Origin of the sequence: Streptomyces reniochalinae (assembly GCF_003323735.1) — a bacterium.
Taxonomy (GTDB): domain Bacteria; phylum Actinomycetota; class Actinomycetes; order Streptomycetales; family Streptomycetaceae; genus Streptomyces; species Streptomyces reniochalinae.
This window is the reverse complement of the sequence record NZ_QOIM01000038.1, coordinates 401999-458859: the sequence shown is the minus strand read 5'-3', so window position 1 is coordinate 458859 and position 56861 is coordinate 401999. Positions and strand designations below refer to the sequence as shown.

The 56861-nt window shown below is 71.6% G+C and carries 50 protein-coding genes, 1 pseudogene and 1 riboswitch (2 of these 52 running past the window's edge); of the genes and pseudogenes, 26 read left to right on the top strand and 25 right to left on the bottom strand.

Annotation, left to right across the window (positions count from 1 at the left end; translation table 11 throughout):
* On the bottom strand, window positions 1-572 hold the 5' portion of the coding sequence (locus DQ392_RS21495) for a TIGR01777 family oxidoreductase (protein WP_114017264.1). The gene continues 316 nt to the left of window position 1, outside the view; only the first 572 of its 888 coding nucleotides appear in the window; it begins with the start codon at window positions 570-572; its stop codon lies off the left edge, out of view.
* A gap of 58 nt (window positions 573-630) precedes the next feature.
* Window positions 631-1152 (bottom strand): DUF4240 domain-containing protein, encoded by a 522-nt coding sequence (locus tag DQ392_RS21490; RefSeq protein ID WP_181856525.1) that lies wholly within the window; start codon window positions 1150-1152, stop codon window positions 631-633.
* Between the two features lie 196 nt (window positions 1153-1348).
* Here DQ392_RS21490 and DQ392_RS21485 point away from each other — a divergent pair, with 196 nt between their 5' ends.
* Window positions 1349-2296, top strand: coding sequence for an SDR family oxidoreductase (locus DQ392_RS21485; RefSeq protein ID WP_114017262.1), 948 nt, complete (start codon window positions 1349-1351; stop codon window positions 2294-2296).
* Here the strand turns inward: DQ392_RS21485 and DQ392_RS21480 are convergent.
* Complete coding sequence (locus tag DQ392_RS21480; protein ID WP_114017261.1) at window positions 2287-3402, bottom strand: helix-turn-helix transcriptional regulator; 1116 nt, start codon at window positions 3400-3402, stop codon at window positions 2287-2289. The two genes, DQ392_RS21485 and DQ392_RS21480, sit on opposite strands and share 10 nt — an antisense overlap.
* Before the next feature lie 74 nt (window positions 3403-3476).
* On the opposite strand from DQ392_RS21480, the gene DQ392_RS21475 reads away from it, so the two are divergent.
* Window positions 3477-4985, top strand: coding sequence for a sodium-dependent transporter (locus tag DQ392_RS21475; protein WP_114017260.1), 1509 nt, complete (start codon window positions 3477-3479; stop codon window positions 4983-4985).
* Window positions 4985-5089, top strand: a complete 105-nt coding sequence (locus tag DQ392_RS21470; protein ID WP_114017259.1) for a methionine/alanine import family NSS transporter small subunit — start codon at window positions 4985-4987, stop codon at window positions 5087-5089. The genes DQ392_RS21475 and DQ392_RS21470 overlap by 1 nt, the downstream gene beginning before the upstream one ends.
* A gap of 263 nt (window positions 5090-5352) precedes the next feature.
* Here the strand turns inward: DQ392_RS21470 and aceE are convergent, their stop codons facing one another.
* Together aceE and DQ392_RS21460 are read right to left on the bottom strand one after the other, a co-directional pair.
* Window positions 5353-8073 (bottom strand): pyruvate dehydrogenase (acetyl-transferring), homodimeric type, encoded by a 2721-nt coding sequence (gene aceE / locus DQ392_RS21465; RefSeq protein ID WP_114017258.1) that lies wholly within the window; start codon window positions 8071-8073, stop codon window positions 5353-5355.
* Window positions 8074-8390: 317 nt separating this feature from the next.
* Window positions 8391-9017, bottom strand: a complete 627-nt coding sequence (locus DQ392_RS21460; protein ID WP_114017257.1) for a GntR family transcriptional regulator — start codon at window positions 9015-9017, stop codon at window positions 8391-8393.
* Window positions 9018-10235: 1218 nt separating this feature from the next.
* Between DQ392_RS21460 and DQ392_RS21455 the strand changes: the two genes are divergently transcribed.
* The gene (locus tag DQ392_RS21455) at window positions 10236-10700 is read left to right on the top strand and encodes a hypothetical protein (RefSeq protein WP_114017256.1); all 465 of its coding nucleotides are present in this window, start codon (window positions 10236-10238) and stop codon (window positions 10698-10700) included.
* Window positions 10701-10789: 89 nt separating this feature from the next.
* Here the strand turns inward: DQ392_RS21455 and sucB are convergent, their stop codons facing one another.
* From sucB to DQ392_RS21425, 6 genes are all read right to left on the bottom strand, one after another.
* Window positions 10790-12586: a 2-oxoglutarate dehydrogenase, E2 component, dihydrolipoamide succinyltransferase gene (gene sucB / locus DQ392_RS21450; protein ID WP_114017255.1), complete on the bottom strand. Its 1797-nt coding sequence runs from the start codon at window positions 12584-12586 to the stop codon at window positions 10790-10792.
* Between the two features lie 62 nt (window positions 12587-12648).
* Window positions 12649-14055, bottom strand: coding sequence for a dihydrolipoyl dehydrogenase (gene lpdA / locus DQ392_RS21445; protein ID WP_114017254.1), 1407 nt, complete (start codon window positions 14053-14055; stop codon window positions 12649-12651).
* 247 nt (window positions 14056-14302) lie between these two features.
* Window positions 14303-15856, bottom strand: a complete 1554-nt coding sequence (locus tag DQ392_RS21440; RefSeq protein WP_114017253.1) for a leucyl aminopeptidase — start codon at window positions 15854-15856, stop codon at window positions 14303-14305.
* Between the two features lie 188 nt (window positions 15857-16044).
* Complete coding sequence (locus DQ392_RS21435) at window positions 16045-16818, bottom strand: adenosylcobinamide-GDP ribazoletransferase (protein WP_114017252.1); 774 nt, start codon at window positions 16816-16818, stop codon at window positions 16045-16047.
* 131 nt (window positions 16819-16949) lie between these two features.
* Window positions 16950-18050: a nicotinate-nucleotide--dimethylbenzimidazole phosphoribosyltransferase gene (locus tag DQ392_RS21430; protein WP_114017251.1), complete on the bottom strand. Its 1101-nt coding sequence runs from the start codon at window positions 18048-18050 to the stop codon at window positions 16950-16952.
* Window positions 18051-18149: 99 nt separating this feature from the next.
* Entirely contained in the window at window positions 18150-19364 is a 1215-nt protein-coding gene (locus tag DQ392_RS21425; RefSeq protein ID WP_114017250.1) for a bifunctional adenosylcobinamide kinase/adenosylcobinamide-phosphate guanylyltransferase, read from the bottom strand.
* A gap of 84 nt (window positions 19365-19448) precedes the next feature.
* Here DQ392_RS21425 and DQ392_RS21420 point away from each other — a divergent pair, with 84 nt between their 5' ends.
* The gene (locus tag DQ392_RS21420) at window positions 19449-19691 is read left to right on the top strand and encodes a hypothetical protein (protein WP_114017249.1); all 243 of its coding nucleotides are present in this window, start codon (window positions 19449-19451) and stop codon (window positions 19689-19691) included.
* A 128-nt stretch (window positions 19692-19819) separates the two neighbouring features.
* Window positions 19820-20257, top strand: a complete 438-nt coding sequence (locus tag DQ392_RS21415) for a hypothetical protein (RefSeq protein ID WP_114017248.1) — start codon at window positions 19820-19822, stop codon at window positions 20255-20257.
* A gap of 192 nt (window positions 20258-20449) precedes the next feature.
* On the opposite strand, the gene DQ392_RS21410 is transcribed toward DQ392_RS21415, so the two are convergent.
* Together DQ392_RS21410 and DQ392_RS21405 are read right to left on the bottom strand one after the other, a co-directional pair.
* The gene (locus tag DQ392_RS21410) at window positions 20450-21133 is read right to left on the bottom strand and encodes a class I SAM-dependent methyltransferase (RefSeq protein WP_245981724.1); all 684 of its coding nucleotides are present in this window, start codon (window positions 21131-21133) and stop codon (window positions 20450-20452) included.
* Between the two features lie 56 nt (window positions 21134-21189).
* A complete protein-coding gene (locus tag DQ392_RS21405) occupies window positions 21190-21786 on the bottom strand; it encodes a DUF3043 domain-containing protein (RefSeq protein WP_114017246.1) in 597 nt (198 codons plus the stop codon).
* Window positions 21787-22038: 252 nt separating this feature from the next.
* Here DQ392_RS21405 and DQ392_RS21400 point away from each other — a divergent pair, with 252 nt between their 5' ends.
* The 5 genes from DQ392_RS21400 (at window position 22039) to DQ392_RS21380 (ending at window position 28596) form a co-directional block, all read left to right on the top strand.
* Window positions 22039-22845, top strand: a complete 807-nt coding sequence (locus DQ392_RS21400; protein WP_245981723.1) for a PspA/IM30 family protein — start codon at window positions 22039-22041, stop codon at window positions 22843-22845.
* Window positions 22846-22890: 45 nt separating this feature from the next.
* Entirely contained in the window at window positions 22891-23169 is a 279-nt protein-coding gene (gene pspAA / locus DQ392_RS21395; RefSeq protein WP_114017244.1) for a PspA-associated protein PspAA, read from the top strand.
* 45 nt (window positions 23170-23214) lie between these two features.
* Entirely contained in the window at window positions 23215-24543 is a 1329-nt protein-coding gene (locus tag DQ392_RS21390; protein ID WP_181856511.1) for a sensor histidine kinase, read from the top strand.
* Window positions 24540-25241: a response regulator gene (locus tag DQ392_RS21385; protein ID WP_114017243.1), complete on the top strand. Its 702-nt coding sequence runs from the start codon at window positions 24540-24542 to the stop codon at window positions 25239-25241. The genes DQ392_RS21390 and DQ392_RS21385 overlap by 4 nt, the downstream gene beginning before the upstream one ends.
* 220 nt (window positions 25242-25461) lie before the next feature.
* Window positions 25462-28596, top strand: a complete 3135-nt coding sequence (locus DQ392_RS21380) for an efflux RND transporter permease subunit (protein WP_114017242.1) — start codon at window positions 25462-25464, stop codon at window positions 28594-28596.
* 541 nt (window positions 28597-29137) lie between these two features.
* Here the strand turns inward: DQ392_RS21380 and DQ392_RS21375 are convergent.
* On the bottom strand, window positions 29138-30031 hold the full coding sequence (locus DQ392_RS21375) for a GNAT family N-acetyltransferase (protein ID WP_114017241.1): 894 nt from the start codon (window positions 30029-30031) through the stop codon (window positions 29138-29140).
* Between the two features lie 10 nt (window positions 30032-30041).
* Window positions 30042-31229 (bottom strand): quinolinate synthase NadA, encoded by a 1188-nt coding sequence (gene nadA / locus DQ392_RS21370; RefSeq protein WP_114017240.1) that lies wholly within the window; start codon window positions 31227-31229, stop codon window positions 30042-30044.
* Between the two features lie 256 nt (window positions 31230-31485).
* Here nadA and DQ392_RS21365 point away from each other — a divergent pair, with 256 nt between their 5' ends.
* On the top strand, window positions 31486-31839 hold the full coding sequence (locus tag DQ392_RS21365; protein WP_114017239.1) for a HesB/IscA family protein: 354 nt from the start codon (window positions 31486-31488) through the stop codon (window positions 31837-31839).
* Window positions 31840-31947: 108 nt separating this feature from the next.
* Here DQ392_RS21365 and DQ392_RS21360 read toward each other — a convergent pair whose 3' ends face one another.
* Window positions 31948-33363 carry a hypothetical protein gene (locus DQ392_RS21360; protein WP_114017238.1) on the bottom strand — a complete coding sequence of 472 codons (1416 nt, stop codon included), beginning with the start codon at window positions 33361-33363 and terminating at the stop codon, window positions 31948-31950.
* Window positions 33364-33701: 338 nt separating this feature from the next.
* Here DQ392_RS21360 and DQ392_RS21355 point away from each other — a divergent pair, with 338 nt between their 5' ends.
* On the top strand, window positions 33702-34676 hold the full coding sequence (locus DQ392_RS21355) for a carbohydrate kinase family protein (protein ID WP_114017237.1): 975 nt from the start codon (window positions 33702-33704) through the stop codon (window positions 34674-34676).
* A gap of 144 nt (window positions 34677-34820) precedes the next feature.
* On the opposite strand, the gene DQ392_RS21350 is transcribed toward DQ392_RS21355, so the two are convergent.
* Window positions 34821-36260, bottom strand: a complete 1440-nt coding sequence (locus DQ392_RS21350) for a cysteine desulfurase/sulfurtransferase TusA family protein (RefSeq protein WP_114017236.1) — start codon at window positions 36258-36260, stop codon at window positions 34821-34823.
* A gap of 375 nt (window positions 36261-36635) precedes the next feature.
* On the opposite strand from DQ392_RS21350, the gene ctaC reads away from it, so the two are divergent.
* The 4 genes from ctaC to DQ392_RS21330 all read left to right on the top strand — a co-directional run bounded on the left by ctaC (window position 36636) and on the right by DQ392_RS21330 (window position 41231).
* The gene (gene ctaC / locus DQ392_RS21345) at window positions 36636-37646 is read left to right on the top strand and encodes an aa3-type cytochrome oxidase subunit II (RefSeq protein WP_423835379.1); all 1011 of its coding nucleotides are present in this window, start codon (window positions 36636-36638) and stop codon (window positions 37644-37646) included.
* Window positions 37643-39373, top strand: coding sequence for an aa3-type cytochrome oxidase subunit I (gene ctaD, locus DQ392_RS21340; RefSeq protein ID WP_114017234.1), 1731 nt, complete (start codon window positions 37643-37645; stop codon window positions 39371-39373). Before ctaC ends, ctaD begins: the two co-directional genes overlap by 4 nt.
* Complete coding sequence (locus tag DQ392_RS21335; RefSeq protein ID WP_114017233.1) at window positions 39370-39768, top strand: cytochrome c oxidase subunit 4; 399 nt, start codon at window positions 39370-39372, stop codon at window positions 39766-39768. Before ctaD ends, DQ392_RS21335 begins: the two co-directional genes overlap by 4 nt.
* A 161-nt stretch (window positions 39769-39929) precedes the next feature.
* Window positions 39930-41231 carry a L,D-transpeptidase gene (locus DQ392_RS21330; protein WP_181856510.1) on the top strand — a complete coding sequence of 434 codons (1302 nt, stop codon included), beginning with the start codon at window positions 39930-39932 and terminating at the stop codon, window positions 41229-41231.
* Between the two features lie 83 nt (window positions 41232-41314).
* On the opposite strand, the gene DQ392_RS21325 is transcribed toward DQ392_RS21330, so the two are convergent.
* Window positions 41315-41761, bottom strand: coding sequence for a DNA-binding transcriptional response regulator (locus DQ392_RS21325; protein ID WP_114017232.1), 447 nt, complete (start codon window positions 41759-41761; stop codon window positions 41315-41317).
* 213 nt (window positions 41762-41974) lie between these two features.
* Here DQ392_RS21325 and ctaE point away from each other — a divergent pair, with 213 nt between their 5' ends.
* The 5 genes from ctaE (at window position 41975) to trpD (ending at window position 47506) form a co-directional block, all read left to right on the top strand.
* On the top strand, window positions 41975-42592 hold the full coding sequence (ctaE, locus tag DQ392_RS21320) for an aa3-type cytochrome oxidase subunit III (RefSeq protein WP_114017231.1): 618 nt from the start codon (window positions 41975-41977) through the stop codon (window positions 42590-42592).
* Window positions 42593-42711: 119 nt separating this feature from the next.
* On the top strand, window positions 42712-43527 hold the full coding sequence (gene qcrC, locus DQ392_RS21315; RefSeq protein WP_114017230.1) for a cytochrome bc1 complex diheme cytochrome c subunit: 816 nt from the start codon (window positions 42712-42714) through the stop codon (window positions 43525-43527).
* On the top strand, window positions 43524-44591 hold the full coding sequence (gene qcrA, locus DQ392_RS21310) for a cytochrome bc1 complex Rieske iron-sulfur subunit (protein WP_114017229.1): 1068 nt from the start codon (window positions 43524-43526) through the stop codon (window positions 44589-44591). Before qcrC ends, qcrA begins: the two co-directional genes overlap by 4 nt.
* On the top strand, window positions 44588-46237 hold the full coding sequence (gene qcrB / locus DQ392_RS21305) for a cytochrome bc1 complex cytochrome b subunit (protein ID WP_114017228.1): 1650 nt from the start codon (window positions 44588-44590) through the stop codon (window positions 46235-46237). The genes qcrA and qcrB overlap by 4 nt, the downstream gene beginning before the upstream one ends.
* Before the next feature lie 201 nt (window positions 46238-46438).
* Entirely contained in the window at window positions 46439-47506 is a 1068-nt protein-coding gene (gene trpD / locus DQ392_RS21300; protein ID WP_114017227.1) for an anthranilate phosphoribosyltransferase, read from the top strand.
* A gap of 221 nt (window positions 47507-47727) precedes the next feature.
* On the opposite strand, the gene DQ392_RS21295 is transcribed toward trpD, so the two are convergent.
* Window positions 47728-48210 carry a VOC family protein gene (locus tag DQ392_RS21295; protein ID WP_114017226.1) on the bottom strand — a complete coding sequence of 161 codons (483 nt, stop codon included), beginning with the start codon at window positions 48208-48210 and terminating at the stop codon, window positions 47728-47730.
* A gap of 111 nt (window positions 48211-48321) precedes the next feature.
* Between DQ392_RS21295 and DQ392_RS21290 the strand changes: the two genes are divergently transcribed.
* The 3 genes and pseudogenes from DQ392_RS21290 (at window position 48322) to DQ392_RS21280 (ending at window position 52026) form a co-directional block, all read left to right on the top strand.
* Window positions 48322-49137 carry a LysR substrate-binding domain-containing protein gene (locus tag DQ392_RS21290; protein WP_245981721.1) on the top strand — a complete coding sequence of 272 codons (816 nt, stop codon included), beginning with the start codon at window positions 48322-48324 and terminating at the stop codon, window positions 49135-49137.
* Between the two features lie 141 nt (window positions 49138-49278).
* Window positions 49279-50127: pseudogene (locus DQ392_RS21285) on the top strand (uroporphyrinogen-III synthase); the annotation flags it as partial.
* A 108-nt stretch (window positions 50128-50235) separates the two neighbouring features.
* Window positions 50236-50354: riboswitch (SAM riboswitch) on the top strand.
* 214 nt (window positions 50355-50568) lie between these two features.
* The gene (locus DQ392_RS21280; RefSeq protein ID WP_114017225.1) at window positions 50569-52026 is read left to right on the top strand and encodes an aminotransferase class V-fold PLP-dependent enzyme; all 1458 of its coding nucleotides are present in this window, start codon (window positions 50569-50571) and stop codon (window positions 52024-52026) included.
* Between the two features lie 103 nt (window positions 52027-52129).
* On the opposite strand, the gene DQ392_RS21275 is transcribed toward DQ392_RS21280, so the two are convergent.
* Both DQ392_RS21275 and DQ392_RS21270 read right to left on the bottom strand, forming a co-directional pair.
* Window positions 52130-52441: an NmrA family NAD(P)-binding protein gene (locus DQ392_RS21275; protein WP_114017224.1), complete on the bottom strand. Its 312-nt coding sequence runs from the start codon at window positions 52439-52441 to the stop codon at window positions 52130-52132.
* 60 nt (window positions 52442-52501) lie between these two features.
* Window positions 52502-53755, bottom strand: coding sequence for an MFS transporter (locus DQ392_RS21270; RefSeq protein WP_181856509.1), 1254 nt, complete (start codon window positions 53753-53755; stop codon window positions 52502-52504).
* A gap of 94 nt (window positions 53756-53849) precedes the next feature.
* Between DQ392_RS21270 and DQ392_RS21265 the strand changes: the two genes are divergently transcribed.
* The gene (locus tag DQ392_RS21265; protein WP_114017223.1) at window positions 53850-54779 is read left to right on the top strand and encodes a LysR substrate-binding domain-containing protein; all 930 of its coding nucleotides are present in this window, start codon (window positions 53850-53852) and stop codon (window positions 54777-54779) included.
* Window positions 54780-55020: 241 nt separating this feature from the next.
* Here the strand turns inward: DQ392_RS21265 and DQ392_RS21260 are convergent, their stop codons facing one another.
* The 4 genes from DQ392_RS21260 to DQ392_RS21245 all read right to left on the bottom strand — a co-directional run.
* Window positions 55021-55389, bottom strand: coding sequence for a hypothetical protein (locus DQ392_RS21260; RefSeq protein ID WP_114017222.1), 369 nt, complete (start codon window positions 55387-55389; stop codon window positions 55021-55023).
* Window positions 55386-55787: a hypothetical protein gene (locus tag DQ392_RS21255; protein ID WP_245981719.1), complete on the bottom strand. Its 402-nt coding sequence runs from the start codon at window positions 55785-55787 to the stop codon at window positions 55386-55388. Before DQ392_RS21255 ends, DQ392_RS21260 begins: the two co-directional genes overlap by 4 nt.
* Window positions 55788-55925: 138 nt before the next feature.
* A complete protein-coding gene (locus tag DQ392_RS21250; RefSeq protein ID WP_114017221.1) occupies window positions 55926-56207 on the bottom strand; it encodes an Lrp/AsnC family transcriptional regulator in 282 nt (93 codons plus the stop codon).
* Window positions 56204-56861, bottom strand: the 3' portion of a protein-coding gene (locus DQ392_RS21245; protein WP_245981717.1) for a rhomboid family intramembrane serine protease. 77 nt of this gene lie beyond the right edge of the window; only the last 658 of its 735 coding nucleotides appear in the window; its start codon lies beyond the right edge, outside the window — the gene reads right to left on this strand; it ends in the stop codon at window positions 56204-56206. The genes DQ392_RS21250 and DQ392_RS21245 overlap by 4 nt, the downstream gene beginning before the upstream one ends.

Sequence of the window (56861 nt, the reverse complement as noted above, 5' to 3'; positions counted from 1 at the left end):
CGGCCGGAGCCGAGGCGCCCGCCGAGCCCGGCGCGGAAGAGCGGGAAGAGCCGTCCCCACGCGCCGCCACCGCGGGCGACGACCAGGCCGGTGCGCGCCGACACGGTGCGGATGCCCGCCTCCTGGGCCGGCCTGGCCGCGGCCTCCCAGTCCTGGCACAGGTCGGCGAGGAAGCCCTCGCCGGGTCCGGCCGACTCGTCGACGGCGCGGTTTCCCGTATCGCCGTAGTACCCGATCGCGGTGGAGAGCAGCAGGGTGTGCGGCGGGTCCTCCAGCGCGGCGAGGGCGGTGGCCAGCGTGCGGGTGCCCCGCACCCGGCTGTCGCGGAGTTCGCGCTTGTACGCCTCCGTCCAGCGGTGGTCGCCGACGCCGGCGCCCGCGAGGTGGACGACGGCTTCGCAGCCGACGAGTCCCGCGGTGTCGACGTGGCCGTCCCGCGGATGCCAGGTGACCTCGTCGGCGGCCGAGGCGGGGCGCCGTACGAGCCGGAGGACGTCGTGCCCCTCGGCGCGCAGCGACCGGGTGAGCGCAGTGCCGATGAGTCCGGTGGAGCCGGTGACCGCGATTCGCATGGGCCCATCCTGGCGCATGCGCCCCCGCGGGCCCGGGTGCCGGGCTCCTCGCGGCCCGTCACTCCTGCCGGAAGCGGGCCCACAGCTTCGGCAGGCGCTCGGCCAGCGCGGTGGGGTTCTCCAGGTCGAGGGGGACGCCCGCGGGGTCGGCGGGAGCCTCGGGCAGGCCCAGTTCCGGCAGGACGGTGCCGGTCAGCTGCTCGTACGCCTCGTCGGCCGCGAAGCCCAGGTCCTCGCCGTCCCCGTCGAGTTCCTCGTCGAAGTCGGCCAGCAGCCCTGCGAGGGCGTCCGCGTCGTGAGCGGCGCCTTCGAAGACCTCTCTGCCCTGGCCGATCAGCCAGCAGCGGAACCCGTCGAAGGCGTCGTCGCTCGCCCCGTCGAGGAGGATCCACGCGGCGGCCCACAGATCCCACTGGTAGGCGCGGCTGTAGCGGGACTCGAAGTGGCGGGCGAAGTAGGTCACGGCGTCGGGGTCGAGCTGGGTGAGCCGCTCGACGAGCAGGTCGGCCTGTTCCTCGGGGTCGCCGTCCGCCTCCCGGCGTGTGGAGTCGATCAGCGCCCAGAACTCCGTCTCGTCCATCACGCCCCCAGCATCGGGCCTGAGCGCCCGCGGCGCACGCGGAGTGCTCCAGATGCGGCTGTCTCGTTATGCGCGGCGGTCACCGGCGCGGCTGCCGGCATATCCGACAGAGGGTGTCCGGTATCGCTGTCAGCGTGGTTCCTGTATCCCTCGCACGTGCCGACCGCACGTGCGTCCCTGACGCGAGGAGGAACAGGTGCCGGAGACGAACAGCGTCCGCGGCCGGCTGGCGGGCAAGGTCGCCCTGGTGGCGGGGGCGACCAGGGGAGCGGGGCGGGCCATGGCCGTGGAGCTGTGCCGCGCGGGGGCCACCGTCTACGCGACCGGGAGGACCACCAGGAAGCAGACCAGCGAGGTCGGCCGGGCGAGCGAGACGATCGAGGAGACGGCCGAGCTGGCGTGCGAGGCGGGCCGGGAAGGCGGCGGCACGGCGACCGCGGCCGCTGTCGACCACCTCGACGCCGGACAGGTGCGCGGGCTGATCGACCGTATCGACAGGGAGCAGGGCGCGCTCGACGTCCTCGTCAACGACCTGTGGGGCGGCGACCACCTCGTCGGCTTCGGCAAGAAGCTGTGGGAGCACGATCTGGCCGACGGGCTCCGTGTCCTGCGGCTCGCCGTCGACAGCCACCTGATCACCAGCACCTGCGCCCTGCCCCTGCTCATCCGGCGCCCCGGCGGACTGCTGATCGAGGTCACCGACGGCACCGAGGAGTCCAACCGGAACTACCGCGAACCCGTCTACTACGACCTGGCCAAGGCCGCGCCCCTGCGCATGGCCAGGGCCCTCGCCCAGGAGACGGCCGAGTACGGCACCACAGCGGTGTGCCTGACCCCGGGCTGGCTGCGCTCGGAGGCGATGCTCGACACCCACTTCCAGGTGACGGAGGAGAACTGGCGCGACGGCTGCGCCACCAACCCGCACTTCGCCATCTCCGAGACCCCGCAGTTCGTCGGCCGCGCCGTGGCCGCCCTCGCCGCCGACCCCGACGTGGCGCGCTTCAACGGCCAGTCCCTCTCCAGCGGCGGACTCGCCAAGGTCTACGGGTTCACCGACGCGGACGGCTCCGCCCCCGACGCCTGGCGCTACCTGGCCGAGGTGCAGTTCGCGGGGAAACCGGCCGACGTGACCGGCTACCGCTGATCCCCCGCCTGCGGCGGCTCCCCGCTGCGTGACAGCTCCCGGCCCTGCGGAAGCTCCCCGGACGACGGAAGCTCCCCGGACGACGGAAGCTCTCCGGACGACGGAAGGTCCTCGTACAGCGCCGCCGCGCGCCGCGCCGCCTCGGCGACCCGGGCGCGCAGCGACGGCGGTGCCAGCACCTCGCACTCAGGACCGAGGCCGGCGAGCTGACCGAAGGCGACCTCCTCGCTCTCCACCCGGAGCGCCACCGTCGTCCGGCCGTCCGCCTCGACCGTGCCGGCCGCCAGCGCCTCCTGCGCCGCGGCCCTGTCGGTGACGTGCCGCAGCTGCCGGGCGCCCGCCTCGGTGAGCCGCACCGTCACCTGGGAGCGCAGCAGGGAGCGCGCGAACGACGCCGCGCGCTCCGCCCAGAACGCGGCCAGGTCGAAACCACGCTCACGGACGAAGCACTCGTCCCGCACGGTGACCTCGGTGAACCGGTCGACGCGGTACACCCGCCAGGCCACGCGGCCCGGTTGCGCCGCGTCGGCCGGCACCCGGGCCGCGAGATACCACTGGCCGGCCTTCAGCACGACTCCGTAGGGCTCCAGCTCCCGCTCCACCTCGCCGCCGCCGCGCTCGTCCTTGCGCCGGTAGCGCACCGCGGCCCGCCGGTCCGACCAGACGGCGTCGGCCAGCGCGGGCAGCAGCGGCGGCGTCCCCGGCGCCTGCCACCAGCCGGGCGCGTCCAGGTGGAAGCGTTGCGCAGACCCCTCGTGCACGTCCCGCAGCGCGGGATCGAGCGCGGCCGAGACCTTCAGCCGCGCCGCCGAGGCCGCGTCGTCCAGACCCAGGTCCCGCAGCGCCGAGGGCACCCCCGACAGGAACAGCGCCTCCGCCTCGCTGCGGCCCATCCCCGTCAGCCGCGTGCGGTAGCCGCCGACCAGCCGGTAGCCTCCCGCACGGCCCCGGTCCGCGTACACCGGCACGCCCGCCTCGGACAGGGCGAGAACGTCACGCGCGACCGTGCGTTCGGAGACCTCCAGCTCGGCGGCCAGCTCACCGCCGGTCATCTCCCTGCGCGCCTGGAGCAGCAGCACCATTTTGATCAGCCGCGCTGCCCGCATGGTGAATACCCTCCCCGCGGTCTTTGTCCCGCTGTTAACGTTCCGCCAGTTATACAGCGAACAAGGAATCGGTCATGTCTCAGCAAACCCGCGAGCAGTGGGGCTCGCGAACCGGATTTCTGATGGCCGCCATCGGCTCCGCCATCGGACTGGGCAACATCTGGCGCTTCCCGGCGGAGGCGTACAAGAACGGCGGCGGGGCCTTCCTCCTGCCGTATCTCGTCGCACTGCTCACCGCGGGCCTGCCCCTGCTCATCCTCGAGTACTCGGTGGGCAGGAAGTACCGGAAGTCACCGCCCGTCGCCTTCCGGCAGATCTCCAAGCCCGCCTCCGTCATCGGCTGGTGGCAGGTCGCCATCTGCTTCGTCATCGCCAGCTACTACGCCGTGATCGTCGCCTGGGCCCTACGGTATGCGGGGTTCTCCTTCGGCAAGGAATGGGGCAAGGACCCCGAGACGTTCTTCTCGGCGGACTTCCTGCACGCGGGATCCGAGCCGGGACTGCCCACCAGCTGGGTCGGCGGCGTCTTCTGGCCGCTGCTGGCGGTGTGGCTCGTCGTCCTGCTCATCCTGGCCCTGGGCGTACGCCGCGGCATCGAACGCTCCAACCAGGTCTTCATCCCCCTGCTGGTGGTCTTCTTCGTCGTCCTGGTGATCCGCGCCGTCACCCTGGACGGCGCGGCCGAGGGCCTCGACGCGCTCTTCTCGCCCGACTGGGGAGCGCTCACCGACGGAAGCGTCTGGGTCGCCGCCTACGGGCAGATCTTCTTCTCCCTGTCCATCGGCTTCGGCATCATGGTCACCTACGCCTCCTACCTGGGGCGCCGCTCCGACCTGACGGGCTCGGCGCTGGTGGCCGGCTTCGCCAACAGCTCCTTCGAGATTCTCGCGGGCATCGGGGTGTTCGCCACCCTGGGCTTCATGGCGCAGGCCAACGGAGTCGCCGTCGGCGAGGTCGTCACCGACGGGGTCGGCCTCGCCTTCATCGCCTTCCCCGCCGTGATCTCCCAGATGCCGATGGGCGGCCTCTTCGGCTTCCTCTTCTTCGCCTCTTTGGCCATCGCCGGCATCACCTCGCTGGTCAGCATCGTTCAGGTGATCATCTCCGCGGTGCAGGACCGCACCGGCATGGGGCGGCTGCCCGCCGTGTGGGGCGTCGGCGGCCTGGTCGCGGTCGTCTCGCTGCTCGTGTTCCCGACGGACGCGGGTCTGGCGCTCCTCGACTCGGCCGACCACTTCATCAACCAGTACGGCATCGCGCTGGCCGCGCTGGTCTTCCTCGTCGTCATGGGCTGGGTACTGCGGCGCCTGCCGGTCTTCCAGGCGCACGCGGACGAGACCTCCGCGATCCGGCTGGGCCTGTGGTGGCGCGTCTGCCTCGGGGTCGTCACGCCGTTGGTACTCGGCTGGATGATGGTCGACAGCCTGCGCGCCGAGTTCGACGAGAACTACGGCGGATACCCCACCTCGTTCCTGGCCTGGGCGGGGTGGGGGATCGCCGGCGGCGCGCTGGTGATCGGCGTCCTGATCGCCCTCGTCCCCTGGCGCACCGCGCCGCGAGCCGAGCGGGAGGAGGTGCGCTGATGTCGACAGGAGCCGTGGTGATGATGGCCGCCGCCATCCTCATCGTATGGGGAGGTCTGATCGCCGCCGTGCTGCGTCTGCGGCGGCACCCGGACCCGGAGTAGCACGGCCGGAGTGAAGCGGCGAAGGGCCCTGCGCGCAGGACGCGCAGGGCCCTTCGCCGCGTGCCGGGCGTGCGGGGCGCCGTATCCCGGGATGCCGCCGGACGGAGCCCGGCCCGGCGGTCGGCGGTGGGGGGCCACAACCGGCGGCGCCCCTCAAGCGCTGAGCAGTTGAGCCTCCAGGGGGACTCCACCTCCACGCGGAAAGGGGCCTCCGCCGAGTGGCGGAAGCCCCTTGTCTGCCCGTCGGGCGCGGACGGATGTCCCTACGCCAGGCCGTACTTCTCGGCCGCCTTGCGGACGTCCTCCGACTTGACCTCGCCGCGGCGTGCCAGGCGCGACAGCGTGGCGACGACCACGGACTCCGGGTCGACCCCGAAGTGGCGGCGGGCGCCCTCGCGGGTGTCGGAGAGGCCGAAGCCGTCGGTACCGAGCGAGGACCAGTCCTGCTCGACCCACTGGCTGATCTGGTCGGGCACGGCCCGCATCCAGTCGCTGACGGCGAGCACAGGTCCTGGCGAACCCTCCAGCGCGCGGGTCACGTACGGTACGCGCTCCTCGCCGCGCAGCGCCGCCGCGTCGCACTCCATGGCCTCACGCCGCAGCTCGGTCCAGGACGGGGCCGACCACACGTCGGCGGCCACACCCCACTCCTCGGCGAGGATCTTCTGCGCGTCGAGAGCCCAGTGGATCGCGGTGCCGGAGGACAGCAGCTGGATGCGGGGGGCGTCCTCGGGGGCGCTGTCCGCCTCGCGGAAGCGGTAGAGGCCCTTGAGGATGCCCTCCTCCACGCCGTCGCCTTCCGGCATGGGCGGCTGGACCTTGGTCTCGTTGTAGACCGTCAGGTAGTAGAAGACGTCCTCCTGCTGGTCGGCCTGAGGACCGTACATCCGGCGCAGGCCCTCCTTGACGATGACGCCGACCTCGTAGGCGAACGCCGGGTCGTAGGAGATCGCCGCCGGGTTGGTGGAAGCCAGCAGGTGGGAGTGGCCGTCGGCGTGCTGGAGACCTTCGCCGGTCATCGTCGTACGGCCGGCCGTGGCGCCGATGACGAAGCCTCGGCCGAGCTGGTCGGCGAGCGCCCAGAACTGGTCGGCGGTCCGCTGGAACCCGAACATCGAGTAGAAGATGTAGAACGGGATCATCGGCTCGCTGTGCGTCGCGTACGACGTGGCGGCCGCGGTGAAGTCGGCCAGCGAACCCGCCTCGGTGATCCCCTCGTTGAGGATCTGGCCGTTCTCGGCCTCCTTGTAGTACAGGAGCTGGTCGCGGTCGACCGGGTCGTAGTTCTGCCCCAGCGGCGAGTAGATGCCGGCGGAGGGGAAGAGCGACTCCATGCCGAAGGTGCGGGCCTCGTCGGGGACGATCGGCACCCAGCGCTTGCCGGTCTCCTTGTCCCGCATCAGGTCCTTGACCAGGCGGACGAACGCCATGGTGGTGGCGATCTCCTGCGAACCCGAGCCCTTCTTGAGCGCCTCGAACGGCTTGTCGGCGGGTGCCGGCAGGCCGACGGCGTGGACGCGGCGGGCCGGCGCGGGGCCGCCCAGCTCGGCGCGGCGCTCCTGGAGGTAGCGCACCTCGGGGGAGTCGGCGCCCGGGTGCACGTAGGGCACCAGCTCGTCGTCCAGTTTGCTGTCCGGAATCGGGAGCTCCAGCAGGTCCCGCATGGCGCGGAACTCCTTGCCGGTGAGCTTCTTCATCTGGTGGTTGGCGTTGCGGGACTCGAAGCCCGGGCCCAGGGTCCAGCCCTTGACCGTCTGCGCCAGGATCACCGTCGGGGCGCCCTTGTGCTCGACGGCGGCCTTGTACGCCGCGTACACCTTGCGCGGCTCGTGCCCGGCGCGCGAGGTCTTGAACAGCTCGGTGATCTTGTCGTCGCCCAGCAGCTTGCCGATCTCGGCCAGCGCGGGGGAGGCGCCGAAGAAGTGCTCGCGGATGTAGGCCGCGTCACGGGTGGCGTACGTCTGGAACTGGGCGTCCGGCACCTCGCGCAGCCTGCGGGTGAGCGCACCCGTGGTGTCCAGCGCAAAGACCTCGTCCCACGCGGAGCCCCACAGGGACTTGATGACGTTCCACCCGGCGGCGCGGAACTGGGCCTCCAGCTCCTGAACGATCTTGAAGTTCGCGCGGACGGGGCCGTCGAGGCGCTGGAGGTTGCAGTTGATGACGAAGGTGAGGTTGTCCAGCTGCTCGCGCCCGGCCAGGGCGAGGGCGGCGGTCGACTCGGGCTCGTCCATCTCGCCGTCGCCGAGGAAGGCCCACACGTGCGAGGCGGAGGTGTCCTTGATGCCCCGGTTCGTCAGGTAGTTGTTGAAGCGCGCCTGGTAGATCGCGGAGATCGGGCCCAGGCCCATGGACACCGTGGGGAACTCCCACAGCCACGGCAGGCGGCGCGGGTGCGGGTAGGACGGCAGCCCGTCACCGCCGGACTCCTGGCGGAAGCGGTCCAGGTGGTCCTCGGTGAGGCGCCCGTCGAGGAACGCGCGGGCGTAGATGCCGGGGGAGGCGTGACCCTGGACGTAGAGCTGGTCGCCCGACCCCCCGCTCCCAGCTGCCGCTGGGGGTGCCCCCAGACCCTCCTTGCCCTTGAAGAAGTGCTCGAAGCCGGTCTCGTAGAGCCACGCCGCCGACGCGAACGTCGCTATGTGGCCGCCCAGGCCGTAGCGGCTGCCGCGGGTGACCATGGCGGCGGCGTTCCAGCGGTTCCACGCGGTGATGCGGGACTCCATCGCCTCGTCGCCGGGGAAGGCCGGCTCGGCCGAGGTGGGGATGGTGTTGACGTACTCCGTCTCCAGCAGCCCCGGCACGGCCAGGCCGCTGTGCTGGGCGTGCTCGACGGTACGACGCACCAGGTACGCGGCTCGTTCGCCGCCCGCGTGCGAGGAGACGGCGTCGAGCGACTCACGCCATTCGCCGGTCTCCTGCGGATCACGGTCCGGGAGCTGGTCCAGCTCGCTCGGATGCGGCGGGCGTACGGGATCGGGCATGGTGGCCACCTTCCGGACGTGTAGGCCCCTCCAAACGGGTCGGGAGGGCGGTTGTGCGAGTGGGCGTTGTGGACCCTGAACGGGCAGGACAGGGGGCACCCAACGAAAGGACTCTACGCCTGTGATCGATGATCGATCAAAGGATCACAAGGTAAAAACCGCCCACGACCCGAAATTGGCATTCCGTGCCTCGAAACAGGGCACCGAATGCCAGGCGCCCCCGCCCCGCAGGGGCGCGGGGAACTGCCCCCCAGCCGAGGCGCGCCCGCACCCGGGCGACAGGTGTGCCCCGAGGGTGGGCTGCCCCCCGGAGCCGACTACCGAGGCGCCGGCGCACACCCCAGCACGTGCTCCTTGACCAGCGGGCCGATGCCCGGATCGCGCCGCTCGATCGCGGCCAGCACCGCCTCGTGCTCCTCGGCGTACGACTGCTGCACCGTCCCCAGCCACCGGATCGACAGCGCCGTCCACACCTCGATGCCCAGCCCCTCCCAGGTGTGCAGCAGCACGCTGTTGCCCGCCGCCCGCACCAGCTCCCTGTGGAAGGCCACCGTGTGCCGCACCTGCGCCTCCCCGTCCCCGCGCCGGTCGGCCTCGTACAGCGCCTCCACGTGCGACCGCAGCGCCGTCACGTCCCCCGCCAGCACCGGCACCGCCAACTCGGCGGCGATCTGCTCAAGACCCGCCCGCACGGGATAGATCTCCTCCAGGTCGGCCGGCGACAGCTCCCGCACCCGCGCGCCCTTGTTCTGCGCCGACTCGATCAGCCGCAGCGCCTCCAGCTCGCGCAACGCCTCCCGCACGGGCGTCTGGCTCACCTCCAGCTCCACCGCGATGCGCCGCTCCACGATCCGCTCGCCCGGCTTCCAGCGCCCGCTGACGATCCCCTCGACGATGTGCTCCCGGATCTGCTCGCGCAGCGACTGGACGACGGGCGGCGTCATAAGAATGCTCCTCGCAACGAGGGGGTGGGGCCCCTAGACGATACGGCGTCACCAGGCACGCGGTGCCACTGCGTACGGTGAGGCTCTCGTCACCCGAATTCCCGATCGCATGTGTGCTCTGCCGAATACAATGCGGCCTTGGGCGGAGGCCCCATGGCGAGTCGCGCACGACCAGCCGAGGCGGAGGGGGCAGTGTGTCGTTCGAGCAGGAATGGACGCAATTGAAGGCGGGGCGGGCGGCTGACGGGCCCGCTGTGCAACTCGACCACGCCTTGCCCCCTGACGGCGCGGGCAGGGACCCCGCACCGGACGCCCCGGACCTCACGCGCGCGACGATGAAGCGATCGCCGGTTCCATGCGCCATCGGGACGGAACTCCTATGAGTCCGTCCGAGATTCTGAAATACGTGAAGTAACTGCGAGCGACGGGGGGCGAAGTTCGATGGGAGAATTCACCTACACCGATCTGATGGAACTGGACCTCGCAAAACTGGGGGCCGCGGTGGGTGACTGGAAGACCATGGTCAGTGACCTGGACGAAGTATGGATCTTTCCGTCGATAAGATGATGAACGACGACCCCACCTTCAAGGGGTCTGTCAGTTCATTCGTCGCTCCCCAGGAGAAGCTGGCGTGACCAGGCACTCAAAGAATTCAGGGAGAACGGCAATCAACCGGTTGCGATTCCTGTTGAGACTGATTCGCGAGGTTTCACCTTCGACGACGCGAAGCAGCAGAACTGGTTCTATGCCGTTGGCTCAATGGGCTACAACGTGACTGGTGTTGTCGCGGTCAAGCCTGACGATTCCGGTGAGCCGCATGTGAATCTCGAGTACCGGGTGAATGCCTGGGACCAGTACAACTGGGACAAAGGCAAAGGTGTCACATCGGCAACATGGAGATTCCGGACGGCCAACCGGCCAGTCTCCACCAGACCGGATTGGCCAAGGAATTCCCCATGTCAGGGAGCAGCTCCGTCATGCGGCGGGACCTCAGCGACCCCGAGTCCGAAAAGAACCGTTTCCTACCCCTGAGAAACCCGGGTTTGGACGCGACGGCGGGCGGGCGGACGCCGACCGGAAGCCCTGAGGGCAGCACCCGACCACGCCGGGAGACGTTTCCATGCCTTTGCTCCCTTTGTCGCGCAGGCGACGTCTCGCGCTCGCCATCGGTGCGGCCGTTGTGGGTGTCATGACGTTCTTCGTTGTGGGCTCAACCTTTTGGCCGACAACGCACTGTCGGATGCGGCCGAGCAGGAGAAGAAATGCTGCTGGCGCCAAGGCGCGACACCCGCGTGGACGAGCAAGAAGCTGGGCCTGCGCATCCCCCAGGAGGCCACCGACCGCCGGGCGGGTTTCAAGGAAGGCTCCCGTTACGACACGGCATTGTTGGTCTTCACGCTCCCTGAGGACGAGGCGAAGGCTTACGTGGAGCGCATGGTGCCGCCCGATTCCGAGTTGCTCTCGAACACCGAGCCGCAGGAGGGGGGCTATCCGAGTACGGCACCGTTCAGCCGCTTGAAGCTGCCGGAGCCCGAGAAGCTCACCAAGGGGATGCGAAAGGTCTACCTCGTTCCGGGCGACACCGACAGTGCTCCGGAAAGCCGCCGTCTCCGCCACTCCGTCCACTTCTATGAGCACGCGTTCGAGCGCACCCGCATCTACATCCGCGCCGTCATCGAGTAGACGCGCCACGATGTCGGACGCAAACGACGGTGCCCCCGCCACGTTTCCGTGGCGGGGGCACCGCTGGCAGCGGGTGGCTGTCGGAAGGGTTACAGCCCCAGTTCGCCCTCGAACTCGCCGGCCTCCAGGCGGGACTTGACGTCGGCCAGGTAGCGGGCCGCGTCCGCGCCGTCCACGAGCTGGTGGTCGTAGGAGAGGGTCAGGTAGACCATGTCGCGGATGGCGATGGTCTCGCCCAGCTCCGGGTGGTCGATGACCATCGGGCGACGGACCGTCGCCCCGATGCCCAGCTCCGCGACCTGCGGGTAGTTCACGATGATGGTGTCGAAGAGCGCGCCCCGCGACCCGGTGTTGCTGATCGTGAACGTGCCGCCGGACATGTCGTCCGGACCCAGGCCGCCCTCGCGGACCTTCTTGGCCAGCTCGGCGGTCTTGCGGGCGATGCCCGCCAGGTTGAGGTTTCCGGCCTCCTTGATGACCGGGACCATCAGCCCCTTCTCGGAGTCCACCGCGATGCCGATGTTCTCGACGTCGTGGTAGGTGATGGTGCCGTCGTCGTTGAGGCGGGCGTTGACGGCCGGGTGGGCCTTCAGCGCCTCGGCAGCGGCCTGCACGAAGAACGGCATCGGGGAGAGCTTGACGCCCTCCCGCGCGGCGAAGGAGCTCTTCGCCGCCGCCCGCAGCTTCATGATGCGGGTGACGTCCACCTCGACGACCGTGGACAGCTGCGCCTGGTTGTGCAGCGCCTTCATCATGTTCTCGGCGATGACCTTGCGGATGCGCGGCATCTTCACGGTCTGGCCGCGCAGCGGCGAAGCCTCCAGCTTCGGCGACTTCGGCGCCGCCGAGGCGGCAGCGGCCGGAGCCGGCTGGGCCTGCTGTGCCTTCTGCGCCTCGGCCGCCTCGATGACGTCCTGCTTGCGGATGCGGCCGCCCACGCCGGTGCCGCGCACCGAGGTGAGGTCCACGCCCTGCTCGGCCGCCAGCTTGCGCACCAGCGGCGTCACGTAGGCGCCGTCGCTCTCCGGCGCGGCAGCCGGAGCGGCCGGGGCCTGCGCCGCGGGGGCGGGCTGGGCCGGGGCGGCGGGCTGCGCGGGCGCCGGCTGGGCCTGCGAGGGCTCAGGCGGCGTCTGCGGGGCCGCCGGCTGCGCGGGCGCGGCGGGGGCCTGCGGGGCCTCCTGCGCCGGCTGGGCCGGCGCGGACTCGGCAGGCTTGCCCGGGGCCGACGGGGCCGGGGTGGCGGTGGCGGGAGCGGCACCGGCCGCACCGATGACGGCCAGCTTGGCGCCGACCTCAGCGGTCTCGTCCTCGCCCACGGCGATCTCCAGCAGGGTGCCGGAGGTCGGTGCCGGGATCTCGGTGTCGACCTTGTCGGTGGAGACCTCCAGCAGCGGCTCGTCGGCCTCCACCTCGTCGCCGACCTGCTTGAGCCACCGGGTGACGGTGCCCTCGGTGACGGACTCGCCGAGCGCCGGCAGCGTCACGTCGGTGCCCTCGGCTGAGCCGCCACCTGCCGGGGCGGCGGCGGGCTCGGGCCGGGCCTCGGCCTGGGCGGGCTCTTCCTGCGCCGGGGCCTCGGCCTGGGCGGGCTCGGGCTGCGCGGGCTCGGGCTGGGCGGCGGCCGGCTCGGCCGCGGCGGGGGCGCCGGAGCCGTCGTCGATGACGGCCAGCTCGGCGCCGACCTCCACCGTCTCGTCCTCGGCGACCTTGATGGAGGACAGCGTCCCGGAGGCCGGGGCGGGGATCTCGGTGTCGACCTTGTCGGTGGAGACCTCGAGCAGCGGCTCGTCGGCCTCGATGTGCTCACCCTCGGCCTTCAGCCAGCGGGTGACGGTGCCCTCGGTCACGCTCTCGCCGAGCGCCGGCAGGGTTACGGAAACCGCCATGGTTCCTGTTGCTCCTTACGAACTGTGCGGATGGGTCGCGCCCTTGAGTGACTGCTCGGCGGTCAGTCGTGGGAGTGCAGCGGCTTGCCGGCCAGCGCCAGGTGCGCCTCGCCGAGCGCCTCCGTCTGCGTCGGGTGGGCGTGGATGAGCTGGGCCACCTCGGCGGGCAGCGCCTCCCAGTTGTAGATGAGCTGGGCCTCGGCCACCTGCTCACCCATGCGGTCACCGACCATGTGGACGCCGACTACGGCACCGTCGCGTTCCTGGACGAGCTTGACCTCGCCCGACGTCTTGAGGATCTTGCTCTTGCCGTTGCCCGCGAGGTTGTACTTCAGGGTGACGACCTTGTCCGCGCCGTACCGCTCCTTGGCCTGCTCCTCGGTGAGGCCGACGGAGGCCACCTCCGGGTTGCAGTAGGTCACGCGGGGGACCCCGGCGTAGTCGACCGGGACCGGGTTCAGCCCGGCCAGCCGCTCCGCGACCATGATGCCCTCGGCGAAGCCGACGTGCGCGAGCTGGAGCGTGGGGATGAGGTCGCCGACGGCGGAGATGGTGGGCACGCTGGTGCGGCAGTACTCGTCCACCGTGACGAAGCCGCGGTCCATGGCGACCCCGGCCTCCTCGTAGCCCAGGTTCTGCGAGACCGGGCCGCGGCCGATGGCGACGAGCAGCACCTCGGCCTCGTACTCCTTGCCGTCGGCCAGGGTGACCTTGACACCGTCGTTCGTGTACTCGGCCTTGTCGAAGAAGGTGCCCAGGTTGAACTTGATGCCGCGCTTGCGGAAGGCGCGCTCCAGCAGCTTGGAGCTGTTCTCGTCCTCGACCGGCACCAGGTGCTTGAGACCCTCGATCACGGTGACGTCCGCGCCGAAGGACTTCCACGCGGAGGCGAACTCGACGCCGATGACGCCGCCGCCCAGGATGATCGCGGACTTCGGCACCCGGTCCATGACCAGGGCGTCGTCGGAGCTGATGACGCGGTCGTTGTCGATGGTCAGGCCCGGCAGCGTCTTGGGCACCGAACCGGTCGCCAGCAGGATGTGGCGGCCCTCGTAGCGCTGGCCGTTCACCTCGACGGAGGTCGGCGAGGAGAGGTAGCCGGAGCCCTCCACGTAGGTGACCTTGCGGGAGGCGACCAGCCCCTGTAGGCCCTTGTAGAGGCCGGAGATCACGCCGTCCTTGTACTTGTGGACGCCGGCCATGTCGATGCCCTCGAACGAGGTCTTGACACCGAACTCGGCGCTCTCACGGGACTGGTCGGCCACCTCGCCGGCGTGCAGCAGCGCCTTGGTCGGGATGCAGCCGCGGTGCAGGCAGGTACCGCCCAGCTTGTCCTTCTCGATGAGAGCGACATCCAGACCGAGCTGTGCGGCGCGAAGGGCAGCGGCATAACCGCCGCTACCGCCTCCGAGAATCACTAGGTCGAAAACGGTGCTGGCGTCGTTCGCCACGTCACGTCCTCCATGCATGGGTACGCCGTAGCCGGTCTCCTGTGACCGGGCGGCTTCAGGTTCGGCCGCTTTTGTCTGCTCGGCCCTTTGTCGGTCGGCTTCTGTCAAGCCGTGCGGGGCCCTGTCCTGCCAGTGACCCATCTTCGCACTTGTTGACGGAAACCGGGACGCGGGGCCGGTTACCTCGAAGTACGGTCGCGGGCCGCAGGCCCCGCTCGCCACGGCGAGCGGGGCCTGCGTGCCCGTCGGCGGTGTGGCGGACGTCTCAGCCCAGATCGCCGTCCGCCGTGCGCTCCACGAGCCGCACCAGCGTACGGACCGCGGAGCCCGTGCCGCCCTTGGGCGTGTAGCCGAACGGCGCCGCCTCGTTGAAGGCCGGGCCCGCGATGTCCAGGTGCGCCCAGGGGATGTCCTCGGGCACGAACTCCTTCAAGAACACCCCGGCCAGCAGGCCGCCGCCCATCCGGTCACCCACGTTGGCGATGTCGGCGACCGGCGAGTCGATGCCCTTGCGCAGGTGGGCGGGCATCGGCATCGGCCAGGCGTCCTCGCCCGCCTGCCCGGCCGCCTCGTGCACGGCGGTGCGGAAGGCGTCGTCGTTCGCCATGATCCCGAACGTGCGGGCACCCAGTGCCACCATCATGGCGCCGGTCAGCGTCGCCACGTCCACCAGCGCGTCCGGCCGCTCCTCACCGGCCCTGGCCAGCGCGTCCGCCATCACCAGACGGCCCTCGGCGTCGGTGTTGAGCACCTCCACCGTCTTGCCGCTGTACATGGTCAGCACATCACCCGGACGGGTGGCCGAGCCCGACGGCATGTTCTCGGCCAGCGCCAGCCAGCCGGTCACGTTGGCGCGCAGCCCCATCCTGGCCGCCGCCACGACCGTCGAGAAGACGGCGGCGGCGCCGCTCATGTCGCACTTCATCGTCTCGTTGTGACCCGCGGGCTTGAGCGAGATGCCGCCCGAGTCGTAGGTGATGCCCTTGCCGATCAGCGCCAGGGACTTCTTCGCCTTCGGGTGCGACCAGCCGACCCGCACCAGGCGCGGCGGCTGCGTCGACCCGTTGCCGACGCCCAGGATGCCGCCGAAGCCGCCCTTGGTCAGCGCCTTCTCGTCCATCACCTCGATGGTGAGGCCGTACTCCTTGGCCGCGGCACGGACCTCGGCGGCGAACCCCTTCGGGTCCAGGCCGTTCGCCGGGGTGTTGATCAGATCCCGCGCGCGGTGCACCTCCTCGGCGACCACCACGGCCCGCTCGGCGGCCGCCTTGTGCGCCTTGTCCCGCGACTTCGCGCCGACCAGCGCGATCTCCGCCAGCGGTGCGCGCTTGGCGTCCTTCTTCGCGCTCTCGTCCTTGCCCTTGTACGCGGTGAAGGAGTAGGCGCCCAGCAGCGCGCCCTCGGCGACCGCGGCGACGGCCCCCGCGTCTTCGACCGGCAGCGCGAAAGCCGCCTTCTTGGTGCCCGCCAGTGCCCGGGCCGCCGCGCCCGCCGCGCGGCGCAGCGCCTCCGCCTCGAACGGCTCCTTGCGGTCCGCCGCCTCGCCGAGGCCGACGGCCACCACGACCGGGGCCTTTACGCCGGCGGCCGGTGCCGGGAGCTTGGTGACCTCTCCCTCGCGGCCGCTCGCGCCGAGCGTCTCCAGCGTCGCGGCGAGCTTGCCGCCGTACGCCTTGTCGACGGCCTCCGCGCCGGGCGCGAGGACGAGCGAGACCTTCTTGCCCGCCTTGCCGGCGGAGCCGCTTGTGGCGACGCCGACGACGACAGCGTCCGCGCGCAGGGTCGCCGCGGACGAGGAGCTGAGAGTCAGTGCAGACACGTGGGAGAGACCTTCTTCCTTGACAGGGTGCGGAGAGCGAAACCGCTTCCGGCTCAGGACGCTCCGGGCATGGTATGCCCGCCCCCTTGCCCGAACCGGGGACGGTTGGCACTTGCACCGAACCCGTCACACACCGTGCCCCTGGGCCCGTCACACACCGAACCCCTGGACCCGTCACCGGCCGCGCCTCAGAGCGCGGCCACCACCAGCGCGCCCGTCGCCGCCACTTCGGCCAGCGCGCCGAACACGTCCCCCGTCACCCCGCCGAACCGCCGCACACAGTGCCGCAACAGCAACTCGGCGGCGCACAGGCCCAGTACGGCACCCACCGCGAACAGCGCGAGGGGCCCTGAGAGACCGGCCACCACGGCCGTGGCCACCACCAGGACGGCGACACCCCACGCGGTGCCCCGCGGCACCGTTCCGGCGACCGTCGCGCCCAGGCCCTCGGGCCGCGCGGCGGCGACACCCTCCCGCGAGGCGAGCGTGAGAGCGCCGCGCGCCACCAGCGCGGACATCACGACGGCGGCGGCCCCCACGGCCCAGCCCTGCGCGAACAACCGCGCCACGGAGGCGATCTGGGCCAGGAGCACGAACACGAGGGTGACGACGCCGAACGGGCCGATGTCCGACCGCTTCATGATCGTCAGGGCTTCCCCGGCGGGCTTCGCGCTGCCCAGCCCGTCGGCGACGTCGGCGAGACCGTCCAGGTGGAGACCGCGGGTCAGCACGGCGCCGGTCGCCACGGCGGCGACGGCGGCGACGGGTGTGGAGGCGCCGCACGCCAGGAGCACGCCGCCCACCGCGGCGGCCGCCAGGCCGACCACCACGCCGGCCAGCGGCGCGCAGGCCATGCCCGCCCGGGCCGCGGCCCGGTCCCAGCGGGTGACCCTCACGGGCAGCACCGTCAAGGTACCGAGAGCGAACCGTATGCCGTCGCCGGGCGTGGGAGAACGATCCATGGCCGAGCACGTTACCGGGCCGCCACGGCGTCGGGGCGGCCCCTTGAGCGCCGGCACAGCCATGGGGAAGGGCCGTCGCCGGGGGCGGCAGCGGGGGCACCCCACCGGAGGGTGGGCGCGAGTCGCGGGCTTCAGGTGGCGTCGAGGGTGCTCTGCTCGGTGGGGGAGGGCGCAGGCTCGCTCTCGGGTACGGGCAGCTCCGCCGCCAGCGCGGCGGCGGCCCGCACCAGCGGCAGTGCCAGCAGCGCCCCGGTGCCGCCGCCGACGGCGACGCCCTGTTCCAGGAGCGGGTCGGCGGCGAGCCGGTCGAGCGCCTTGGCGTGGGCGGGCTCGCCGCCCAGCTGCCCGGCGAGCCACCAGTCGGGCGCGCGGAAGGCCACCCGCTGGCCGACCAGCGCGCAGGCCGCGGAGACGACGCCGTCGAGGATCACGGGGGTGTGGCGTACCGCGCACTGGAGGAGGAAGCCGGTCATGGCGGTCAGGTCGGCGCCGCCGACGGTGGCCAGCAGGTGGAGCTGGTCGCCCAGCACGGGGCGGGCTCGGCGCAGCCCGTCCCGGATGGCGGCGCACTTGCGCATCCACGTCAGGTCGTCGATGCGGCCGCCTCCGCGCCCCGTCACCACGGAGGCGTCGGTGCCGCACAGGGCGGCGACCAGGGCGCCCGCCGCGGTGGTCCCGCCGACGCTGAGGTCGCCGAGGACGACGAGGTCGCAGCCCGCGTCGGCTTCTTCGTCCGCGACGGCCATGCCGGCGCGGAAGGCCTCTTCGGCTTCCTGGAGCGTGAGGGTGTCCTCGGTATCGAGCCGCCCCGAGGAGCGCCGCACCCGGTGCCGGGTGACCTCGGCGGGCAGTTCGGCCGGGTCGCAGTCCAGCGCCATGTCGACGACGCGCACCGGCACCTCGAAGCGCCGCGCCAGTACGGCGGCCGGGGAGGCGCCGTCGAGCAGCGCGCGCACGAGGTGGTGGGCGGTGCCGGCCTCGCGCGCGGAGACGCCGAGTCCGGCGACGCCGTGGTCGCCGGCGAACACGACGAGCCGGGGGTCGGCGACGGGGCGTACCGGGACCTGGGCCTGGGCGGAGCTGAGCCATTCGCCCAGGTCGTCGAGGCGCCCGAGCGCCTGCGGGGGCAGCCCGGTCCGTGTCCGCCGCTCCTCGGCCTGCCGCCGCAGGGCGCCGTGCGGCCGTTCGATGAGGTCGGAGAAGTCGTCAAGGTCCAGGCTGCGCTCGCTCATGATCTGGGAGCGTACGTGAGTCCCTCGCACGCTTCATCCCTCGCGGGGCGTGGGGATCCGGGCGGGGTCCCGCACCGTCCCGCGGGGCCGCCGGCGGGCTCACCGCAGGGGCACGGGCACGCCGGCGACGGTCAGCAGGACGTGCTCGCACTCGTCGGCGAACCGGGCGTTGAGGCGGCCGAGTTCGTCGCGGAAGCGGCGCCCGGCGGGGGTGGCGGGCACGACCCCCGAGCCGACCTCGTTGCTGACCGCGACCAGCCGCCGCGGGGTGGTCCGCACCGCCGCCACCAGTGCCTCCGTCCGCTCGGCCAGCGCGGTGGCGCCGCCGCGCGCCCACAGGGTGTCGTCCCAGGCCTCGATCTCGTCCATCGTGCGGGTCAGCCACAGCGACAGGCAGTCGATCAGCAGCGGCGGCCCCGGGTCCGCGAGCAGGGGTACCAGGTCGCAGGTCTCCTCGGTGCGCCACGAGGTGGGGCGGCGTTCGCGGTGTTCGGCCACCCGGGCGCCCCATTCGGGGTCGTCGTCGCGGCTGCCGCCGGTGGCCACGTAGACCACGCCGGGGAAGGCGGCCAGCCGCCGTTCGGCCTCCACGGACTTGCCGGAGCGGGCTCCGCCCAGTACGAGGGTGCGCCGGGGGGCCTGGGGCAGGTCCAGGGCGCTGTCCCACTCGCCGACGGCGAGCGTCGTACCGTCGGGGACGGTGTGGGCGCCCGCCGCCGCCAGCCGCCGGTGCAGTTCGTCCCCGGGCGGCACCTCGTGCCCGATGTGGACGGCCAGCACGTCCGTGGCGGGGCCGACGGCCCCGGCGTCCCGCAGCGCGGCCAGCGCGTCGGGGCGGCCCAGGACGTCCAGCAGCACCAGGTCGCAGGGTGCGCCGTACGTGTGCGGGGTGCCCGTACCCGCGGGCGCCGCGCCCGGCGGCAGGTACAGCAGCCTGCGGGCGTCGGGGCCCGTCACCAGGTAGCCGGTGCCGGGCGCGTCCAGGGCGAGGGCCTGCACGCGGTGTCCGCTGATCAGCGCCAGTTCCTGCCGTTCCGGCACCCGCACGGGCGCGGGCAGTCCCGCGGGCACCTCCAGCGCGGGCCCGTCGTGCGGGTGCGTCAGCAGCACCTGGCGTACGCCGCTGAGCGACGCGCCGGCGCGGGCGGCGGCGAAGGCGGGCCCGGGGGTGAGGTCGAGCAGCAGCGTGCCGTCCACCAGCAGCGCGGTCGCGGCGCGTGCCCGGTCGCCTCTCGCGGCGGCGCAGCGCGCGCAGGGGCAGTCGGGCGCGGGGAGGCCGGCGGGTGAGCCGGTGCCGAGCAGAGTGAGTTCCACCCACCGATCGTCTCCTGACCTGCCGCCGGACGCGCACAGGGGACTACGCTTCCGGGAGCAACTGCCGATCTGACGGAGGCATCGATGGCGTGGACGTGGCGGTTCGAGAAGGCCGACGGTTCGCAGGCGGAACCGGCGGTCCAGCCCGAGGAGTTCCCCACCCAGTCGGACGCCGAGTCGTGGATCGGCGAGGTCTGGCGGGAGCTGCTGGAGGGCGGCACCGATCAGGTGACCCTCCAGGAGGACGGCTCCACGGTCTACGGCCCGATGAGCCTGCACGACGCCTCCGGCGCGGAGGGCGAGGACGAGGGCGCCGCCGAGGAGTGAGCCACGCCGGGCGGCGCCCCGCGCGCGCCGCCCGGCGACGGGGGCCACGGCGCCGTGCGCCCGCCAACTTCCGTGCGCCCGCGACGCGTTGCGCGGAAACCCGGGCCGAGCCGCTACCCTCGGTGCGCATGAACGTACGTGGCGCTGTTTACGTGGTCCTGCGGGGCCCGGCCGACAAACGCGAGAAGGCCCTGACGACGCTGAAGAAGGCGGGGATCTTCGCCGAGCGGTCCGTGCGCGGGCCCGAGCAGATCGAGGCCTTCTTCTACGGCGGCGACGAGCGTCCCAGCCCCCGCTTCATGGACGCCTGCGCGGCCCATGTCGGCAAGGCGCTCATCGGCACGGACTTCGCGGTGGAGGAGACCGGCACCATCAGCAGTGCGGCCGCGTCCCGCCGCCTCGCCTACAACCGGCGGACGGGGGAGTGGCTGGGGGCCTTCATCGACACGGAGGCTCCCGAGGAGGCCAGGGCCGAGACGCTGGCACACCTGGCACGCGAGCAGGGCATCGACATCGCCGACATAGAGCTCCGCGAGCCGCCGGAGAGCCAGCTCCCGGCGGTCTGAGCCCCCAGCGCGGTCTGCCCGCCCGCTCGCCTGCCGGAGAAGGGCGGGCACGAGGCCGGACGAGCGCTCCCCGGAGGCGCACACGCGCCCTCCGGGGAGCGCGCCCCACCGCCTGTCTCAGCCGCGTGCGCGGGAGTCTCCCGGGCCGCGTGCCCGGACAGGCTGTCCGGGCCGCGTACGCCGGGGGCCGCCTCAGCCGCGTACCCCGAACAGGTGCAGGGACGGGGCGACGCCCCGGTAGGGGTCCATCCGGCAGGCGAGCTCCTCCACGGCGGCAGCCGCCTCGGCGGTCGCCTCGTCGGCCGCGCCCGCGGCCTGCTCCTGCCAGAGCGCCGCCCCGGCGGCCCCGTGGGAGCCGCCCGCCGCGAAGACACCCACGCCGTACCAGCACTCCATCGGCACTCCGATCCGCGCCAGGAACGAGGTCAGGGCCTCCAGCCGCAGGAAGCGGTCGCTCTCCTCGGGCTGGGCCACGAGCGCCGCCCGCGCCGCCCGCCAGTCCCCGGCGAGCCCGGGACGCATCGCGCGGGCCGCCGCGTTCGGGATCACCAGCGACAGCAGCCCTCCGGAATCCAGCACCCGCGCGAGCCCGGCCAGCGTGCTGTCCGGGTCCTTCGCGCGGTCGAGCACGCCGTGGCAGAGCACCAGGTCGAACGTGCCGGGCAGGAAGTGGGCCCCGGTGTCCTGGCCGCTGCCCGCCAGCGCGCGGAACCGCGCCCGTATGCCCTCGGGCTCCGTCTCCAGCGCCGAGGTGAACGCGGCCAGCCGTCCCGGATCGGACTCGAGACCCGTCACCTGGTGTCCGCCGCGGGCCAGCCGCAGCGCCTGCGCGCCGTCGCCGAGAGCGACGTCCAGCACCCGCAGCCGGCGCCCCACCTCGAAGTGCGCAGCGATCCGCTCCTCGAGCTGCCGGGCGACCAGCTCGTGCCCGATCAGGGCTTCTCGCCGCGTTTGACCTGCGGCTTGGGCAGGCGCATGCGGCGCATCTGGAGGGTCCGCATCAGCGCGTAGGCGACGGCGCCCCTGCGGTTCTCCTTCGGGTGCTGCTCAGCGATCTTCTTCTTCAGCCGGACGGCGATGCCGATGGAGTCGAGGACGATCAGGATGATCACCACGAGCCACAGCAGCAGCGAGATGCTCCGCAGCTGCGGCGAGGGCAGCATGCTCAGCACCAGGATGATCACGGCCAGGGGCAGGAAGAACTCGGCCACGCTGTAGCGCGAGTCGACGAAGTCGCGCGCCAGCCGCCGCACCGGGCCCTTGTCCCTGGCGGGCAGATAGCGCTCGTCACCCCCCGCCAGCGCCTCACGCTGCTTGACCGCGTCGGCCCTGCGGGCCTCCCGCTGCCGCTTGGCGGCGTCCTTGCGGGTCATCGGGCCGCTGGACATGGGGCGGCGTGGCCCGCGCGCCTCGTTGCGCTTGGGGGTCGGCCGGCCCTTGGGGGCCTGCGGGTCGCGGGGCTGTCTGGGCTCGGCCCGGTCCTCGGGGGACTTCACGGCCTGCCCTTCTTTCGAACGGCTACGGAACACACCTCAAGAGTACGGTGTGAGTGTGAGTGCCCCCCAGCCCCTGGGGGGAGGCCGGTTCGGACGGCCCCCGCCGCTGAGAGGCACCTACTCCCTGCGCCGGAGAGGACACGGGACTGATCGTCCTCCAGGAGGAGCGCATCGGTGCCCGAACGGTGCGGTAATGGAAGAGGGCCCCGTACTCTGGGGACCAGTAGATCTGCCGAGGGTTTGAGTCCGTTACGAAGGGGGCGCGCGAAGCCCATGAGCGGTGTCATGAAGCGTATGGGGATGATCTTCCGCGCGAAGGCCAACAAGGCCCTGGACCGGGCTGAGGACCCGCGCGAGACGCTCGACTACTCGTACCAGAAACAGCTGGAGCTGCTGCAGAAGGTGCGCAGGGGCGTCGCCGACGTCGCGACCTCCCGCAAGCGCCTCGAGTTGCAGATGACCCAGTTGCAGGGGCAGTCCTCGAAGCTGGAGGACCAGGGCAAGAAGGCCCTGGCTCTCGGGCGTGAGGATCTGGCCAGGGAGGCGCTGTCCCGCAAGTCGGCCCTCCAGCAGCAGGTCACGGACCTGGAGGGGCAGCACCAGACCCTCCAGGGCGAGGAGGAGAAGCTGACGCTGGCGGCGCAGCGGCTCCAGGCGAAGGTGGACGCGTTCCGCACCAAGAAGGAGACGATCAAGGCCACCTACACGGCTGCCCAGGCCCAGACCCGGATCGGCGAGGCCTTCTCCGGCATCTCCGAGGAGATGGGCGACGTCGGCATGGCCATCCAGCGTGCCGAGGACAAGACGGCACAGCTCCAGGCCCGCTCCGGTGCCATCGACGAGCTGCTGGCCTCCGGCGCTCTGGACGACCAGTCCGGGATGGCCAAGGACGACATCACCGCCGAGCTCGACCGCCTCTCCGGCGGCGGCGACGTGGAGCTGGAGCTCCAGCGGATGAAGGCCGAACTGGCCGGCGGCAGCAGCGGCGGCCAGCAGGCCCTCGAAGGCGGCCAGGGCGAAGGCGGCCAGGGCGAGGGAGGCCAGGCGAGCAACGCCCCGCAGCAGGACACGCCCCGGTTCAACAAGGACTGAGCCGGGCGTGAGCGGCATCCCCCGCAGCCCGAGGAGGAGAGCGACATGATCGTGCGGATCATGGGCGAAGGCCAGGTGCAGCTGGACGACAGGCACTTCGTCGAGCTGAACAAGCTGGACGACGAGCTCCTGGAGGAGATGGAGAACGGCGACGAGGCGGGCTTCCGCCGCACTCTCGGCGCGCTGCTGGACGCGGTGCGCAGGCTGGGCAGCCCGCTGCCCGACGACGCGCTGGAGCCCTCCGAGCTGATCCTGCCCGCCCCGGACGCCACCCTCGAAGAGGTGCGGGACATGCTGGGTGACAACGGACTCATCCCCGGCTGACCACCGCCCCCACACAAGAACAGACCAGGAGAGCCGGGCCTGACGGTGCCTGCCGTGACACTGCGCGACATCCGCGAGCGCCTGCGGGCGCACCCCTACGCGGTCGACGCCCTCATCGCCGCGGGGGCTCTGGTCTGCATCCTCCTCGGCGCCGCCACCGAGCCGCACGGTCCCGACGGACAGCCCCGCTTCGCCGAGCGTGACGTCACGGCGCAGACCGCGCTGCTGGCCACGCTCTCCTGCGGGGTACTGGCGCTGCGCCGCCGCGCCCCGATGCCGGTGCTGCTGCTGACCAGCCTGGTCTCGGTCGTCGCCCTGATCGCCGGCAGCCCCGGGTCCGCCTCCAGCTCCGACCGCCAGGCCTCGCTGGTGGTGGCCCCGGTCATCGCGCTCTACACCGTCAGCAACACCACCGACAGGCGCACCAGCTGGCAGGTCGGCGCGGTCACGGTCGGTGCGCTCACCGCCGTGGCCATGATCTTCGGTGCCCGGCCCTGGTACGCGCAGGAGAACCTCGGCGTCCTCGCCTGGACGGCGCTGGCCGCCGCCGTCGGTGAGGCGGTCCGCAACCGGCGCGCCTTCGTCGACGCGATCCGGGAGCGTGCCGAGCGGGCCGAGCGCACCCGCGAAGAGGAGGCCAGGCGCCGCGTGGCGGAGGAGCGCATGCGGATCGCCAGGGAACTGCACGACGTGGTCGCGCACCACATCGCGCTGGTCAACGTGCAGGCGGGAGTGGCCTCGCACGTCATGGACAAACGCCCCGACCAGGCCAAACAGGCCCTCGCCCACGTCAGGGACGCCAGCCGGCACGCGCTGGCCGAGCTCCAGACCACCGTCGGGCTGCTGCGCCAGTCGGGGGAGAGTACCGCCCCCACCGAGCCGGCGCCGGGCTTGGAGGTGCTCCAGGAGCTGGTGGACGGCTTCCGGCACGCGGGGCTCTCTGTCTCGGTGGCCGCGCCCGCGCTCGCCCCCGGCGCCGCCCCGCTGTCCTCCGCGGTGGATCTGACGGCCTACCGGGTCGTCCAGGAGGCGCTCACCAACGTGCAGAAGCACGCGGGCACCGGCGCCTTCGCACAGGTGCGCATCCGGCGCGACGTGGAGGCGCTGGACATCACCGTCGTCGACGACGGGGCGGGCGGTGGCGAGAGCGCGGAAGGCGGCGCGGTGGAGCCGGTGCCGGACGAGTCCGGCACCGCGGTTCCCGCCGCCGGCGGCGAGACCGGCAGCGGCGGGCACGGCCTGGTCGGCATGCGGGAGCGGGCGGCGGCGCTGCACGGCGCGTGCGAGACGGGACCGCTGCCAGGTGGCGGCTTCCGCGTCCACGTACGGTTGCCGCTGGAGACGACGGCGCCACGCAAGGAGACCCCGGCATGATCCGTGTCGTACTCGCCGACGACCAGGCGCTGTTGCGCAGCGCGTTCCGGGTGCTGGTCGACTCCGAGGCCGACATGGAGGTCGTGGGCGAGGCGGCCGACGGCGACGAGGCCGTGGCGCTGGTGCGGCAACGGGGCGCCGACGTGGTGCTGATGGACATCCGGATGCCCGGCACCGACGGTCTGGCCGCCACGCGCGCCATCGGCGCCGACCCGGGCCTGGCCGACGTCCACGTCGTCATCCTCACCACGTTCGAGGTGGACGAGTACGTCGTCGGTGCGCTGCGCGCGGGCGCCTCCGGTTTCCTGGGCAAGGGCGCGGAGCCGGGCGAACTGCTCTCGGCGATCCGGACGGCGGCGCAGGGGGAGGCGCTGCTGTCCCCCGCGGCGACCAAGGGGCTGATAGCGAGGTTCCTCGCCCAGGGCGACGGCCGCGGCGCCGGTGACCGCCCCGGACCCGGCGGCGAGGCGTCCCGGCTCGCGGCGCTGACCGCACGCGAACGCGAAGTGCTGGCCCGGGTGGCGGCCGGCCTGTCCAACGACGAGATCGCCGACCGGCTCGACGTCAGCCCGCTCACCATCAAGACCCACGTCAACCGCACGATGGCCAAGCTCGGGGCCCGCGACCGCGCGCAGTTGGTGGTGGCCGCGTACGAGAGCGGACTCGTGCGCCCCTACGGCGGAGAGCCGGGAGCGTGACGGCGCCGCTTCGCGGCGGACCCGCAGGGGACGGCGTATCCCCTCGGTGGAGAACGAGGGCGGCGACGTACTACGGCCGGAGTACGAGGACTTCGGCAGAAGGGGACCTGCGGGGGACAAACCGGCGCCGATCCTGGGCGAAGGTATAGGCGGCACCGGTGTCTGCCCGCACGAAGGCGGCACCCGCTTCATCCTTTCCCGAGAGAGAGACCCGGCAACCATGTCCTGGCTGTCCCGCCTCAGCCTCGTCCAGCGTGGGCTGATAGGGCTGATGGCACTCATCGCCGTCGCCTTCGGCGTCATCGCCGTCCCGCAGCTCAAACAGCAGCTGCTGCCCTCCATCGACCTGCCCATGGTCTCGGTCATCGCGCCGTACCAGGGCGCTTCTCCCGACGTGGTCGAGAAGCAGGTCGTCGAGCCCCTGGAGGAGAACATCCAGGGCGTCGACGGCATCACCGGCGTCACCTCCACCGCCAGCGAGGGCTCCGCCGTCGTCATGGCCCAGTTCGACTACGGCGACGGCTCCGAACAGACCGTCGCCGACGTGCAGCAGGCCGTCAACCGGGCCCGCGCCAAGCTGCCCGACGGCGTCGACCCGCAGGTCGTCTCCGGCGGCACCGACGACATCCCGACCGTGGTGCTCGCCGCCTCCGCCGAGGGCAGGGACCAGCAGGCGCTCGCCGACGCGCTGGACACCTCGGTGGTGCCGGTCCTGGGGGACATCGACGGCGTCAGCCAGGTCACCGTCGACGGGGTGCAGGACCTCCAGGTCGCCGTCACCCCCGACACCGGGAAGCTGGCCGCCGCCAAGCTGACCCCCGCCGACCTGTCCAAGGCGCTGGAGGCGGGCGGCGCCTCGGTGCCCGCCGGGTCCTTCGACGAGGGCGGCAAGAGCAAGACCGTCCAGGTCGGTGACGGCTTCACCTCCCTCAAGGAGATCGAGGAGCTGGCCGTCCCCGGCAAGGGCGGTGCCCAGAAACCCGTCACGCTCGGCGATGTCGCCACCGTCGAGGAGCGCCCCGAGAAAGCCACCTCGCTGACCCGCACCAACGGCGAGCGCAGCCTCTCCGTCGCCGTCACCATGGACAACGACGGCAGCGCCGTGGACATCTCCGACGCCGTCAAGGACAAGCTGCCCCAGCTGAGAGCCGACCTGGGCAAGGGCGCCGAGCTGACCGTCGTCGCCGACCAGGGACCCCAGGTCTCCGACTCGATCAGCTCGCTGACCACCGAGGGCCTGCTCGGCCTGATCTTCGCCGTCGTCGTCATCCTGGTCTTCCTGCTGTCGCTGCGCTCCACCCTGGTCACCGCGGTCTCCATCCCGCTGTCCGTCGTGTTGACGCTGATCGTGCTGTGGACCCAGGACCTGTCGCTCAACATGCTGACGCTGGGCGCCCTGACCATCGCCATCGGCCGGGTGGTGGACGACTCCATCGTCGTCCTGGAGAACATCAAGCGGCACCTGGCCTACGGCAAGGACCGCACCACCGCCATCCTCGACGCCGTCAAGGAGGTCTCCGGCGCGATCACCTCCTCCACGCTGACGACCGTCGCCGTCTTCCTGCCGATGGCGTTCGTCGGCGGCATGGTCGGCGCCCTCTTCGGCGGCTTCTCCCTCACCATCACCGTCGCGCTGCTCGCCTCGCTGCTGGTGTCGCTGACGGTCGTGCCGGTGCTCTCCTACTGGTTCCTGCGCGCGCCCAAGTCCCTGCGCGGGCTCGACCCCGCCGAACAGCGCCGCAGGTCCGAGGAGAAGGAGGCCGGCAGCCCGCTGCAGAAGCTGTACGTGCCCATCCTCCGCTTCGCCACCCGCCGGCGCCTCACCAGCCTGCTGATCGCTGTCGTCGTGCTCGTCGCCACCTTCGGCATGGCGCCCCTGCTCAAGACCAACTTCTTCGACCAGGGCGAGACCCAGCAGCTGGCCATCAAGCAGGAACTCCCGCCGGGCAGCAGCCTCGGCGCCGCCGACGAGCAGGCCAAGAAGGTCGAGAAGATGCTCTCCGACGTCGACGGCATCGAGGACTACCAGGTCACCGTCGGCTCCGCGGGCCTCATGGCGGCCTTCGGCGGCGGCACCGACGCCAACCAGGCCTCCTACCAGATCAAGCTGGAGGAGTCCGCCGACAGCTCCGCGGTCGAGAACGCCGTCAACGACGGACTCGACAAACTCGGCTCCGGCATCGGCGACACCACCGTCAGCGCCGGCGACGGCTTCGGCGGCCAGGACCTCAGCGTCGTCGTCAAGGCCGGCGACCAGGACGTGCTCAAGAAGGCCTCCGAGCAGGTGCGGGCCAAGGTGGCGAAGCTCGACGACGTCACCGACGTCCAGTCCGACCTCTCCCAGTCCGTGCCCCGCATCTCGGTCAGGGCCAAACCCGAGGCGGCCCGGTACGGTCTCTCGGACGCCGCCCTCGGCCAGGCCGTCGCGCAGGCCGTCAGCGGCACCAAGTCCGGCACCGCAGTGCTCGACGACACCGAACGCGACGTCGTCGTGCGCTCACCGCGGCCCGCCGAGACCGTCGCAGAACTGAAGAGGCTGCCGGTCGGCAAGGCGACCCTCGGCGAAGTCGCCGACGTCGCGACCGTCGACGGACCCGTCCAGATGACCCGCATCGACGGCGCCCGCGCCGCGACGATCACGGCCAAGCCGACGGGGGACAACACCGGCGCGGTCAGCACCGCGTTGCAGACCGAGATCGACTCCCTCGACCTGCCCGAGGGCGCCACCGCCGAGATCGGCGGGCTCTCCCAGGACCAGGACGAGGCCTTCACCTCGCTCGGCCTCGCCATGCTCGCGGCCATCGCGGTCGTTTTCATGCTGCTGGTGGCGACCTTCAGGTCGCTGATCCAGCCGCTGATCCTGCTGGTCTCCATCCCGTTCGCCGCCACCGGGGCGCTCGGCCTGCTGATCGCCACCGGGACCCCCATGGGCGTCCCCGCCATGATCGGCATGCTGATGCTCATCGGGATCGTGGTCACCAACGCCATCGTGCTGATCGACCTGATCAACCAGTACCGGCGGCAGGGGTACGGCGTCATCGACGCCGTCATCGAAGGCGGCCGGCACCGGCTGCGGCCCATCCTCATGACGGCGCTGGCCACCATCTGCGCGCTGACGCCGATGGCGCTCGCCGTCACCGGCGACGGCGGGTTCATCTCGCAGCCGCTGGCGGTCGTCGTGATCGGCGGGCTGATCACCTCCACGCTGCTGACGCTGCTGTTGGTGCCCACGCTGTACGCCATGGTGGAACTCCGTAAGGAGCGGCGCGCCGCGAAGCGGCGTGGTGCGCCGGTGGAAGAGGGCTCCCCCGAGGTGCGGGAGCCTGAGATGGCGGAGAGCTCCGCCTCCTCCTGAGCGACCGGGGCCCGGCCACCCGTGGGGGGTCCTGCCGGGCCCCGGTCCCCCCTCTCGGGGCTGCGCCCCTGGCCCCCCATGGTCTTCCCCTTCTTTCTCTGAGGTGCCCTCGGCCGTGGTGGGGGCTCCGCCCCCAGACCCCCTTGGCCTCGCCGGCCGGGCGTTGGGGCGGCTCCGCCCCCCAACTGCCCCCGCTACGGGGGGCTCCGCCCCCCCCTAGGAGCCCCCTGGGGGAGAGCCGGCTCCCTCTTGAGTGAGAGATGGCCCAGCGCATGCGTACTGCGGTTCTGTCTGATGTGGGGGTCCAGGGGGCGGAGCCCCTTGGCGGGGGTTCCTAGGGGGGCCGGAGCCCCCTAGCGGGGAGCCTTTGGGGGGCAGCGCCGCCCCAAAGCCTCCCCGGCGAAGGGCCGGGGGTCTGGGGTGGGGGTCCCCCCGGACGGAGTCTGGGGGAGGAGCCCCCCAAACAGAGATCGGCCACCTCGGGGGTGGGTGGCCCCACTGGAAAGGGGAGGCTCTGGGGGGCCCGCCCCAGGTGTGGGGGTTACAGGAAGGCCCCGGAAGGGATGTAAGGGGTGGGCGGCCGCATGCCGCGAAAGCAGACGAACCCCTCGGACCGCAACTCCAACCCCGCCGCAAGGCCCACATCAACAGCCCACTGCTGTTCAGCGGTCACATCGTGCACCTCCACCACCCGGCCCTCCTCGCCCCCGAGGAGGGCCGCCCGCAGGACGCGCGACGCCAGCCGCCGCGACGTCGCCGCCAGCAGGGCGACCTTGCCCTCGGCGTTGATGTAGCAGTAGCCGCTTCCGGCGAGGTCGTCCGCGACGACGAGCCGGTGATGGCGCATCAGGTAGGCGTGGTCGGGGCCGTGGGCGCCGCCGCGCAGGCGCCGGTCGACGGAGTCGAGCAGGTCCTGGTCGCGTGGCGTCCCCTCGACCGCGGGGCCGTCGACGGGGCCGAGCCGGTCGCGGTCGACGACGCCGCGCATCCGGATGGTCGGGTGCAGCTCGAACCCGGCCTGCCGGTACACCCGCGCGGCGGCCGGGTGCCGCGAGCAGCAGATGATGCCGCGCAGACACCCGCGCCCGTACTCCAGCGTGCGCTGGAGCAGCGCGCGCCCGACGCCCTTTCCCTGGGCGCCGGGCGCGACGACGAGGAGGCCGAGCCCCCAGGTGCCTTCGCGGACGGAGGACTGGGCGGCGCCGACTGCCTGCCCGCTCTCGTCTTCGGCGATCCAGTTGCCGGCGGGGTCGTGCCGGGCCAGGTGCCGGATCTTCTCGCGGCCGCGGGCCGCGCGCGCGGCCGCCCGGTCGTCGGGCACCGACTCCTCAGGGGCTTCGCCTTTGAGCGCGTGCGACGCCCCGAAGGCCGCTTCGGCGAGTTTCCGCACGGTTTCGGCGTCTTCTTCGGTGTCCCTGACGGGTCGCAGCAGCATCCGCCGCAGATTACGGCAGGGCGAGCATCCGCTCCAGGGCGAGTTGGGCGTACTTCTGGGTCTCGGCGTCGACCTCGATGCGGTTGACGACGGTGCCGTCGGCCAGCGATTCGAGCGCCCAGACGAGGTGGGGGAGGTCGATGCGGTTCATCGTGGAGCAGAAGCAGACGGTGCGGTCGAGGAAGACGATCTCCTTGCCGCCCTCGGACTCGGCGGCGAAGCGGTTGGCCAGCCGGCGGACGAGGTTGAGCTCCGTGCCGATGGCCCACTTGGAGCCGGGGGGCGCGTCCTCCAGGGCCCGGATGATGTGCTCGGTGGAGCCCACCTGGTCGGCCGCGGCGACGACCTCGTGCTTGCACTCGGGGTGCACCAGGACGTTGACGCCCGGTATGCGCGCGCGGACCTCGTCGACGGAGTCGAGCGAGAAGCGGCCGTGCACGGAGCAGTGGCCGCGCCACAGGATCATCGTCGCGTCGCGGATCTGCTCGGCGCTCAGGCCGCCGTTCGGTTTGTGCGGGTTGTAGACGACGCAGTCGTCGAGCGACATGCCCAGGTCGCGGACGGCGGTGTTGCGGCCCAGGTGCTGGTCGGGGAGGAAGAGGACCTTCTCGCCCTTCTGGAGGGCCCACTCCAGGGCGCGCTTGGCGTTGGAGGAGGTGCAGATGGTGCCGCCGTGCCGGCCGGTGAAGGCTTTGATGTCGGCGGAGGAGTTCATGTAGGAGACGGGCACGGTCGTCTCGGCGACGCCGGCGTCGGTCAGGACGTCCCAGCACTCGGCGACCTGCTCGGCGCTGGCCATGTCGGCCATGGAGCAGCCGGCGGCCAGGTCGGGCAGGACGACCTGCTGGGTGGCGTGGGTGAGGATGTCGGCGGACTCGGCCATGAAGTGCACGCCGCAGAAGACGATGTACTCGGCCTCGGGGCGGGCTGCCGCGTCCCGGGCGAGTTTGAAGGAGTCGCCGGTCACGTCGGCGAACGCGATGACCTCGTCGCGCTGGTAGTGGTGGCCGAGGACGAAGACCCGGTCGCCGAGTTTCTCCTTGGCGGCGCGGGCTCGTGCGACGAGGTCGGGGTCCGAGGGGGCGGGGAGGCCGCCGGGGCACTCGACTCCGCGCTCGCTCGTGGGGTCGGCCTCGCGGCCGAGCAGCAGCAGCGCGAGCGGGGTCGGCTGTACGTCCAGCGGCTGGGCGGCACTCACAGGACCTGCCCTTTCTGTCGTTCAGTGTCGTCTGGTGCCACGGGGAAGCCGGGACGGACAGGCTTCTCGTCTATGTGACGTTATCTATCATAGCCGCTTCACGTCACTTTGACGATGCCGATCGCGTCGATGTGACGCATTCCCGATCGCTTCGGCGGTGTGCGAGCATGAAGTGACCACTCCTGGAATGAATCCGGGATGCCGTCGGTTGAGCCGACGGTAAGAGAGCAGTCCGTACAACCCGGGAGAGAAGCAGATGTCCGTTTCGGACGAGACCGCTGTAAGCGAGGGCATCATCCTGTCCGACGCCGCCGCCGCGAAGGTCAAGAGCCTGCTGGAGCAGGAGGGCCGCGACGACTTGGCGTTGCGCGTCGCCGTCCAGCCGGGTGGCTGCTCGGGCCTGCGGTACCAGCTCTTCTTCGACGAGCGCTCGCTCGACGGCGACGTGGTCAAGGACTTCGACGGCGTCAAGGTCGTGACCGACCGGATGAGCGCCCCCTACCTCGGCGGCGCCTCCATCGACTTCGTGGACACCATCGAGAAGCAGGGCTTCACCATCGACAACCCGAACGCCACGGGCTCCTGCGCCTGCGGCGACTCGTTCAACTGATCCCGTCGGCCGTATCGCTCGTGCGGCCGCACCGGACATGACAAGGGCGGCGGACTCCCCCCACCAGGAGTCCGCCGCCCTTGTCGGTTCACGGGCGGCCGCCGCCGCTCACTTGCGCGGCAGCTTCTCGCCGTCCCGCGCGTCGACGACCTTGCGGTCGCCCAGCTTCTTGTCGAGCTCCACCTCGGCCGTCTGCCGCTTGGCGATCTTCACGCAGACCCGGTCCTTCTTCTTCGGCTTGGCGTCGATCTTGACCTTCACCGAGGACGCGGACTCGTCGGCCGTCGCCTTGTAGGTGTCGCACACCCCGCCCCAGAAGCGCAGCTTCAGGGTGCGCCCGTCGGCCGAGTACGACTCGACGGCCTGCGCCGATCCCTTGCCCGCGCCCGTGCCCAGGTCGCCCTCGCCCTCGTCCTTGCCCGGCTTCGAGGGGTCCTTGCCCGGCTGCGAGGGCTGGTGCCCCGACGAGGTCTTGGCGGGCTTGAGGTACTTGGGGTCGAGCGCCGGGTGGGTGACCTCCATGTCGCCGCCGCCGGGCCGCTTCACCTCGTAGATCCAGGCCGGAACGAGCAGCGGCTCGCCGTGCGAGCGCTCCAGCGACAGGCCGAAGGTGGCGTCGCCCACGGCGGTCGGCTCGTCCTTCTTCCCGGCCCCGGCGCCGTGGCCGCCCCGCGACTGGCTTGCCTTGTTCAGCTGGTCGAGCGTCGCGGTGGCGCTCATGACGGGGTAGGTCTCGCCCTTCCGGGTCGTGTTCCAGCTGCCCTGGGCGCGGGTGACGGCACCGTCGTCGTCCACCACGAAGGTGCTGTCCCAGCCGTGCGTCGGCAGGCCGTCCACCTTCGGGGAGGCGGTCACCGTGCGGGTGCCGCCCACGGGTGAACCGGCCTTCAGTCCGGCGTCCTGGAGCCCGAGGGCGCGCAGCGCCGGCTTCACGGCCTCCTCGGCCTCCTTGGGGGAGAGCGGCTTCCCGTCGGGCGCGGGGTCGGCCTCGGGGGAGGCGTCGGCGTCCAGCGGCACGGTGTCGCCGTTCTGGTACGTCCACGCGCCGCCGTCCTCGCCGCGGTCGACGGTCAGCCTGGGGCCCTTGCCCTGCTGCTTGCCGCCCGCCCGCCAGCGGCCGTCGTCGGCCTCGACGCCGCCCTTGATCTCCAGCGCCTCGGCCAGCTTCGTCACCTGGTCCTTGTGCACCTCGTGGCCCGTCCGGCGGACGGCGGCGGAGTCGGGGCCGCCGGGCAGCTCGCCGTCGGCGCGGTAGCCGCGCGGGCCCATCGGCTCGCCGGGGGCGATGCCCTCGTCGTCGTGCGCGGAGGCGGCGGTGCCGTCCAGCGCCAGTTTCGGGGGGCTCCCGGCGGGCGCGGCGCTGTCCGAGCCGTCCGCGTTGTCGGATGAGGCGGTGGATGCCCAGTACGCACCGCCCCCGCCGGCCACCAGGACAGCGGCTGCCACGGAGACGACCGCCAGCTGCCGTCGCCTGCTCCGGGGTGTCGGCCGGTCCTCTTTCTGGGGGGACTGGTCTGTACTCACCGAAAACTCCTTTGGCTCCGCGTTCCTGAGCTTCCTATCAGGCGGTCCCCTCATGCGGGGGACATGAGTGGGACGGGATGGATGAGTGGACGGTTCCACCACCGTGCCGTACTGCCGATGATCGCGGATCCTGGGCGGTGCCGCCCGGGTGGCGGTGGGGCGGGCGCGCGGTCGTGCCGTGCGCGCCGTCGAGTCGGCCGGTCTGCCGGGAAAGCCGTGCTATGAGGTGATTGTGTCCTGTTCGACTCGGCGACCCTAGCGGGTAGCGTTACTGGCGCCTTTCCCTCGTGCGCTGGGCGTACGGGGGTACCCGATGTCTCTCAGGAGCAGAATTCGTCGTGCGTATCGCAGTCTGCGGCTCCATCGCAAACGACCACCTGATGACCTTCCCGGGGCGCTTCTCCGACCAACTGGTCGCCGACCAGTTGCACACGGTCTCGCTCTCCTTCCTCGTCGACCGCCTGGAGATCCGCCGGGGCGGTGTCGGCGCCAACATCGCGTTCGGCATGGGCCAGCTGGGGGCCCGCCCAGTCCTTGTCGGCGCGGCGGGGGAGGACTTCGACGAGTACCGCGTCTGGCTCGAACGCCACGGCGTGGACACCGACTCCGTCCGCATCTCCGAGGTCGCGCACACGGCACGGTTCGTCTGCACCACGGACGCGGACAACAACCAGATCGGCTCGTTCTACACCGGTGCCATGAGCGAGGCCCGGCACATCGAGCTCCAGCACGTCGCCGACCGTGCGGGCCGCCTCGACCTCGTCCTCATCGGGGCCGACGACCCCGAGGGCATGATCCGCCACACCGAGGAGTGCCGTACCCGCGGCATCCCCTTCGCCGCCGACTACTCCCAGCAGATCGCCCGCATGGACGGCGAGGGCATCAGGCAGCTGACCGAGGGCGCCACCTACCTCTTCTCGAACGAGTACGAGAAGGAACTCATCGAGACCAAGACCGGATGGAGTGACGAGGAGGTTCTCCAGAAGGTCGGCACGCGCGTCACCACGCTCGGCAAGCGCGGCGCCCGCATCGACCGTGCGGGCGAGGAGCCCATCGTCGTCGGCGTCGCCGAGGAGCGCGAGAAGGCCGACCCCACGGGCGTCGGCGACGCCTTCCGCGCCGGTTTCCTGTCCGGGCTCAGCTGGGGCGTGGGGCTGGAGCGTGCCGCGCAGGTCGGCTGCATGCTGGCCACGCTGGTCGTCGAGACGGTCGGCACCCAGGAGTACGAGCTGCGGCGCGTCCACTTCATGGAGCGGTTCACCAAGGCCTACGGCCACGACGCCGCCACCGAGGTGGAGGCCCACCTGAGCTGAGGCCCGCCGGCCCCGGCTCTCGGGCGCCGGACGGACCGCTTGCGGCCCGTCCGGCGCCCGAGGAGAGCGAAGCGGCAACCGGGGGAGTGGGGTCGTCCCCCGTGGAGACCGGAAGGGGCGGGGCAGCGGCGCGGGTCCCCGGCGTCAGCCCCCGGCCCGCCGCACCCGGAAAACGACCCCCGCGGCGCCCTCGAACGTGTGGCCCGTCATCTCGCACCAGGCCGGGATGTCGAGCCGCGCGGCCTCGTCGTCGGCGAGCACCCGCACGACGCCGCCCGCGGGTACCTCGCCGATGGCCTTCGCGAGCTCGATCACCGGAAGGGGGCACAGCTTGCCCCGCGCGTCGAGGGTGACCTCGTCGTCCGCCGAGGCGTCCACGGAGCCGTCCGCGGAGGTGTCGACGGAGGCCCCCGCGGACTCCTGCGCGGCGTCGTCTCCCGAGGCGATCGTCCCGGACCCTGCCCCCACCTGTGCCCGTACCCCTTCCACGACGCCGGGCAGCGCGTCGAGGAACCGTTCGACCTCCTCGTCGCTCGTCCCCGCGGGCAGTGAGACCCGCACGTTGCCCTCGGACAGCACGCCCATGGCCCGCAGGACGTGGCTCGGGGTCAGGGTGGAGGAGGTGCAGGAGGAGCCGGAGGAGACGGAGAACCCGGCGGTGTCGAGCGCGTGCAGCAGCGCCTCGCCGTCCACGTACAGGCAGGAGAAGGTCACCAGGTGCGGCAGCCGCCGCAGCGGATCGCCGACCACCTCCACGTCGGGCACCAGCGCGGGCACGCGTGCCCTGATCCGGTCCACGAGCGAGCGCAGCCTGGCGGCCTCGGCCTCCGCTTCGGCGCGTACGGCCCGCAGCGAGGCCGCAGCGGCGACGACGGCGGGGATGTTCTCGAAGCCGGGCGCGCAGCCGGCTTCGCGCTCGTCGGCGGGGCCGGCCGGCGCGAACCGCACACCCTTGCGCACGACCAGCAGGCCGACGCCGGGAGGCCCGCCCCACTTGTGCGCACTCCCCGTCAGCAGCGACCAGTCGCCGGGCACCGGTTCCCACGGCAGCGACTGCGCGGCGTCCACCAGCAGCGGCACCCCCGTCCGCGCGCACACGGAGGCCGCCTCGGCCACCGGCTGTACGGTCCCCACCTCGTGGTTGGCCGATTGCAGGCAGGCCAGCGCGCAGTCCGCACCGAGCGCCTCTCCCCACTCCTGTACGTCGACCCGTCCGGTGCGGTCGACATCGACGCGGTGGACGGTGCCCCCGCCCCTCTCGTGCGCCTCGGCCGCGTGCAGGACGGCGGAGTGTTCGACCGCGGAGACGACCAGCCTGCGGCCCGTCCGGCGCCGCCCGGTGAGCGCGCCCGCGATCCCCGAATGCAGCGCGTGTGTACCCGAAGGGGTGAAGTGGAGCTCGTCGGGGCGGCATCCGACGGTCTCCGCGGCGCTCTGCCGTGCCGCGTCCAGCAGCATCCGGGCCCGACGCCCCTCACGGTGCAGCCGCGCGGGGTCGGCCCAGCCCTCGTCCAGCGACGCCAGCAGCGCCTGCCGCGCGACGGGGTGGAGCGGGAGCGAGGAAGCGGCATCGAAATAGGGCACCCGCGTACGCTACCGCCGAGGCCCCGCGGAGCCCGGACGGCGAGCGGACGCTCCGCGGCTCCGGGAGCCGTTCCGCCCGTCACCGGGGACCGTTCCGCCCGTCGCGGTGCGGCGCCGCACCGCCGGACCGCCGCACCGCGCGGCCCCTGGGCCGGCAGGCGTCGGTGCGTCAGTTCCGGCGCGCTCAGGCGCTCTCCCACCCCATCGGGGGGGTGCGCGGCGCGTTACGCCCCCTCCCCGCGCGACCCCAAATGGCGTCGGCTAGGGTTTGGTCCGCATAAACATCCAAACCCTGCCCGCGCTGGGCCGGCGCCCGACCACGTAAGAGGGCCGCGCCCGACCGCGACGCGGGCGAGACTCTCGGGAAGGCGCTACGTGAGTCCCAACGGCTCCGACCTCCCCCACGGCCGCAGGACGGCCGCGGGTGGTACCCCCACATCGCGGCGCCCGATGCGGCGGACGCTACCGCAGGCGCTGGCCGCGGGCCTGGTCCTGGCGACCGCGACCGGTTGCACATCAAAGGACTTCCCCCGCCTCGGAATGCCCACCCCCGTCACGGACGAGGCCCCGCGCGTCCTCTCCCTGTGGCAGGGCTCCTGGGCGGCCGCGCTTGCCGTGGGCGTGCTGGTGTGGGGTCTGATCATCTGGAGCGTCATCTTCCACCGGCGCTCCAGGACCAAGGTCGAAATCCCCGCTCAGACCCGGTACAACATGCCCATCGAGGCGCTGTACACCGTGGTCCCCATCATCATCGTCGCGGTGCTGTTCTACTTCACCGCCCGGGATGAGACCAAGCTCATGGCGACCTCGAAGAAGCCCACCCACGTCGTCAACGTCGTGGGGTACCAGTGGAGCTGGGGCTTCAACTACGTCGAGGACGTGGACGGCGATCCGAAGACGGACGTCAACACCAAGGACAGCCTCCACAAGGAGCTCAGCGCCATCCCGGACCGGATGACCAAGGGCTTCCCCAAGGGCGCCGAGGGGGTCTACGAGGCGGGCACGCCGGGCGAGCGGAACCCGCAGAACGGCAACCCGGGCCCGACGCTGTGGCTGCCCAAGGGCGAGAAGGTCCAGTTCATCCTGACCTCCCGCGACGTCATCCACGACTTCTGGGTCCTGCCCTTCCTCATGAAGCAGGACGTCATCCCGGGCCATGTCAACCGCTTCGAGGTGACCCCCAGCAAGGAGGGCACCTACCGGGGCAAGTGCGCCGAGCTGTGCGGCGTCGACCACTCCCGGATGCTCTTCAACGTGAAGATCGTCTCCCCGGAGCGCTACCAGAAGCACCTGGAGGACCTGGCGAAGAAGGGCCAGACCGGCTACATCCCGGCGGGCACCGCCACCACGGGCGGCGCCAAGAATGCGGAGACGAATAACCCGTGAGCATCCTCAACGAACCCCAGGGTGCCGCCGCCGCGACGGCCGAGGCGGCATCGCCGACGCGCCGTAAGCGACCCGGCAACGTGGTGGTCTCGTGGCTGACGACCACGGACCACAAGACGATCGGCAGCCTCTACCTGATCACGTCGTTCGTCTTCTTCATCATCGGCGGCGTCATGGCGTTGTTCATGCGTGCCGAACTCGCCCGTCCGGGCACGCAGATCATGTCGAACGAGCAGTTCAACCAGGCGTTCACCATGCATGGCACCGTCATGCTGCTGATGTTCGCCACGCCGCTGTTCAGCGGCTTCGCGAACTGGATCATGCCGCTCCAGATCGGCTCGCCCGATGTGGCCTTCCCGCGGCTGAACATGTTCGCCTACTGGCTCTACCTCTTCGGCTCGCTCATCGCCGTGGGCGGTTTCCTCACCCCGCAGGGCGCCGCCGACTTCGGGTGGTTCGCCTACTCCCCGCTCTCGGACGCGGTCCGCTCGCCGGGCGTCGGCGCCGACATGTGGATCATGGGCCTGGCGCTGTCCGGCTTCGGTACGATCCTCGGCTCGGTCAACTTCATCACCACGATCATCTGCATGCGCGCACCCGGCATGACGATGTTCCGCATGCCGATCTTCACCTGGAACGTGCTGCTCACCGGTGTGCTGGTGCTGCTCGCCTTCCCGGTGCTGGCCGCCGCGCTGTTCGCCTTGGAGGCGGACCGGAAATTCGGGGCGCACGTCTTCGACGCGGCCAACGGCGGAGCCTTGTTGTGGCAACACCTGTTCTGGTTCTTCGGCCATCCCGAGGTGTACATCATCGCGCTGCCGTTCTTCGGCATCGTCTCCGAGGTCATCCCGGTCTTCAGCCGCAAGCCCATGTTCGGCTACGTCGGTCTGATCGGCGCCACCATCGCCATCGCGGGTCTGTCCGTGACGGTCTGGGCCCACCACATGTACGTCACGGGCGGCGTGTTGTTGCCGTTCTTCTCGTTCATGACCTTCCTGATCGCGGTGCCGACAGGCGTGAAGTTCTTCAACTGGGTCGGCACGATGTGGAAGGGCTCCCTGTCCTTCGAGACACCGATGCTGTGGACGATCGGCTTCCTGATCACCTTCCTCTTCGGTGGCCTCACCGGCGTCATCCTCGCCTCGCCGCCGATGGACTTCCACGTCTCGGACTCGTACTTCGTCGTCGCGCACTTCCACTACGTCGTCTTCGGCACCGTGGTCTTCGCGATGTTCGCCGGCTTCCACTTCTGGTGGCCGAAGTTCACCGGCAAGATGCTGGACGAGCGGCTCGGCAAGATCACGTTCTGGACGCTGTTCGTCGGCTTCCACGGCACCTTCCTCGTCCAGCACTGGCTGGGCGCCGAGGGCATGCCGCGCCGGTACGCCGACTATCTGGCGGCCGACGGCTTCACCGCGCTGAACACCATCTCCACGATCAGCTCGTTCCTGCTGGGCATGTCGATGCTGCCGTTCTTCTACAACGTGTGGAAGACGCACAAGTACGGCAAGAAGATCGAGGTCGACGACCCGTGGGGCTACGGCCGCTCGCTCGAATGGGCGACCAGCTGCCCGCCGCCGCGGCACAACTTCCTCACCCTGCCCCGCATCCGCTCCGAGGCCCCGGCGTTCGACCTGCACCACCCGGAGATCGCCGCGCTCGACGAGCTGGAGAACGTGGACCGGGACGAGAAGGCACTCGCCGGCAGCAAGGAGGCCGGGAAGTGAAGATCCAGGGCAAGATGTTCCTGTGGCTGTCGGTCTTCCTGCTGGCGGTCGCCATCACCTACGGCGTCTGGTCGAAGGAGCCGGTCGGCACGGTCGGCCTCTTCCTGGCCTTCGGCCTGTCGATCATGATCGGCTACTACCTGGCCTTCACCGCGCGCCGGGTGGACACCGGGGCGCAGGACCGTCAGGAAGCCGATGTCGCGGACGACGCCGGTGAGCTGGGCTTCTTCAGCCCGTGGAGCTGGCAGCCGCTCGCGCTCGGCCTCGGCGGGGCCTTCGCCTTCCTGGGCGTGGCCGTCGGCTGGTGGCTGGTGTACTTCTCGGTACCGCTGCTGCTGATCGGCCTGTTCGGCTGGGTGTTCGAGTACTACCACGGGCAGAACCGCACCCAGTAGGAACCCGCGGCCGTGCGGCACGGCGGCAAACGGCAGGAACCGCGGCCGCGCAGCACGGCGACGAACGAAGAACAAGGATCGGCCCCCCGACACGCCGGGGGGCCGACCCGTTTGTACGCACTCCGCGCGCCCGAAGTGACGATTATTCATATTTTGGGCCTATGAGTCACAGGCCGCACACCGCGATATCCGGAGGGGCGCTCGCCCCCAGAACCCTGACCCGCAAGCACAAGCGCCGCATGGTGCGCAGCTGCGCCCTGCTGCTGGCGCCCCTCTCCGTCGGGCTCGCCGCCTGCGGCACCGGGGACGGCAGCGACGGCACGCTCTCCTCCGCCCCCTACGACGCCACCGACGCCGTGTCCGTCAGCGCCGCAGCCGACAGCACCGACGTCGACCCCGACAAGCCGCTGAAGGTCACCGCCCAGAAGGGCGACACCCTCACCGACGTCTTCGCCACCGACGCCTCGGGGCGCGTGGTCCCCGGCGAACTGTCCGCCGACCAGAAGAGCTGGCACAGCACCAGCTCTCTGGCCGCCGGCGCCCACTACACCCTTCAGGTCAGCACGGAGAACCAGGACGGCGCCCCGGGAAGGCGCTCTCTGCGCTTCGGGACCAAGGCAGCCGCAGCCAAGCGCCTCCACGTGAAACTCGGCCCCGACAACGGCACCTACGGCGTCGGCATGCCCCTCACGGCCGAGCTCAGCCGCCCCGTGAAGAAACCCGGGCAGCGGGAGATGGTCGAGCGGGCCCTGAGGGTGGACTCCAAGCCCCACGTGGAGGGCTCCTGGCACTGGGTGAACAGCAAGGAGCTCCACTACCGGCCGCGCTCCTACTGGCCCGCGCACGCCAGCATCACGCTCCGCTCCTCACTCAATGGGCTGAAGGTGCGCAAGGGGCTCTACGGCGGCAAGGCCAAACCCGTCCGGATGAAGACCGGGGACCGAATAGTCGCGGTCGCGGACGCCTCCTCGCTGAAGATGACGGTCAAGAAGAACGGCAAGACCATCCGTTCGGTGCCCATCACCACGGGGAAGTCGGGCTACGAGACCCGCAACGGCATCAAGGTGATCCTCACCAAGGAGCCGTACGTGCGGATGACCAGCGCCAGCATCGGCGCCGGCGACTTCTACGACCTCGGCGTCCACTGGGCCACGCGGCTGACCAACAGCGGCGAGTACGTGCACGGCGCCCCCTGGTCGGTGGGCTCCCAGGGCGTCTCCAACACCAGCCACGGCTGCACCGGCATGAGCAGCTCGAACGCCAAGTGGTTCTTCGACCTCGTCAACGAGGGCGACATCGTCCAGCACGTCAACACCTCGGGCGAGACCATGGCCCCCTTCGGCAACGGCTTCGGGGACTGGAACATGGACTGGAAGAAGTGGCGCGCCGGCAGCGCCGTCAACAGCGAGGGGCACGTCGGCAGCGGCCAGGCGGACGCCGCGCGGCTGCGCCCGCAGGTGTGAAACCCCACATCCGCCGCCGAACGACGCCGCGCCCGCCCCTCCCCCGAACGGGGGACGGGCGGGCGCGGCGGTGAGGTGAGGGCTCAGGCGCGGGCGAGGCGGCCTTCGGCCGCCTGCTCGCGCAGCAGACCGGCCAGCGACTCGGCCAGCGCGACCGGGTCCACCGGGTGCGAGACGGTGGCCTCGGCCCTGCTCCAGGTCGCCAGCCAGGCGTCCTGCGGCCGCCCGATCAGCAGCAGCACGGGCGGGCAGTCGTAGATCTCGTCCTTGATCTGGCGGCACACGCCCATGCCGCCCGCGGGGGCCGTCTCCCCGTCCAGCACGCACACGTCCACGTGGCGCTCCTCCAGCGCCTCCAGGACGGCGGGCAGCGTGGCGCACTCCAGGTAGCGGATCTCCTGCACGTCGGAGGCCGGCCTGCGGCCCTCCCCCTTGGCGCCGCGCGCCAGGGAGGTGCCCCCAGCGAGCCGCACCTGCTCGCGGGTGGTGGCGTCGTCGCTGTAGACCAGCACCGTGGCGGTCGGCTGCATCGTTCCTCCGCGTCCGTGATTCGTCCTTATCGGGTGAACCGCTGGGCTGGGATGCTACTCCCTCCGACGCACCGTCAACACCGGTCGTCGCACGCCGATACTGGGCTGTACGGGGCGTGCGGGCCTCCGTCGCCGCTGGGCACGGCGGGCGCGAGCGGCGCCGACACCCCGAACGGGACCCCCGAAGTGAGGCCGGGATAAGCGACCGACATAATGTCGGTCGTGGCGACAGCAACAGCAGTAGAAACCGGGCACGCGCACCCGTCGGTCAACCGGCCGAACCTCACCAGCGTCGGAACCATCATTTGGCTGAGTTCCGAGCTGATGTTCTTCGCGGCCCTCTTCGCGATGTACTTCACCCTCCGATCGGTGACCGGCGCCGACTACTGGAAGGAACACGCCTCAGAGCTGAACCTTCCGTTCTCGGCGACGAACACCACGATCCTGGTGCTCTCCTCACTCACCTGTCAGCTCGGCGTCTTCGCCGCCGAGCGGGGTGACGTCAAGAAGCTCCGCGCGTGGTTCATCGTCACCTTCGTCATGGGTGCGATCTTTATCGGCGGCCAGGTCTTCGAGTACACGGAGCTGGTCAAGGAGGGCACCTCGCTCTCCTCGAGTCCGTACGGATCGGTGTTCTACCTGACTACCGGCTTCCACGGGATGCACGTGACAGGCGGCCTCATCGCCTTCCTGTTCGTCCTGGGACGCACCTACGCGGCCAGGCGGTTCACACACCACCAGGCCACGGCCGCCATCGTCGTGTCCTACTACTGGCACTTCGTCGATGTCGTCTGGATCGGCCTCTTCGCCACGATCTACCTGATCCGGTGACCGTGCGGGCGCGGCGACGCCGCGCGCCGTACCGCCCAGGCGGACCACGGCCATAACGGACCAGACGCAGTACGGACAGACACCGCATCGACGAGAAGATCCTGACACCGGGGTAATCCGTGAAAAAGCTCTCCGCACGACGGCGCCATCCGCTGGCGGCGCTTGTCGTTCTACTCTTCGCGCTGGCGGCCACCGGGGGGCTGTACACCGCGTTCGCTCCCGCGGGTGAGGCCAAGGCCGAGAAGCAGGAGTCGAGTAAGTCCCTCGCCATCGAGGAGGGCAAGAAGCTCTACGCCACCGGGTGCTCCAGCTGCCACGGAACCGGCGGCCAGGGGACCAGCGACGGTCCCAGCCTGGTCGGTGTCGGGGCCGCGGCGGTGGACTTCCAGGTCGGCACGGGGCGCATGCCTGCTCAGCAGCCCGGCGCTCAGGTGCCCAAGAAGAAGAAGATCTACAGCCAGGACGAGACCAACCAGCTCGCCGCGTACGTCGCCTCGCTCGGCTCGGGCCCGAGCCAGCCCGACAAGAAGGCGTACGACCCGGCTGGTGCCGATGTCGCCAACGGCGGCGAGCTCTTCCGCACCAACTGCGCGCAGTGCCACAACTTCACCGGTAAGGGCGGCGCCCTCACGCACGGCAAGTTCGCGCCCGACCTCGCAGACGTCGACCCCAAGCACATCTACGAGGCCATGCAGACCGGGCCGCAGAACATGCCCTCCTTCACCGACGGTGCGCTTCCCGAGAAGGACAAGCGGGACATCGTCGCCTACGTGAAGGAGGTCAACAGCGACAAGTCCGAGAGCCCCGGTGGGTTCTCGCTCGGCGGCTTCGGCCCCGTCAGTGAGGGCCTGTTCGCCTGGATCTTCGGCCTCGGCGCGATGGTGGCCGTCGCTACCTGGGTCGCCGCTCGGACCGCAAAGGCCAAGAAGTCATGAGTAGCGAGACTGGACCGGACGAGAACGTGTCAGACGAGAACCTGCCGAAAGAGCAGGGACCGGCACACGGCGAGGTGGCCCGCAAGGACGACCCGTTCGCCGACCCGGGGCTGCCGCCCCACGAGCACCGCATCCAGGACGTCGACGAGCAGGCGGCCAAGCGCTCCGAGCGCACCGTCGCCTTCATCTTCACGCTCTCGATGCTGGCCACGATCGGCTTCATCGCCTCCTTCGTGGCCTTCCCGATCGACAAGATCATCTATGTCTGGCCGCTCGGCCACATCGGCGCGCTCAACCTCGCGCTGGGCCTGACGCTCGGCGTTGCCCTCTTCTGCATCGGCGCGGGCGCGGTCCACTGGGCCCGCACGCTGATGTCCGACGAGGAGATGGTCGACGAGCGGCACGCCATCACGGCGGAGCCCGAGGTCCGCGAGAAGGTCATCTCGGACTTCAAGCAGGGTGCCAAGGAGTCCGCGCTCGGCCGCCGCAAGCTGATCCGCAACACGATGTTCGGCGCGGTCGCCCTGGTGCCGCTCTCCGGCGTCGTCCTGCTGCGCGACCTGGGCCCGCTGCCCGAGGACAAGCTGCGGCACACGGCCTGGAAGAAGGGCAAGCTGCTCGTCAACGAGAACACGAACCAGCCGCTGCGCCCCGAGGACATCGCCGTCGGTTCGCTCACCTTCGCCCGCCCCGAGGGCCTGGAGCACCACGACGAGGACTTCCAGACCGAGATCGCCAAGGCGGCCCTGATGATCGTCCGCCTGGAGCCGGGCGACATCAAGGACAAGCGCGAGCTGGACTGGTCGCACGAGGGCATCGTCGCGTTCTCGAAGATCTGCACGCACGTCGGCTGCCCCGTCAGCCTCTACGAGCAGCAGACCCACCACGTCCTGTGCCCGTGCCACCAGTCGACATTCGACCTCGCCGACGGTGCGCGCGTGCTCTTCGGGCCCGCCGGCCACCCGCTGCCGCAGCTGAACATCAGCGTCAACAAGGACGGCTACCTCGAAGCGCAGGGCGACTTCGATGAGCCCGTCGGTCCGGCCTTCTGGGAGCGCGGATGAGTACTGCAACCGAGGCCCGGGGCAGCGCCGCTGCCGAGGGCAAGAAAAAGGCGCCCGCGGGGGAGCGGGTGGCCGACTGGGCCGATGGGCGGCTGGGGATCTACAGCCTGGCCAAGGCCAACATGCGCAAGATCTTCCCCGACCACTGGTCGTTCATGCTGGGTGAGGTCGCGCTCTACAGCTTCATCATCATCATCCTGACGGGTGTGTATCTGACGCTGTTCTTCCACCCGTCGATGAACGAGGTGGAGTACCACGGTGCCTATACGCCGATGCACGGTATCCAGATGTCGGAGGCGTACGCCTCGACGCTGGACATCAGCTTCGATGTGCGGGGTGGTCTGCTGGTGCGGCAGATTCACCACTGGGCGGCGTTGATCTTCCTCGCGGCGATGTTCGTGCACATGATGCGCGTCTTCTTCACGGGGGCGTTCCGCAAGCCGCGTGAGGTCAACTGGGTCTTCGGGTTCCTGTTGTTCGTGCTGGGCATGTTCACCGGGTTCACGGGCTATTCGCTGCCGGATGACCTGCTGTCGGGTACGGGTGTGCGCTTCATGGAGGGCGCGATCCTGTCGGTGCCGATCGTGGGGACGTATCTGTCGATGTTCCTGTTCGGCGGGGAGTTCCCGGGTGACGACTTCGTCGCGCGGTTCTATTCGATCCACATTCTGCTGTTGCCGGGCATCATGCTCGGTCTGCTGGTGGCGCACCTGATTCTGGTCTTCTACCACAAGCACACGCAGTTCGCGGGTGCCGGGCGGAAGAACACCAATGTGGTCGGTATGCCGCTGCTGCCGGTGTACATGGCCAAGGCGGGTGGCTTCTTCTTCCTGGTCTTCGGTGTGATCGCGGCCATCTCGGCGATGTTCACGATCAACCCGATCTGGGCGCTGGGCCCCTACCGGCCCGACCAGGTCTCCACCAACGCACAACCCGACTGGTACATGGGCTTCTCCGAGGGCCTGATCCGGGTGATGCCCGGCTGGGAGATCAATCTGTGGGGTCACACGCTGGTCCTGGGCGTGTTCATCCCGCTGGTGATCTTCCCGCTGGTGCTGGTGGCGATCGCCCTCTACCCGTTCATCGAGTCGTGGGTGACCAAGGACAAGCGGGAGCACCACATCGCGGACCGGCCGCGGAACGCGCCGACGCGTACGGCGTTCGGTGCGGCGTGGATCGCGTGGTACTTCGTGCTGCTGGTCGGTGGTGGCAACGACTTGTGGGCGACGCACTTCAATCTGTCGATCAACGCGATCACGTGGTTCGTGCGGGTGGCGTTCTTCGTCGCGCCTGTGGTGGTGTTCGTGATCACACGGCGGGTGTGCATGGGTCTCCAGCGCAAGGACCGGGAGAAGGTGTTGCACGGGCGGGAGACCGGCACGATCAAGCGGTTGCCGCACGGTGAGTTCGTGGAGGTCCACGAGCCGCTGTCCCAGGAGCAGCTGCACACGCTGACGGCGCACGAGCAGTACCGGCCGGTCGAGGTGGGTGCGGCCACCGACGAGAACGGTGTGCGGCGCAAGGTCAGCCGTGGCCAGAAGCTGCGGTCGCGGCTGTCGAAGGGCTACTTCGGCGAGTCCGGGCAGATCCCCAAGCCCACGCAGGAGGAGTACCGCGAGATCGAGAGCAGCCACGGTCACCACTGACCGCGCAGCACAGCTGAATCCGCCACACCGGGAGGGGTTCACGGGTACGTCCCGTGGGCCCCTCCCGGCTTTGCCGCAAGGCCCCACTCCTGACGGGTGCAGGCCCGCTGCCCACGGGGTGAACAGGCGGCCACGCCGCCCGGTCGGGCTCGATAGGGTGGCGGCACCATTGCGTCGGTCTATAGCCAGGATGTGGTTCCCATGAGCGCTGCTACCCCCGCCGGAGGCGACACCGTGGCGGCGCGTACCTGGCCCGACGTGCTCAGCGCACTGCTCGCCGGCCAGGACCTGAGCGAGGACGCCACCGCGTGGGCGATGGACCGGATCATGCGGGGCGAGGCCACCGACGCGCAGATCGCGGGGTTCGCCGTCGCGCTCCGGGCCAAGGGGGAGACGGTCGAGGAGATCTCCGGGCTGGTGCGCGCCATGTACGCGCACGCACGGACGATCGAGGTGCCGGGCCCCTCCGTGGACATCGTCGGCACCGGAGGCGACCGGGCCAAGACGGTCAACATCTCGACCATGTCCTCGATCGTCGTCGCCGGAGCGGGCGTGAAGGTCGTCAAGCACGGCAACCGGGCCTCCTCCAGCGCCAGCGGAGCCTCCGACGTACTGGAGAAGCTCGGAGTGGACCTGGAGCTGAGCCCCGAACGGGTCGCCGAGGTGGCGGCCGAGGCCGGCATCACCTTCTGCTTCGCGGTGCGGTTCCACCCCTCGCTGCGGCACGTCGGTACGGCACGCAAGGAGCTGGGCGTCGCGACCCCGTTCAACTTCCTGGGGCCGCTCACCAACCCGGCCCGGGTACGCGCCCAGGCCACCGGCGTCGCCGACGCGCGGATGGCGCCGATCATCGCGGGCGTGCTGGCGGCCCGCGGCTCCTCCGCGCTGGTCTTCCGCGGGGACGACGGGCTGGACGAGCTGACCACCACGGCGACGTCGACCGTGTGGATCGTCCGCGACGGCGCGGTGCGCGAGGAGAGCTTCGACCCGCGCGACGTCGGCCTCGAACTGGTGCCCGTCGAGGCGCTGAGGGGCGCCGACGCCGCCTACAACGCGGACGTGGCACGGCGGCTGCTGGACGGCGAGCGGGGGCCCGTGCGGGACGCCGTCCTGCTGAACTCTGCCGCCGCTTTCACGGCGCTCGCGCCCACCGAGGCGCCGCTGAGCGAGCAGATCGCGGCCGGTATGCGGCGCGCCGCCGAGTCCCTCGACTCCGGCGCGGCCCGCGCGGCGCTGGAACGGTGGGTGGAGGCCAGCCACCTGAGGTGAGGGAGCGTGGCCGGGGCCGGGCCCCCGTCACCCGGCCCCGGCCACGCTTGCCCCCCTCCTGCGGCCGCATCTCCCGGACGCGCCCGAAGGGGGCGCGGGGAACGGCGCCACAAGCCACAACCGGCCCGCAGACCGCACGCTACGGGCAGTGGCACCCTCTCACCGGACCACGGTCCGCAGGAGACCAGAACCGTGCCGCCGGCGCTGAGACGGGGGCGGCGTCACTTGCGCGCCGCCGCCTCCAGCGTGGCCACGTCCAGCTTCACCATGCCGAGCATGGCCCGGGTGACGGCCTCGGCCCGCGCGCTGTCAGCCGTCTCCAGCAGCTCGAAGAGGCGACGCGGCACGATCTGCCACGAGAGGCCGTACTTGTCCTTGAGCCAGCCGCACTGGACCTCCTGACCGCCGTCCGCCGTCAGCTTCTCCCACAGGGTGTCCACCTCCTCCTGCGAGTCGCAGTCCACCTGGAGCGAGATCGCCTCGGTGAAGGAGAACTCGGGGCCGCCGTTGAGCGCCACGTACTCCCGTCCTGCCAGCTCGAAGTCGACCGTCATCACAGATCCCGGCTTGCCCGGGCCCGTCTCGCCGTAGTGGGTGACGCCCAGGATGCGGGAGTCGTCGAAGAGGGAGACGTAGAACTCGGCCGCCTCCTGGGCCTGGGTGTCGAACCAGAGGAACGTCTTGATCTTCTGGGACTGCCTCATGGTCGTCGCCTCCCGGTCGCTCGGTTCACACCGTCTCCCAGTACAGACCGTCCGGGCACCGGAAACTCGTCGCTCGGAGCGGATGTCGCCCCGTACGGCCCCACCGGAGCAGTGGCCGGCGACCGCGCCGGCCGACGCCAGTGTGGCGCAGCCGACCGCCAGCCACTGGAGGCCGCTCAGCCGTTCGCCCAGCAGGACCAGACCGGCGAAGCCCGCGGCGACCGGCTCCAGCGACTGGAGCACGCCGACGACCCGGGGTTCACCACCACCATGGCCTCTCTCCTCGCCCCCACGGCCGCCGAACTGCGGCGGGCGCGGCCGCCCGTCCGCGTCCTCATCCACGAGTCGGACACCCAGCTGAGCTACCAGCGGCTGCTCGCGGACCAGGCGGACATCGCCGTGCTCACCCCGCACCCCGACAGCCCCACGGTCGACGACCCGCGCTTCGCCCAACGGCCGCTGCTCGACGACGTCCTGGACCTCGTCGTGCCCCTCGGGCACCCGCTGGCCGGCCGGCGACCCGTCGACCTGGCGGAAGCGGCGGCGGAGGACTGGATCATCCCTCACCACGACCAGGACAGGCTCATCCAGGCGCTGTGCGCCGCGGCCGGGTTCACCCCCCGCCGTCTGCACCACTCCGACGAGTGGCCCGCCGTCCTCGCGATGATCGGCCACGGTCTGGGGGTGTGCCTGGTGCCACGGCTGATGTCGGTCGCCGGTCACCCGCGGGTCGTGCGCGTGCCGGTGCAGGGAAGTCCGCCGCCGTTCCGGCGCGTGCTGACCGTGGTGCGGCGCGGCACTGACGAACAGCCCGCCGTCGCCGCCGGACTGGCCGCGCTGCGGGAGCGGGCCGCCGTGCTCACCCGGAACCCGGCGGACGGGCCCACGCAGGCGGACGGGCTCACGCGGCAGCCGGCGGGGGAGTGAGTGGAGGTTCTCCCCGCCGCAGGCGGCCGGCAGCGGCAGCCGCGCGGGCGGGACGTAGCCTCGTGGGCCGGAGAGCGCACCGAGGACGAGCCCTCGCCCCGGTCGTCCCCGCACGATCCGTCCACACCCGAGGGAGACGCTGTGCCGGAACCCCGACCCCCGTACGGGCCCCAGGGCACCGGAGTGGCCTTGCCGCTGACCGGTTACACCGTCGCCGTGACGGCCGCGCGCCGGGCCGGGGAACTCGGCGCGCTGCTCCAGCGGCGCGGCGCCCGCGTCCTCTACGCTCCCGCGCTGCGCATGGTCCCCCTCGGCGACGACACGGAACTGCGCGACGCCACCCGGCAGCTGGTCGACCGCCCGCCGCACGTCACCGTCGCCACCACCGGCATCGGCTTCCGCGGCTGGATGCAGGCGGCGGACGACTGGGGCGCGGGGGAGGCGTTGCGCGACGCGCTGGCCTCGGGCGAGGTGCTCGCCCGAGGCCCCAAGGCGTGCGGGGCCATTCGCGCCGCCGGGCTCCGCGAGGCATGGTCGCCCGCCTCCGAGTCCTCCGCCGAAGTACGCGCACACCTGCTCGCACGCGGAGACCTGGCGGGGCTGCGGGTGGCCGTCCAACTCCACGGAGAACCCCTCGGCGAGTTCCTCGACGCGCTGCGCGCCGCGGGGGCCGACGTCGTTGCCGTGCCCGTCTACCGCTCGGCACCGCCGCTCGACCTCGCGCCCCTGGACCGGCTGATCGAGGCACTGGTCGCGGGCGAGGTCGACGCCGTCACCTTCACCAGCGCCCCCGCGGTGGCGGGGCTGTTCGCCCGCGCCGAGGAGACCGGCTCTGCGGACGCGCTGACCCGGGCGCTGCGCGGGCACGCCCAGGTCGCCTGCGTCGGTCCGGTCACCGCGGCGCCGCTGTCCGAGCGGGGCGTTCCCGCGTACTGGCCCGACCGCTTCCGTACCGGCGCGCTCGTGCGGCTGTTGTGCGAGCGGTTGCCCCGGTGAGAGGTCCCACGGGTCCCACCGGCCTCGCCCGACGAGCACGGCCGTCCGGATAGTGGACGTACGGGTGTGCCCCGGACACGCCGTGTGGCATACTCCAGCCCAGGTCACGAGCGACAGCGACCAAGGCCCCGGCCCGCTGTCCGGCAACCCTCCGTCCGTGGCGGGGTGCCCCGGGTGATGACCAGGCCGTAGGACAGCAAGGTCCACGGCAAGCGCGGATCCCTCTCCGCCAGGGGTCCTGGTCTGCGAGGGAGTCTTTCGTGAGCAAGCGAATGCGCTAGGGCCGGCTCGGCCCCTTTCCCGTCCGCCGCCAGGCGCGCGGCGATGCCGTCTGCCCGCCGGGCACGCAAGGCGCTGACGTCTGCGTCCGACAGCGAGGCGGTGCCGTCGCCGTCGTCGCCGTTCGTCGTTCACCCCTGCCCATGGAGCTTCCCCATGCCGTTCAATGCCACTTTTGCCCCGGTTGATCCGTCCTGTACGCGGGCGGCGGCCTCCGCGCCTGAGACGTCGCCGGCCTCCGCCGAGGGGGCGGGCGGACCCCTTCCCGTTCTCGGCCGTGACGTCCGCGTCCCCCTGGTCACCGGCGGGGAGGTGACCTACGCGGCGCTCGACTACGCGGCGAGCGCCCCCGCACTCCAGCGGGTCTGGGACGACGTCGCCGCGTACGCGCCCTACTACGGCAGCGTGCACCGCGGGGCGGGCCACCTCTCGCAGCTGTCGACCGAACTGTTCGAGGACAGCAGGCGGACCGTCGCGGAGTTCCTCGGGTGCCGCGAGGGCGACCAGGTGGTGTTCACCCGGGCGACCACCGATTCCCTCAACCTCCTCTCGGCGGCGCTGCCGCAGGGCACGAAGGTGTTCGTGTTCGAGACCGAGCACCACGCCTCTCTGCTGCCGTGGCGCGCGCACGACGTGACGTACCTGGACGCGCCGCGTTCCCCCGAGGCCGCCGTCGCCACGCTGGAGTCGGCGCTGCACGGCGCACCCGCCGGGCCGAAGCTGGTGTGTGTGACCGGAGCATCGAACGTCACCGGAGAGGTGTGGCCGGTCCGCGAGCTGGCGCGGGCGGCGCACCGGCACGGGGCGCGGCTCGTGCTGGACGCGGCGCAGCTCGCCCCGCACCGGCCGGTCAGCCTGGCCGAACTGGAGGCCGACTGGGTGGCGCTGTCGGGACACAAGCTGTACGCGCCCTTCGGTGCGGGCGTCCTGGCGGGCCGCGCGGACTGGCTCGTCCAGGCGGAGCCGTATCTGGCGGGCGGCGGTGCCAGCCGCCGGGTGGCGCGCAGCGCGGACGGCGGCGTCGAGGTCGAGTGGCACACCACCGCCGCCCGGCACGAGGCCGGTTCGCCCAACGTCATCGGCGCCTACGCCCTCGCCGCCGCCTGCCGCGCCCTCACGGAGGCGGGGTTCGACGGCCTGGTCGCCCGCGAGGAGGAGCTGCTGGCCCGGCTGCGTGCCGGTCTCGCCGACGTCCCCCAGGTGCGTGTCCTGTCCCTCTTCGGCGAGGGCGCCGACCAGGTGGGCGTGGTCTCGTTCGTCGTGGAGGGGTGGAACAGCTCGCACTTCGCGGCGGCGCTGTCGGCCGAGTACGGCATCGGTGTGCGGGACGGCCTGTTCTGCGCGCATCCGCTGCTGCGCACCCTCCTCGGCAGGGAGGGCGACGCTCCCGGCGAGTGCGGGGCGCCCGAGGCCGCGCCGGGCTCCCCGTCTTCGGCCGGAGAGGCCCCCACGCTCAACGCGGTCCGGGTCAGCTTCGGCGCCGGGACGCCCGACGAGCACGTGGACCGGTTCACGGCCGCGGTACGGGAGCTGGTGCGGAACGGAGCGCGGTGGAACTACCGCACCCAGGAGGGGCGTTGTGTCCCCGAGGCCCCGGACCCCGCCGCGGGCTGAAACGACGTGCCGCCCGCCCGCTTCGCCGCGCGCTCCCTCGCATTTCCGCCGCCCGGCGGACCGGTCCAGCAGGCCGTGGCTCAGGGGGCCGCCGCTCAGTAGGTCACCGTGGAACGGGCCCCGTGGTGCTTCGGCCGCTCGGTCCCCGCCTTCGGCCCTTTTCGGCCGGGAGGCGCCCCCCCGGTCCAGCAGGGCGAGGGCGAAGTCCTCCGCGCAGATGGCGGAGCGGTCCGCCTCGTAGACCGGCAACGTGTCGGCGCCCGGCCGGCGGCGCCCGGTGCGCGGCGCCCGGGTGCAGGGTGGGGGAGCGGGCCGGGTCGCGGACGACGGCGCTGACCTTGTGGCCGCGTGCGAGGGCCTCGGCGGCGACCCGGCTGCCGGCGTTGCCTGCCGCGCCGAGGACTGCGATGCGCATGGTGTCGAACTCCTCGACAGCAATGCGGATTTGTCGATGAGTAGAGCTGTCGATGTGACGTCAGCGTGAGCGGGCGCGCGCGGTGCTGAGCCGCTCCAGGCCCCACACCGCCAGCGCGGCCGCCGCGAGGCCCGCGCCCTGCAGGCACACCCCGCTCCAGCCGGCGCGCGCCCACACCAGGGCGGTCAGCGCCGAACCCGTGGCGCCGCCGATGAAGAAGCTGGTCATGAAGACGGAGTTGAGGCGGTTGCGGGCCTCGGGGCGCAGCGCGTAGAGCACCGTCTGGCTGCTGTTGAGGACGGCCTGCTGTCCGACGTTGAGCGCGACGATGCCCACCGCAAGCCACGGCAGTGACCCCGCGCCGGCCAGGAGCAGCAGCCAGCCGCCGCCCAGCGTCGCGATGCCGCACCCGGTCACGTACTGCACGAGCCCCCGGTCGTTCAGCCGCCCCGCGAAGGTCATCGTCACCACGCCGACGACACCGAGGAGGCCGAACAGCCCGATCCGCGACTCCGACCAGCCGAAGGGCGGCCCGGCCAGCAGGAACGTCAGCGCGGTCAGCTGCACGCTGTAGGCCGCCAGGGACAGGGCGCCGATCGCCGACCGCCAGCGCAGCAGCGGCTCCTCGCGCAGCAGGGAGAGCGAGGAGCGCAGCAGCGCCGGATACGACAGCCGGGCGCAGGACCGTACGCGCGGCAGGTGACGGTGGAGGAGGAGGGCCATCACGGCCACCGGTATCGCGCTGACCCAGTAGACGGTGCGCCAGCCGCCCAGTTCGGCCAGTACGCCCGAGACGGTGCGGGCCAGCAGCCCGCCCAGCAGCACCCCGGACATCACGGTGGCCACCGCACGGCCGCGCGCCTCGTCCGGCACGAGGGCGGCCGCGTACCCGACCACGACCTGGGCGCCCACCGCCGTCAGCGCGACGGCGACGGTGCCCGCGAGCAGCAGCGGTCCCGTGGGCGCCGCGGACGTCAAGGCGAGGAAGGCCGCGGTCGCCGCCAGCAGCCCGACGGCGAGGCGGCGCCGGTCGAGCACGTCGCCGAGCGGGACGATCAGCAGCAGGCCGAGCGCGTAACCGGCCTGCGAGGCGGTCACCACGAACCCCGCCAGGGCGGCGCTGACGTGCAGGTCGCGGGTGATGAGGTCGAGGAGCGGCTGGGCGAAGTAGTTGCCCGCGCAGGAGAGTCCGGTGGCGACGGCCATCAGGAGCAGCAGGCCGCGGCGGGGCGTCGGAGGAGTCTGCTCGCGGGGGTCCCCGGGTGAGGCCGCGGGTGCCGTGCGGGACCCGGCCCGTGGTGCGGTGTCGGTCATGTCCTCAGGCTGCGGCGCCCCGGTCGATGAGTCCAACACATCCTTGTCATGCGAACGATCGCGAAACGAGATGGATGTTCGTAGGCTCGCGCGCATGGAACTCCAGCAGCTGCGCTACGTCGCCGCCGTCGCCGACACCGGTGGCTTCACCCGGGCCGCCGAACGCTGCCACGTCGTCCAGTCCGCGCTCAGCCACCAGATCGCCAAGCTGGAGAAGGAGTTGGGCGCGCGGCTGTTCGAGCGCACGAGCAGGAGCGTGCGGCTCACCCACGCCGGCGAGGCGTTCCTGCCCGCGGCGCGGCAGTCGCTGGAGGCGGCCGACCGTGCCGCCGCCGAGGTCGCCGCGGCCACCGGCGAGATCCGCGGCACCCTCGCGCTCGGCGCCATCAGCACCATCGCCTCCGTCGACCTGCCCCGGCTGCTGCGCGACTACCACCACCGCTACCCGCAGGTGCGCGTCAGCCTGACATCGAGCCGCAGCGAACTGCTGGCGGAACAGGTCAGGCGCGGCACCCTCGACCTCGCTTTCCTCGGAGTGACCCCGTCCTTCCAGGCGAAGGGCGTACGGTCCCGCACCCTGGTGCGGGACCGGCACGTCGTCGTGGTCGCCCCGGGGCATCCGCTGGAGGAGGAGGGCGCGGCGGGACCGCTGGAGCTGGCCCGCCTCGCCGAGGAGACCTTCGTCGACTTCGCCGCCGGCAGCCACGCCCGCGCCCAGACCGAGGAGACCTTCGCCGCCGCAGGGCTCCACCGCGACGTGGCCTTCGAAGCCTCCCACTGGGAGTTCCTCGCCGCCCTCGTCCGCAACGGCATGGCCGTCGCCATGCTCCCCTCGGCCTTCGTCTCCCAGCTCTCCGGACTGCGCGTCCTGCCTGTCCGCGACGGCCCCCGGCGCGAGGAGCGCCTGGTGTGGAGCGCCACCCGGCTCACCCCGGCGGGTGCGGCGTTCCTGCGGGACATGGGGGAGGGCGACGAGGCGGGCCGGGACCCGCGAGCCCCGCAGGGCCCCGGTGGAAGGCCCTGACCGCCCAGCACCCGGCGCGGACAGCCGTCGAGGCCGGCCGCGGCCGACGTGCGGGGGCCGGTCTCGTGTTCCCGGACGAAGACGTCCTCCTGCCGCCTGGCCTTGCCGGATGCGGGCCCGCGGTATGTCGGCGAGCGCCCGTTCGGTCACGGGAGCGGCAGGCACGGTCCGGGGACCGAGGGCCAGTACGCGTTCGCGCCACATGAGGGAGCGGACACCGGACCGTCAGTGGAACCACCCGTCAGGGGAACTCGTGCACGACCTCGATCGGCCCCACGAGGTGGGCGTTGAACTCGGCCAGCTCCTCGGCGGGCACCCACAGCTCCAGGATCGTCTCGCCACCCGCCTGCCGCACGGGATACCGGGTGAGGAAAGCCGACTCGACGGCGAACCGCGTCACGTAGCCCGCCCCGTCGTGCCGGACGTTCCAGTCGCGGGCGATGCGGATCGCGTAGTCCTCGTTCAGCACGGGATAGAAGAGCGGCTGCTCCGGCAGCCGCGGCGGCCACGCCCGCCATCCCGCCTCCCGTACCAGCTCCAGCTCCTTCGGGCCCGTGGGCCGCCACAGCGTGGTCGCCGCCTTCTCCGCCGTCCCCTGACGCGTACTCATCCCGGCACGCTACCGACGCCCGCACGCACGCGACCACCCGATTCCACGGCCCGCGCCAAGGGCGCGCACGTCGCCAGCACGAACACCCCGAACAGCGTGATCGGCAACAGCCCCACAGGCCGCAGCGCCCAGCCCGGGTCCTCGCGCACCCACTGCCAGTCCACGGCCCAGTTGGCCACCACGTCCGCGGCCATTACCGCCCCCGCCAGCCACACCCCGGCGGCGCGCCTCCCCGCGACGAGGACGACCACGAGCGGATCCAGCACCACGAGCCCCACGAAGAACACCTGCCACGGCACGGCAGCGATCGGGGCGTACACGTGGATACCGCCCCGCAACAGGTCGAGCAGGTGGGCGCAGCCCCCTTCGAGGAACCCCACCACGTACCCGGCCGCCACCCACCGCCCCCACCGCGGCACCGACCCCCACCGCACCCGCCGCCCCCGCGACATCACGGGAGAGGTTTCACCAGCGTCTGCACTCGCCGGGCGTGAGGCGCCGCCCGGACCGACGCTCGCCCTCTTCAGGGGGTCGCCTCAGGAGTCCAGGCCGATGGCGAAGGCCGTCTCCAGGTCGTGTTGGGAGTAGGTGCGGAAGGCGATGTGGGTCTCGGTGGACCGCACGCCGGGGACCTTGCTGATGCGGCCGGGGATGATGTCGGCGAGGTCGTCGTGCTCGGCGACGCGGACCATGGCGATCAGGTCGTGGGCACCGGTCACGGAGTAGACCTCGCTGACGCCGTCGATGGCGGCGATCTGCTCGGCGATCTCGGGGATGCGCTCGGTGCTCGTCCGGATGAGGACGATCGATGTGATCACGGCTTGGTCTCTCCCTCGCACGCCGGGGTTGGCCCGGTCACTGTAGCCCGGCGGTAGCTCAGCCATACGAGGAGGAAGCCCAGCGTGAAACCGACCACATGTACGAGGTAGGCGACGCCGGGACCGCCTCCGTCCTGCCGCGTGGCCAGCCACTGGAGGGTGAGCCAGAACAGGAGGACCACCCAGGCGGGGAAGCGCAGCGGGAGGAAGAAGAGGAAGGGGAAGACGCTGGTGACCCTGGTGCGCGGATACAGGTACAAAAAGGCGCCCAGCACGGCGGAGACCGCTCCGGAGGCGCCGACCAGCGACTGGCCGGAGGCGGGGTGCGCCGCCGCGTAGCAGAGCATGGCCACGTAGCCGGCGCTCAGGTAGAGGAGGGCGAAGCGCACCGGGCCCATGCGCTGCTCGACCGCGTTGCCGAAGACGAACAGGAACAGCAGGTTTCCCAGCAGGTGGAGCCAGTTCCCGTGCAGGAACAGCGCGGTCGCAGGCGTCAGCAGCGGGCGCGTGGCGCCGCTCAGCAGCGCGCGGGGCACCACGCCCCACCGGTCGAAGTAGTCGGACTGCGCCTGCGCGAGTGCCCGCCCCGTGCCGTAGGAGGGGACGAGCCCGGAGGCAGGGCCGATCAGGAAGAGCAGGCCGCAGCAGCAGATC

Excerpts from the sequence above, each read along its gene's own strand:
- qcrB (WP_114017228.1), top strand. The coding sequence starts at position 44,588 with ATGAGTACTGCAACCGAGGCCCGGGGCAGCGCCGCTGCCGAGGGCAAG.
- DQ392_RS21430 (WP_114017251.1), bottom strand. The coding sequence starts at position 18,050 with ATGAGCGAGCGCAGCCTGGACCTTGACGACTTCTCCGACCTCATCGAA.
- DQ392_RS21420 (WP_114017249.1), top strand. The coding sequence starts at position 19,449 with ATGGCGTGGACGTGGCGGTTCGAGAAGGCCGACGGTTCGCAGGCGGAA.
- DQ392_RS21385 (WP_114017243.1), top strand. The coding sequence starts at position 24,540 with ATGATCCGTGTCGTACTCGCCGACGACCAGGCGCTGTTGCGCAGCGCG.
- DQ392_RS21480 (WP_114017261.1), bottom strand. The coding sequence starts at position 3,402 with ATGCGGGCAGCGCGGCTGATCAAAATGGTGCTGCTGCTCCAGGCGCGC.
- trpD (WP_114017227.1), top strand. The coding sequence starts at position 46,439 with ATGAGCGCTGCTACCCCCGCCGGAGGCGACACCGTGGCGGCGCGTACC.
- DQ392_RS21325 (WP_114017232.1), bottom strand. The coding sequence starts at position 41,761 with ATGCAGCCGACCGCCACGGTGCTGGTCTACAGCGACGACGCCACCACC.
- aceE (WP_114017258.1), bottom strand. The coding sequence starts at position 8,073 with ATGCCCGATCCCGTACGCCCGCCGCATCCGAGCGAGCTGGACCAGCTC.
- lpdA (WP_114017254.1), bottom strand. The coding sequence starts at position 14,055 with ATGCATGGAGGACGTGACGTGGCGAACGACGCCAGCACCGTTTTCGAC.
- DQ392_RS21400 (WP_245981723.1), top strand. The coding sequence starts at position 22,039 with ATGAAGCGTATGGGGATGATCTTCCGCGCGAAGGCCAACAAGGCCCTG.
- DQ392_RS21280 (WP_114017225.1), top strand. The coding sequence starts at position 50,569 with ATGCCGTTCAATGCCACTTTTGCCCCGGTTGATCCGTCCTGTACGCGG.
- sucB (WP_114017255.1), bottom strand. The coding sequence starts at position 12,586 with ATGGCGGTTTCCGTAACCCTGCCGGCGCTCGGCGAGAGCGTGACCGAG.
- DQ392_RS21265 (WP_114017223.1), top strand. The coding sequence starts at position 53,850 with ATGGAACTCCAGCAGCTGCGCTACGTCGCCGCCGTCGCCGACACCGGT.
- qcrA (WP_114017229.1), top strand. The coding sequence starts at position 43,524 with ATGAGTAGCGAGACTGGACCGGACGAGAACGTGTCAGACGAGAACCTG.
- DQ392_RS21475 (WP_114017260.1), top strand. The coding sequence starts at position 3,477 with ATGTCTCAGCAAACCCGCGAGCAGTGGGGCTCGCGAACCGGATTTCTG.
- DQ392_RS21375 (WP_114017241.1), bottom strand. The coding sequence starts at position 30,031 with ATGCTGCTGCGACCCGTCAGGGACACCGAAGAAGACGCCGAAACCGTG.
- DQ392_RS21270 (WP_181856509.1), bottom strand. The coding sequence starts at position 53,755 with ATGACCGACACCGCACCACGGGCCGGGTCCCGCACGGCACCCGCGGCC.
- DQ392_RS21470 (WP_114017259.1), top strand. The coding sequence starts at position 4,985 with ATGTCGACAGGAGCCGTGGTGATGATGGCCGCCGCCATCCTCATCGTA.
- DQ392_RS21380 (WP_114017242.1), top strand. The coding sequence starts at position 25,462 with ATGTCCTGGCTGTCCCGCCTCAGCCTCGTCCAGCGTGGGCTGATAGGG.
- DQ392_RS21275 (WP_114017224.1), bottom strand. The coding sequence starts at position 52,441 with ATGCGCATCGCAGTCCTCGGCGCGGCAGGCAACGCCGGCAGCCGGGTC.
- DQ392_RS21490 (WP_181856525.1), bottom strand. The coding sequence starts at position 1,152 with ATGGACGAGACGGAGTTCTGGGCGCTGATCGACTCCACACGCCGGGAG.
- DQ392_RS21330 (WP_181856510.1), top strand. The coding sequence starts at position 39,930 with ATGAGTCACAGGCCGCACACCGCGATATCCGGAGGGGCGCTCGCCCCC.
- DQ392_RS21460 (WP_114017257.1), bottom strand. The coding sequence starts at position 9,017 with ATGACGCCGCCCGTCGTCCAGTCGCTGCGCGAGCAGATCCGGGAGCAC.
- ctaE (WP_114017231.1), top strand. The coding sequence starts at position 41,975 with ATGTCGGTCGTGGCGACAGCAACAGCAGTAGAAACCGGGCACGCGCAC.
- DQ392_RS21415 (WP_114017248.1), top strand. The coding sequence starts at position 19,820 with ATGAACGTACGTGGCGCTGTTTACGTGGTCCTGCGGGGCCCGGCCGAC.
- pspAA (WP_114017244.1), top strand. The coding sequence starts at position 22,891 with ATGATCGTGCGGATCATGGGCGAAGGCCAGGTGCAGCTGGACGACAGG.
- DQ392_RS21295 (WP_114017226.1), bottom strand. The coding sequence starts at position 48,210 with ATGAGGCAGTCCCAGAAGATCAAGACGTTCCTCTGGTTCGACACCCAG.
- DQ392_RS21435 (WP_114017252.1), bottom strand. The coding sequence starts at position 16,818 with ATGGATCGTTCTCCCACGCCCGGCGACGGCATACGGTTCGCTCTCGGT.
- DQ392_RS21365 (WP_114017239.1), top strand. The coding sequence starts at position 31,486 with ATGTCCGTTTCGGACGAGACCGCTGTAAGCGAGGGCATCATCCTGTCC.
- DQ392_RS21260 (WP_114017222.1), bottom strand. The coding sequence starts at position 55,389 with ATGAGTACGCGTCAGGGGACGGCGGAGAAGGCGGCGACCACGCTGTGG.